This is a genomic window from Clostridium sp. DFI.1.208 (assembly GCF_024463855.1).
Lineage (GTDB): Bacteria > Bacillota_I > Bacilli_A > Erysipelotrichales > Erysipelotrichaceae > Clostridium_AQ.
Map to the genome: position 1 here is coordinate 1 of NZ_JANGCA010000014.1, position 57,671 is coordinate 57,671.

Genomic DNA, 57,671 nt, shown 5'->3' on the forward strand with positions numbered 1-57,671 from the left:
TTTTTTGAACTTTATTACTCCTTTTTGAAACCCCATGATAATTTAGAGCCTAGCGTTCACTTGCTAAAACCCCATAATAATTTAGAGCTCATTTCTACTCAACCCCACGATAATTTAGAGCCCCCTTCTTTCTGCCGCGATGTGTAGACAGGCGCATCCTTGTTTTATATACGTTGAAAACTTGTAATTATAATGAAAACACATAAGACCAGAAAGAGGATTGCTATCCAGTTACTGAAAAAGGCGCGAACGCGATAGCCTCTGTTATGAATTACATAATTTCGTATGACCAGTCTTTTCTGAAAGAGGACATACAGCGCATACAGCAGAAACAGAGCTTCTAATACAATAAAGACTGTAGAAATCTGGCCGTTGTCTGAAAGAAAGGAAACTTCCATGATCGCAAAAGCGTTATTCAGAAAATGAATCGCTATCCCAGGAAGAATACTTCCTGACTTCAAAACAACATAGCAAATAATAACACTGAGAGCAAAAACAGGAACACTCTGCGGAATATTTCCATGCAGCAATGCAAACAGCAGGCTTGTCACAAGAATTGCGAAGACATTGCCATATCTTTTCAGCGCTTGTAAAATCAATCCGCGAAAGAGAAGCTCTTCCATGATTGGCGCAAGGATACAGGAAGAGAGTACAATGATTAGATTGTAGGTGATATCCGGCTTCATGGAGAAATCCGGCGTTGTCATGACCCAGCCAAACTTGATGAGTATCTGATTGATCAGCTGTATGAGGATTCCTGCTGCTCCTGACAATCCCATACCGATGATTGTATAGCGAAGAATGGAAAGAAAGTTCCACTCCTTGCACAGGGAGTGCGGTATTGTTACATGCAGCTTCTTTTTATATATTACGAGCGTTAAGATCGTTACAAAGCAGGTTGCTATCATACTGAAGATGCTTGTGATGGTTTCAAATTCTGTTTGCGAAGCGCCTGTCATGAGGAATGCACTGCTTATAATCCCTAAGGTAAAGGCACAGGCAAATAATAAAACATAATAGAAAATCAGAGAACCGGCAATGCTTTTACAGTCCTTTTTGCATAGCTGATCTTTATCTTCCTCTTCCAGATACGGCTCCTGTTCCATATGGATACCTCCTATCGATCAAACAGCTTACGTCTTGCGGTAGATTGAATAAACAGCTCTTTCAGGCCATCCACATCATCCTGTTCCAATGCAGCCTTCAGATGATTGACCTCCGCAATGAAATCATCAATTTCCCGGATCAGATTCTCTTTATTCAAAAAGAATACCTCACTCCACAGATTCTCATTGATTTTCGCAATTCTTGTCAAATCACGGAAGGAGTCACCGGTGTATTCTACTAAGTGGGTGTTGTCATTGGTGTTCATAAGAGAAACCGCAATAGCATGCGTCAGATGTGATACAAATCCAATCATTTCATCGTGCTGCTCCACAGTCAGTTCGGAGATATTACTGAAGCCGAGAATTTCAGCAAATTGCCGCATGGTCGCAACCGCATCCTGTGTATTGCGTTTTGTAGGCAGAATAATAAAGTTGGCTATATGGAAAATAGAGTCATCTGCGAATTTTACTCCGCTGACCTCCTTTCCTGCCATTGGATGAGAGCTGATGAATTCCACATCACTGCGAATGATTTTCTGAATGGGTTCTACAACACCTGTTTTCACGGAGCTTACATCTGTAATCAGAGCACCGGGCTTAAAGTATTTCTGATAGGTGGTTATCCAGTCTACCGTCATATTAGGATATAGGCCGCTTATTATGATATCAGCTTCCTTTATATAGTTAATATCGAATGTTGATCCGCGATCGATGATATTATGCTTGATTGCATAGTCGATGCTGAGCTGGTTAATTTCAATGGCATCTACATGATAGCCGTTTTTCTTTAAGCCCATGGCATAGCTGCCGCCAATCAACCCTAATCCGACAATAAGAAAGCGTGTGTTCTCCTGTATCATAGCAGCTCCACCTTTCCACCGATGGACTGCAAATCTTCAAAGAAGGTAGGGTAGCTTTTTTGGATTGCCTGTGCACCATCAATGCTGCAGGGGGTATTGCTGCAGGCTGCTGCAACACTGAGTGCCATAACGATCCGGTGATCATTATGGGAGGAAAGCTCGCTTGTACAGGTATAGGAGGAGTTACCGGCGATAAAGATTTCATCCTCTGTGGAATGAATATCCACACCGAATTTGCGCAGCTCCTGTTCCATTGCTTCAATGCGGTCGCTTTCCTTGATTCGCAGTCTGCCAGCATTGAAGATGTTGGTATTTCCCGGGGAATACATAGCAAGGACAGTTAAAATTGGCCCGAGGTCTGGACAATCCGCAAGATCGATTCTACAGCCCTGCAGGCTGCTTTTATAAATATGGTAGCCGTTTTTTACCTCTTCGATGCGTACACCAAAGTCCCTCAGTATCGAGAGTATTTTTTTATCTCCCTGCCTGGAATCGTGATGAACACCGGTGATGGTAAGATCATGATTGCATGCGGCAAGAACCGCAAAGAAGGCAAGCTGGGAATAGTCTCCTTCGATCGTATAGTCACATGCTTTATACTGCTGATTACCCGGAATGTGAATGGTCAGATCATCTTTGAAGGAAGCTTGGATGCCATAGGTTTCCAGCATTTGCAGAGTAAGATCAACATAGCTTCTGGATTCAAAGGGCGGAAGGATGTGAATGGTGGAATCCTCCTGCAAAAGCGGCAGTGTGAACAGCAATCCACTGATAAACTGTGAACTGATATCACCCTGCAGAGTGATATCACCGGCATGCAGACATTCGCGTATCGTGATGCCGGATGCATCCTGTCTGAAGGTGAGTCCCTGCGCATGGAACAAATCCTCATAAACCTTTTGCGGACGCTGCAGCAGTCTGCCCTGTCCCGTGAAGGTGATTTCCTGATTGCAGAGAGAGAAGATGGGAATGAAGAAGCGCAGGGTGGAGCCGGATTCACAGCAAAAAACTTCTTTATCCTTTACTGTAAAATTTTTGATTCCCGTAACAGTAACCTGATCTTCTTCCATGCGGATATCGGCACCCAGCTGCTGCATGCCGGCAATCGTGGTTTTAATATCCTGCGAATAGGCAACATTTTTTATGACACTGGTTCCGTTCGCCAGAGCAGCACAGATAATTGCACGATGCGCCATGCTTTTACTTGGCGGAATGACAACATGCCCACTGCAGGTTGATGGTGCTATACAGGCTTTCATTTACATTGCCCTCCCGATCACACCTGCGATGGCCTTTCCCTTGCGGATCAGCTCTTTGAAGTTATCCGGTTTGAGGGACTGTGCGCCATCACTCCATGCGCATTCCGGATGATCGTGTACTTCTACAATCAGACCGTCGGCACCTGCTGCGATTGCGGCAAGCGAAGCAGCCTCCACAAGCTCCCAATCACCGGTCGCATGACTTGGATCTATGATAATCGGAAGATGTGTTTTTTTCTTGATAATAGGAACCACACTCAGGTCGAGGGTATTTCGTGTATAAGGTTCAAAGGTACGGATACCGCGCTCACACAGCATGACATTCGTATTACCTTCAGAAAGAATATACTCTGCGGACATGATCCATTCTTCAATCGTATTCGCAAGTCCGCGTTTCAGTAGTACCGGCTTGTCTGTTTTACCGACAGCCTTTAAAAGATCAAAGTTCTGCATATTTCTGGCGCCAATCTGAATCACATCGACATGCTCTATGAATTCATCCAGCTTATCGGCACTCATCAATTCTGTGACAACAGGAAGACCGGTTTGCTTTCTTGCCTGGGCAAGCGCCAGAATTCCTTCTGTCCCCATACCCTGAAATGCATACGGACTTGTTCTTGGCTTGTAGGCTCCCCCACGCAGCATCACTCCTCCTGCATCCTTTACCTCATGGGCGATATGACAAATCATATCTTTCCCCTCAACGGAGCAGGGTCCGCCAATAACGACAATTTTTTCCTTTCCGCCAATCTTAATGCCATTCACCTCGATAACCGTATCCTCCGGATGAAACATACGGCTTGCCTTCTTATACGGGGATGAAACACGAACAACACTTTCCACATGCTTGTTCGCCTCAATGCGCTTTGGGTCAACCTGTGAGGTATCTCCAACGACACCGAAGACATTGAGGTTTTCACCAATACTCTCATGAATCTGAAGGCCCTTATCCTTCAGCTGCTTCATGACATGCTCGATATCTGCTTTTGTTGCACTTTTCTTCATTGTGATAATCATAACTGCTTCCTCCTCTTATCTATATTACTGTGCTGTTTTTTATTTCATTGTCAGGGTCGCTGATCGTTCCATCAGCTGATCCAGAATGCCAATGGCAAGCACACTGTCCACGACGATTCTAGCCCGGTGGATAATTGCCGGATCATGGCGTCCCTGAATCTGCAGCTTCACTGCCTCGTGAGTCTTTAAATCCACTGTATTCTGTTCCTTATATATAGATGCTGTCGGCTTAATGACCGTACGGATGCGAATCGGCATTCCATTGGAAATACCACCGTTGATTCCACCGTTATTGTTCGTGGCAGTATGAAAGCCGTTGTCATAGGTGATTGGATCATTGGCTTCACTTCCATATATATCCGCAAATCCAAAGCCCAGTCCGAATTCAATTCCCTTTACCGCAGGCACACTGAATAACAGATGGCTCAACGTGCTTTCCAGCGAGTCAAAGAACGGCTCTCCCAGACCAGCCGGAACGTTTAGAATACAGCTCTCCAGAATACCGCCTACACTGTCACCTTCATTTGCCGCTTCCTCAATCATAGCTTTCATGGCAGAAGCTGCTTCTGTATCCAATACAGCAAAATCCATCGTATTGACCCGTTCGATTTGTGCTTGTAATTCCTCAGTATCATCAGAAAACGGAATATCCTGAATCGTTCTGCTTTTCTGAATATGGCTTCCTATCAGAATTCCTTTTTCTTTCAACACCTGCATGGCGATTGCACCTGCCGCTACCAGCGGTGCAGTAATTCTGCCGCTGAAATGACCGCCTCCGCGATAGTCCTGCCAGCCCATATATTTCTCATTTGCAGTATAGTCCGCATGAGAAGGACGCAGCCGATACTTTGTTTTTTCGTAATCATTGCTTCTTGTGTTTGTATTCTCAATGAGAATCGTCAACGGTGTACCGGTTGTATGGCCATTGAAATAGCCACTGACGATATGCAGTTCGTCTGCCTCTTTTCGCTGTGTGGATATTCTACCCTTTGCTTTTCGCTTTTCCATGACAGAGGCTATAAAATCCATATCCAGTTTGATTCCGGGCGCAAGACCGTCAATCACGCAGCCGATGGCTTCTCCATGGCTTTCTCCAAAAATTGTTACAGAATAATTATGTCCGAATGTATTTTTCATGCTGATGTTCCTTTCAATATCGTACGTACTTCATGAAGCGGAGTTTCTATTAGCTGAGCTGTTCCGGCTTTTGGAACATGGACAATCGTTACATGATCGCCGTCCGCTTTCTTATCTCTGCATAAAAGCTGATATACCGCTTCCGGATCAAAATCCACATGTGTGCGGATACCCAGACGCTCATACACGCTGATTACACGCTGCTTCAGCTGTTCATCATCGATGAAATACAGCATCCCCAAGGCAACACACTCTCCATGCAGGTATTCACTTAGGTGATAATAGCTTTCAATAGCATGTCCGATCGTATGACCAAAGTTCAGAATCTTACGCAAGCCCTGTTCCCGTTCATCCTGCTCGACAACACTCTTTTTCACATACAGTGCTTTTTCAATGATCGTGTCGAGATCGTTTTCAATATCCCCCTGTTCAAACAATGCAAACAGGGAGGCATCATAGATCAGTCCGGCTTTCAATGCTTCAATCAAGCCGTTGATATAGTGTCTTCGTGGAAGTGTCTGCAATGTATCCGGATCAATAAAGACCATTTTTGGCTGATAGAAGGCACCGACAATATTTTTGACCTCATCCAGATTGATAGCGACCTTTCCACCGATACTGGAGTCTATCTGCGACAGTGTTGTTGTCGGAATCTGTATGAAGTCGATTCCCCGCATATAGGAGGCTGCCACATAACCTGCCAGATCGCCGACCACTCCTCCTCCAAGCGCGATTACACAATCCTTTCTGGAAAACTTGTGTGCCAGCAGATCCTCATTGATTTCCTTGAAAACGGCAAGATCCTTGGAATCCTCGCCCTGTTCAATGATATGCACATATCCTTTTTTACATTGCTCCCGAACAATGTTTGCATAGGCCTCCGGTACGCCGCTGTCTGTAACAATCATCACCTTACGGTTTAAATCAATATAGTCATTTAAACGATATAGTATCCCGTGTTCCATCAGGATGTCATATCCGTTCTCCTTTAAATCAACGTGTAATTTCATAACAATATCCTCCCTTTTATGAAAAAAAAGCATCCTGTGTGGTTCGCAGATGCTTTTGTATGCTCGTTATAAAGTGAAAATAACCATGAGTATTTCGATGGCTTTATAACGGACTATTCAAAGTAATAAAAGTATGCTTTCTGTATCATGGTCAAATCACTCCAATTACCAATATGATAATATACTTTATGCATAATTACAAGAAAAAAACACAAATTTATGAAAATAATTTCAGTTTATGAAAATTGAATGAAAACATGAGGGATATCCGAATTTACAAAGTCAAGGTGAAGCACTTCAGGATACAATCTATTTATCAGCGGCTGATGCTTTTTTCTTGATATCATATAGATAAGCTTTGGATGTTTTGTCAGGAAAGCAGCGATGTATTTCGCATGATACTATTTGCACAAAATTTGTAAAACTTTTCATTATTTCATGTAAGTTTTGAATTTATGATAGGAAGTTAAATAGAATTATTGTATAATATTGTGGAAACAGGGGTGAGTTTATGAGTTTATTAGATGATGCCCGAAAACGGATCAATGCCATCGATGAGGAAATGGCGGGACTTTTTGAACAGCGCATGCAGGCAGTTGAAGATGTCATCCGTTACAAGCAGGCGCATCAGATGCAGGTTTTGGATACATCCAGAGAACAGTATGTTATCGAACATAATACAGCGTTTATTCAGCGGGAGGAATACAGAGACAGCTATACTGAATTTATCAGTACAATGATGGCAATCTCCAGAAAATATCAGCGATCGATCATCAATCAGGATTTCATCGGTTACTCCGGAACAGAGGGTGCTTTTTCTCATATAGCTTCAAATCGCGTGTTCCCGGACCATCGCAAGAAAAGCTATGCTTCCTTTGAAGATGTCTTTCATGCTGTTGAGGAGCGGGAAGTCGCCTATGGAGTCATTCCCTTTGAAAATTCATATACTGGTGAAGTGGGAGAGGTTCTGGATCTGTTGATGCGTTACGATGTATATATCAATGATATATACGATTTGCGAATATCGCAGAATCTGCTTGGTGTTAAGGGAGCATCTCTGGCGGATATCAAACAGGTGTATTCCAAGGATCAGGCAATTTATCAGTCAAAGAAATTTCTGGAGGGACGCGGCTATGAGCTGATACCATATCCGAACACTGCACTTGCGGCAGAATATGTTGCGAAAGAAAATGATACATCCAAGGCTGCTATTGCCGCCAAGGAAAACGCAGAGCTGTATGGTCTGGATATTCTTGCAGAGGATATCAATACAAGTGAACAGAACACGACACGGTTTATCATCATCAGTAAAAAGCTGATTCCTCATGGCAATCGCTTCTCGCTCGCCTTTACCACACATCACAAGGCAGGAGCACTCGTCCATGCGATGAATATTATCGCTCAATACGGATTTAATATGCAGAGTATCAAATCAAGATCGATTAAGGAATGCCCATGGGAATATTATTTCTATGTGGAAATAGAAGGAGATTTAAAGGATGCGAAGGAACAGCATCTGATTCATGATTTAAAAGAGACTTGTGAAGAGGTGAAAATACTCGGAGCGTACCAAAACGATGAAAGAAAGCAGGGATGAATATGAGTTTTGTAAAACAGAACGTCAATAAGGCGCCAATCGAAGATACAGTATTCGCTATTGTAAAAAAGGCAAAGGAGGCCAAGGCTGCTATCGGTGCAGAACGAGTTGTCGATGCGACCATCGGTTCTCTATATAATGAAGAAGGGACCATCGTTGCCTTTGACAGCGTGTTTACACCCTATAATGACATTGCAAAGGAAACAAAGGCTGCCTATGCGGCCAGCTTTGTCGGCAATGATTCTTTCCGTAAACAGGTCTATGAATGGATTGTAGGCGGTACGGGATCAACCCTTGCACACAGTGTGATTGCCACACCGGGAGGAACCGGGGCTGTAGCGATTACCATGCAGGAAATACTCGATGAAGGAGAAACGGTCATTCTCCCTGAAATCGCATGGGGCAGCTATAAGCTGATGGCAACCATGGATAATCTGAAGGTGAAAACCTATTCTCTGTTTGAGGAAGATCATTTCAATGTAGAATCCTTAAAGGAAGCCTGCCGTGAGGTTATGAAAACACAGAAGAAGCTGCTGCTGGTGATCAATGATCCATGTCATAATCCGACTGGCTACTCTATGCGTATGGAGGAGTGGCAGGAGGTTGTGGCACTCCTGAATGAATGTGGAAAGGAAGTACCAGTGGTGCTTCTCAATGATATCGCCTATATTGATTTTTCTTATGATTTAGAGCATTGCCGTAATTATATGAAGACGTTTAATGCTTTTTCAGAAAATGTTATGGCTGTAATTGCCTTCAGCTGCAGTAAGGCGCTGACCTCCTATGGCTTACGCTGTGGTGCCGCTATTCTGTTAGCACAGACAAAGGAAGCTGTGCGCGATGTAGAAATCGTATTTGAGAAAGCTGCCAGAGCAACATGGAGCAATGTTCCCAATGCAGCAATGGAAAACTTCACGTATGTCACTACGACCAATTATGATGCCTATATGAGAGAAAAGGCGATGTATGTGGATTTGCTGAAAAAGAGAAGTGATATCTTTACAGAAGAAGCGGATGCCTGCGGATTGGATTACTATCCTTATAAGGAGGGCTTCTTCGTAACTGTGAGAATCGAGGATAATGCATTGCGTGATGTCTTCCACGAAAGCCTGATGAAGCAGCATATTTATACTGTAAAGGTAAATAAGGGAATTCGTGTAGCAGTGTGCTCCCTAAGCAGTGAGAAGTGCAGAGGACTTGCGAAGCGCATGAAGGAAATACTTGAAGCATGTAAATAGAAGCACATTACATTACCATAAACGAAAAAAGCAGACCGATTGTTGCGGTCTGCTTTTCCACAGGAATCCGAAACTGAAGCTACGATTGCATAACTTGTTCTATCCATGCTGTTTCCCTTTTGTTCGTGATTCATAGCGTGGTATAATAAAAACACAAGGGAGCTGATTATATGAAACGTTTGCCAATCGGTATAGAGAACTTCAAAGCTATGATAGATGAAGGCTATTATTATGTTGATAAAACATTATTCATTAAGGATGTGCTTAATGAAAAAGTTGTACTGTATACAAGACCGCGCCGGTTTGGGAAAACATTAAATATGAGTATGCTATATTATTTCTTTTCTATGAAAGAGAAAGAGAATGCGTATCTTTTTGATCATCTTGAAATTTCAAATGATTGCCATACAAGGCTGCATCAACATGCATATCCAGTTATATTCATCACCTTAAAGGATATGAAAAGAGCTGATTATAAGATGCAAATTGAGAAATTCGGTTCTATAATTTCAGATATTGTGAATGCAAATCAGGAATTGCTGAACAGTCCGATGTTAAATACTGCACAGAAGAATTTGTTAATACAGTATCAAAACGAAACCTCAACCATAAGCAATTTAATGGATGCTTTATTTAAAATCAGTACTTGTATGCAACTGCATTTTCAGAAAAAAGTCATTATTCTGATTGATGAATATGATGTACCTTTACAGACTGCATATTTGAATGGCTACTATGATGAAATGGCAGACTTTCTGAGGAATGTGTTTAGTGCATCCCTGAAAACTAATGATGCTTTAGAAAAAGGTATTCTGACCGGTTGTTTAAGAATCGCAAAAGAATCGATTTTTACAGGTTTAAACAATTTTAAGGTCAATTCCATTTTTGATGAAGCTTCCAACCAGCGATTTGGTTTTACAAAAAATGAAATCAGTTCTCTTTTACAGAACTATCACGCAGGCGAATACAAAAGCCAAATGAAAGAATGGTATGATGGATATCGGTTTGGGGGCTGTGATATTTATAATCCATGGAGTGCTCTGTTGTATATGGACAAATTGATCAATACAAGTAGGAAAGTACCAGAATCCTTTTGGGCAAATACAAGCGGAAATGATATTATTTATCGTTATATAAAAGAGGCAAATCCGAATATGCGTGATGAATTTGATATTCTGACATCAGGTGGAATAATAGAAAAAACAATCAAGGATGATATAACATACAGAGAAATGGATCAAATCAACAATGTTTACAGTTTTCTGTTATATACCGGATATCTAAAAGCTGTCAGCTGTATAGATGAAGAACAAAATGTGTATCAACTGATGATACCCAATAAAGAAATTAAACGAATTTATGTATCCATATTTAGTGAATGGTTTCATGAACAAATTGCGCATAGCAGTGTATCCTTTATGGAGGCATTGATAAGAGAAGACGTAAAACAGGCTAACGATATATTGAATCAAATCCTGTTTCAATCTATCAGTTATTTCGATTATGATGAAAAATTTTATCATGGCGTTTTGATTGGACTGTTGAATCAATATCACATTGTATCAAATCAGGAAACAGGATTGGGTCGAAGTGATATTGTCGTTCTTCCACCAAGCAGGCAGTCAAGAGGTGTCGTGCTGGAATTAAAAGTTGCATCTGCAGCAGCAGCCCTAAAGCCGATGGCAGAAAAGGCTTGTGAACAAATCAAAAAGCAGAAGTATATAGAAGGATTGTATGCAGATGGCTATGAAGATATCATAGGATATGGAATCGCATTCTATAAAAAATCTTGTGTAATTATAGCCTTAAAGGATAGGAACCGTTAAAAAAAGAAACCTACGAAAGATGAAAAAAGCGTGAAAAGTCCTGCCTCTGCGTAAAACAGTTTGAAAAGCTTTCTATTTACATTTAGCTTTAAGGGAATCTTTTCTATCCTTATCATGGCATGACTATGCGATTTTCCATCTTTGCAGTATTTGAAGGGATATTAGATCAGAATAAACATCATAAAAACCAGATTCGTGCAGTTCGGATGTAGGCTATGTTATGGTATAAGAAAGAAATGAGGGATAACATGATACTTTTTGTAAGCGGACGCTGTGATATACCGGCATTCTACAGCACATGGTTTTTTAACCGGCTTCATGAGGGCTTTGTGGATGTTAGAAATCCGTTCAATCCGCATCAGATCAGTCGTATCTATCTGAATGAACAAAATATTGACGGTATCCTGTTTTGTACAAAAAACCCGATTCCCATGATGAACAGACTGGGGGAAATACCCTTTCCTTATCAGTTTCAGATTACGCTGACACCCTATCATGAGGATATTGAAGAGCATGTAGCATCCAAAAAGGAAATTATAAATGCGGTAAAAGATATGGCACTGCAACTGGGGAAGGATCGTGTAATCGTTCGCTATGACCCGATTCTGCTCACTCCCAAGTATACTGTGGAGTACCATCAACGGGCTTTTGAAAAGCTGTGCAGCCAGCTGGATGGCTATGTGGATACGATTATCATTTCATTTGTGGATATGTATAAGAATACGGCAGGGAATCAAAAACGTATGCAGCTACAGGAAATGCGCAGACAGGACATGCTGGAGATTGGAAAGGCACTGGGCAGTGTTGCTGAGCGCTATGCTGTACATGTACAAACATGTGCTGAGGATATAGATCTATCCCCGTATCATATTTACAAGGGACTCTGTATGGATCGTAAAAAGCTTGAGAGGCTGGTACAGCATTCATTGGATCATATTCAGGGAAAAGGGGTGCGTTCTGCCTGCGGCTGCATGCCGACGGTTGATATTGGTGATTATAACTGTTGTTCGCACGGCTGTCGGTACTGCTATGCCAATTATAATGAAAAACAGATTGCAGAAAGAATGAAGCTCCATGATCCAAAAAGCAGCGTCCTGCTGGGACATCTTGATGAAGAGGACCATATCACGATACGAGAGGATAAACACGTCCGACAGATTTCACTTCTGTAGGAAAAAAATTCAGGGTATGATAAGGCGAGATGTCGGATACATCCGGACAGAAGCTATTCACCATAATCATATTCGTCAGGCATCCGGATAAAAGGAAAGCTTATGAGGAGCTGTGCGGTTACAAGCTTGTCAGGTACACGGATAACGAAGAGCGGCAAAGCGTATCTTTCGCGTTGATGCTATATACATAGGAGAAGACCATATCTTTCTTTGAATTAACCGCATACATATCCCATAGTTTCCACAGGAATCCGAATTTGAGAAAATCCGATAAGAAAATTCACTTTATCTATTGTAATAAAATCAGGTTTCTAGTAAAATAGACATGTATTGACATACATGCTTGTATATACCCTGTAATAAGGTCAGGGAGTTTCTAGCCGTTCACCGTAAAAGAGCGGGCTACAAGCAAACAATTACTCTTTCTTTTTGTTCTGGGACGTACTTGTTTGCTTTTTATATTGCAGGCAGGTGCGTCTTTATAATTTTTATAGGAGGGTCTTACTTATGGTCTTAAGAAGATACGCTATAACAATTACACAATTTAACGGTTTTTAGTGTACATATTGGTGAAAACGATATGTATTTTTTTATTTCAAGGAGGAAAAACAAATGAGTGAAATCAAACCTGTCGTCAGTATTTTAATGGGAAGCCGTTCCGACTTGCCAACTATGGAGAACTGTTTCAACCAGCTAAAGGAATTCGGTATTCCTTTTGAAGCACATGCATTGAGTGCTCATCGTACACCGAATGAGGTTATCAAACTAGCTGAAGGTGCCAAGGATCGTGGAATTAAGGTTATTATTGCTGCTGCAGGCGGAGCTGCTCATTTGGGTGGAGTTATCGCATCCAGTACAACACTGCCGGTAATCGGCGTTCCGATTCAGACAAGTGCGCTGGGTGGTATGGATTCCCTGCTGTCCACTGTACAGATGCCTGGAGGAATCCCAGTCGCAACGGTTGCTATTGGAAAAGCAGGCGCAAAGAATGCCGCGATTCTGGCAGCACAGATGCTTGCGCTCAGTGATGAGACTATGGCTGAAAAAATGGTCGCATTCAAGGCTTCCATGGCAGAAAAAGTAATCAAAGATTCCGTGATTGAAGTGGAATAGGGAAAGGTGAATATACTATGAATTATCGCGTATTTGTGAAGAAAAAGGAAGCATTTCAGGTGGAATCCGCTTCTTTGTTTCATGAACTGAAGCAGAATCTGAATCTTGCAGGATTGCAGAAGATACAAATGTATAACGTGTATGATGTTTTCCATGGGGATGAACACGATATGGAGCTTCTGAAAGAAAAGGTTCTGAGTGAGAAGGTTACCGATGAGGTTTTTGATGAGGTAGATTTGAAGGGAAAAACCTTTATTGCATATGAATGCCTGCCCGGACAATATGATCAGCGTGCGGATAGCGCACAGCAATGTCTGATGCTATTGAATAACAAGCAGGATGTTGTAATCAAAAGCGGACGTATCGTGATTCTGGAGGGCAGCGTCGCTGAGGAAGAGGTTCAGGCTGTCAAGAAATACCTGATCAACCCGGTAGAGATGAGAGAAAAGGATCTTGCTGTACTGGGCTATGAAGAGGATGTGGAAATTGAACCGGTACCTGTTCTGACAGGCTTCCGTGATCTGGATGAAGCCGGACTGGAGGCATTGCGCAGTGAACAGGGGCTGGCCATGACGCTGGCGGATGTGCAGCATATCCAGAAATACTTCAGGGAAGAGGAACAGCGTGATTTGACGCTGACAGAGCTGAAGGTATTGGATACCTATTGGTCCGATCACTGCCGTCATACAACCTTTGAAACCATTCTCCAGAATGTAAAAATTGAAGCAGGCAGTCTGCAGGATACGATTCAGAAGGCATATGAGCTTTATTTGAAGCTGAGAAAGGATGTCCATGATAACAGGAAGGTTATGACGCTGATGGATATGGCTACCATAGCCGGTAAATATCTGCGGAAAGCAGGTAAGCTGGACGATATGGAAATCAGTGATGAAATCAATGCATGCTCGATTGAAGTAAGCGTGGATGTGGATGGAGAAGATCAGCAGTGGCTGTTAATGTTTAAAAATGAGACACACAATCATCCAACCGAGATTGAACCGTTCGGTGGTGCCAGCACGTGCATCGGCGGGGCAATACGTGATCCGCTGTCCGGAAGAAGCTATGTATATCAGGCAATGCGTATCACCGGTGCCGGAGATATTACAAAGGATATCAAGGAGGCACTTCCAAATAAGCTAGCGCAGAGCCGTATATCCAAGGGAGCTGCTGCGGGGTATTCCTCCTATGGAAATCAGATTGGTCTGGCGACTACCTATGTAAAGGAAATCTTCAATGACGGTTATGTCGCAAAGCGTATGGAGGTCGGTGCCGTTGTGGGTGCCGCACCAAAAGAGAATGTCGTGCGTAAAAAACCGGAAACCGGAGATATTGTTGTTTTAATTGGCGGGGCAACCGGTCGTGACGGTGTTGGTGGAGCCACCGGTTCCAGTAAGGAGCACAACGATACCTCTCTGACAAAATGTTCCAGTGAGGTTCAGAAGGGAAATGCGCCGATCGAGCGTAAGCTGCAAAGACTGTTCCGTAATCCGTTGGCTACTAGACTGATCAAAAAGGCGAATGACTTCGGTGCCGGCGGTGTGAGTGTCGCAGTTGGAGAAATTGCGGATGGACTGAAAATTGATTTGGACAAGGTTCCTGTAAAATACAGCGGGTTATCCGGTACAGAGCTTGCTATTTCTGAATCACAGGAGCGTATGGCTGTTCTGATTGAAGCGGATAAATTTGAAGAATTTAAGCAGCTTGCATATGAAGAGAATCTGGATTCCTGCATCGTCGCCGTCGTCACAGAGGAGCGCCGTCTGGTGATGAGCTTTCATGGAGAGGAAATTGTAAATATCTCTCGTGATTTTCTGGATACCAATGGTGTACGCGGACTACAGGACGTATTGATCCGTGAGGGATTAAGTGATACCGACCCATTCCATAGTGAGGTAACCTCAATGGAAGAAAATTTGAAGCAGCCCAACGTTGCATCTCAGATTGGTCTCGCAGAAATGTTTGATGCTTCCATTGGTAAATCAACCGTTCTCATGCCATTTGGCGGAAAATATCAGTTGACGGAAACCGAAGGAAGTGTGCAGAAGCTGCCAGTATTCGGCTTTACCAATACATGCTCCATTATGACACATGGCTATCATCCGGAGTTGTCCTTATACTCCCCGTATCTGGGCGCAAGCTATTCGGTTGTTGAAGCACTTGCCCGTGTAACTGCCATGGGTGGCAACTATGAAACCTGCCGTCTGACAAATCAGGAATACTTTGAGCGACTGCATGCCGATCCTGAAAAATGGGGGAAACCAATGCAAGCCCTGCTGGGATTGATTGAAGCGGAAATGGCGTTTGAAACACCTGCAATCGGCGGTAAGGACTCCATGTCCGGAACATTTAACGATATCAGTGTTCCGCCGACGCTGATTACATTTGCCGTTACAACTGAAAAAACAGAGCATATCATTTCACCGGAGTTCAAGGCATCCGGACATCATATCTATTACATAAAGCATACGCCGAACGATAACAAAACACCAAATTATGAAGAGCTGAAAGCAAATTTCGTCAAGGTGCGTGAGCTGATACGTAAAGGCGTGATCTGCTCAGCTGCAACTGTGAAATTCGGTGGACTTGCGGAAGCATTATGCAAGATGAGCTTCGGTAATAAAATCGGTGTTGAGGTGAAGACAAGCGAAAATATCTTTGATCTGAGCATCGGAAGTATAGTTGTTGAAAGCAGCGAAGCGATTCATGACGAAGCCTTTGTATTGCTTGGGAAAACGACGGATGCCGACACGATCTGCATCAACGATGATTGCATCACAATCGAAAAAGCTATCGCAGCATGGTGCGAGCGCTACAACACCATTTATCCAATGACAGTGGATCAGGAAGCGAGCGTTATTGAAACACCGGAGTATACGGCAACCGAGCGTGTTCATGTGAAAAAGACGATAGACAAGCCAAAGGTTATCATACCGGTATTCCCAGGACAGAACTGTGAATATGATACAAAGCAGCAGTTTGAGCGCGCAGGTGCGGAAGCTGAAATCTATGTCTTCAACAATCTGAATGTAGAAAGCATTGAACGCAGCCTGAAGGAGCTGAGTGAAAAAATTGCCTCTGCTCAGATTCTGATGGTTGTCGGAGGCTTCTCCAGTGGGGATGAGCCGGATGGAAGCGGTAAGTTTATCGCCAACGTCTTAAGCAACCCTTCTGTGAACAAGGCCGTACAAACACTGCTTGCGAATGACGGTCTGATTCTCGGTATCTGTAATGGATTCCAGGCACTGATCAAATCCGGTCTGTTGCCATATGGAGATATCACAAAGCTGAGTGAGGAATCACCTACGCTGTTCAGAAACAATATCAACCGTCACGTTTCACATATTGCGACAACGAAAATAACCTCCAACAAATCACCATGGCTGTCCAGCTTTAAACCGGGACAGGGACACTCCATTGCGATGTCACATGGAGAAGGAAAATTCGTCGTCAGTGATGAAGTCGCAAAGCAGCTGTTTGAAAACGGTCAGGTAGCAACACAGTATGTGGATCTGGATGGAAATCCAACCATGAATGGCACCTATAATATCAACGGCTCCATGTATGCTATTGAAGGTATTACTTCAGCAGATGGAAGAATCTTCGGTAAGATGGGACACAGTGAGCGCTATGAAGACGGACTGTTTAAAAATATTGATGGAGATAAATATCAGAATATCTTCCAGAACGGTGTAAATTACTTCAGAAATAAATAATATACAGAAATACGGCAAATCCATAAGAGAGTAGCTAGGGATATACAGTCGTATCTGCCTTATATTATTGGGGCAGTTGCCATCTTTCTACTTCCTCTGATCGTTACGATAGGCTATGTCAAGGCACCGTCTGACACAGCCTATATCATGTCCGGTCTGAGGAAGAAAATCATCATAGGAAAAGCCAGTATTAGGATTCCGTTTCTGGAGCGTCTGGATAAGCTGAGTCTGAAGCTGATATAATTTCTCCGGTATCCCTGCAAGTGATAATGATGCAAATGTCGTTGTGCAGGCAGCGGAAAACGTAAGGAATAAGGAAGAGAAAAAGCCTGAAAAAAAGCAAAGCCGACAGAGAAAAAGTCGGTTGAAAAGAAAGCGGACAGCGATAAAATGTCCTGAGAAAAATAAGAGAAGAAAGCGAGAACGTGTATGAGTGATAAGTATAGAGAAGCCGGAGTCGATCTGGAAGCCGGATATGAATCCGTTCGTCTGATTAAGAGCCATGTCGCTAGAACAAAGGTGAAGGGTGCGATTGATTCCATCGGTGCCTTTGGCGGTATGTTTGATCTATCTGTATTAAACATGAAGGAACCGGTTCTGGTAAGCGGAACCGATGGTGTTGGTACAAAGCTGCTTGTTGCATTTGAAATGGATAAGCATGACAGCGTTGGTATTGATGCTGTGGCAATGTGCGTCAATGATGTACTTGTACAGGGGGCAGCGCCAATCTTCTTCCTGGACTATCTGGCCGTTGGTAAAAATGAACCGAAGAAAATCGAACAGCTGGTAAAGGGTGTTGCGGATGGCTGTGTGCAGGCAGAATGTGCGTTGATTGGCGGAGAAACTGCCGAAATGCCGGATATGTATGATGTGAAGCATTATGATATTGCCGGCTTCTGTGTCGGAGCTGTGGATAAATGCAATCTGCTGGACGGACAGAAAATCGAGGAAGGCAATGTCCTGATTGGTCTTCCAAGTACCGGTGTACATTCCAATGGATTTTCCTTGATCCGTAAGGTGCTGTTAAAGGATGCCAAGCTGGATCTGCATAAGGAATATGAAGAAATCGGAAATCAGAAGCTTGGGGATGTGCTGTTAACACCGACGAAGATCTATGTCAAGGCAATCAAGTATTTGCTCGGTAAGGTTGATATCAAGGGAATGAGCCATATTACCGGAGGAGGCTTCTATGAGAATGTTCCCAGAATGCTGAAGGAAGGACAGGGTGTCACGATTGATACAACTGCCTATCCACGTAAGCCTATTTTTGATATGATTGCAAAATATGGAAATATCCCAATGAATGAAATGTGCAATGTATTCAATATGGGCATCGGCTTCCTGATGGCTGTCGATAAAAAGGACGTGGATACCGTTCAGAGCCTGTTGAAGGAAATCCATGAGGAATCCTATGTCATCGGTGAAGTGACAAACAGTGGAAGTGTGGATTTAAAATGGTAAATATTGCGATTTTTGCGAGCGGGAACGGCTCCAATTTCGAGAATATTGTGCAGGAAATAAACAATGGTCATGTCAACAATGCCGTTTGTAAGGTTTTGATTATTGATAAGGAGCAGGCCTATGCAAAAGAGCGTGCCGCAAAGCTGCAAATCCCCTGTGTATTTGTAGATCCAAAAGCGTATGCAGGCAAGGAGCCGTACGAACAGGAAATTCTGAATGTATTGAAGGAGCAGCAGGTGGAGCTGATTGTTCTTGCCGGCTATATGCGCTTTATCGGCAGGGTGCTGCTGGAAAGCTATCCAAGACGCATTATCAATCTGCACCCGGCATATCTTCCGCATTTTCCAGGGGCACACAGTATTCAGGATGCGTATGAGGCAAAGGTCGATTTCACAGGTGTTACCGTTCATTTTGTAGATGAAGGTGTGGATACAGGTGAAATCATCCATCAGGAGAAAATTGAAATTGATCCCTCCTGGTCACTGGAAACCCTGGAAGAGCATGTGCATGCGCTGGAGTATGACATGTTTCCAAAGGTAGTAAAGCATGTATGTAAAATGATAGAAAGCGAGGAAGCATAATGAAGCGAGCATTAGTTAGTGTTTCTGATAAAACAAATCTGGTACCGTTTGTATCCGGTCTGGTTGAACTGGGCTATGAAATAATCTCTACCGGAGGGACAAAAAAAGCTCTGGAAGACAATGGTATTAAGACGATTGGCATTTCCGAGGTAACCGACTTTCCGGAAATCATGGACGGGCGTGTAAAAACACTGCATCCTAAGGTTCATGGAGCATTGCTTTGTGTGAGAGATAATCCCGATCATGTCCGACAGATTGAAGAGCTGGGAATCCAGTATATCGATTTGGTATGTGTGAATCTGTATCCATTCAAGGAAACCGTACAGAAACCGGGTGTCAGTCATGAAGAAATCATCGAGAATATTGATATCGGTGGTCCAAGCATGCTGCGCAGTGCTTCAAAAAATTATAAGTTTATTCCGGTTCTCTGCGATCCCTCAGATTATGACGGTGTGTTGAAGGAGCTGCGTGAAAACGGAGAAACCTGCCCTGTCACAAGAGAATACCTTGCGGCTAAGGTGTTCCGTCATACCGCAAGCTATGACACGATGATCGCAAGCTATCTGACAGAGAGAACAGGCGAGAAATATCCGGAGAAGTTTACGATCACCTTTGATAAGGTACAGGAGCTTCGCTATGGAGAAAACCCGCATCAGAGTGCTGCCTTCTATAAGGGAATGAACCCGCAGTATTCTCTGGCAAATGCGAAGCAGCTGCATGGCAAGGAGCTTTCCTATAACAATATACAGGATGGGAATGCTGCAATTGAGATACTGAAGGACTTTGAAGGTCAGCCTGCAGTTGTTGGATTAAAGCATATGAATCCTTGTGGTGTCGGTATCGGAAAGACAATCGAGGAAGCATGGGATAAGGCATATGAGGCTGATCCGGTTTCTATCTTTGGCGGTATCGTTGCCTTCAATGAGCCGATTCATGCGGCAGTGGCAGAAAAGCTGTCTAAAATCTTCCTGGAAATTATTATCGCTCCTGCATTTGATGAAGATGCATTTGAAATTTTGTCCAAGAAGAAGAATATCCGTCTGATGCAGCTGGATACCTCACTGGAGGTAAATGCCAGATATAAGGTTACAAACGTGAATGACGGTCTGCTTGTGCAGGATATTGATGATCATAAAATCACAGCAGAGGATCTTCGCTGTGTGACAAACCGCAAACCAACTGAGGAAGAGCTGGAACAGCTGTTGTTCGCATGGAAGGTGGTCAAGCATGTCAAATCCAATGCTATTGTTCTGGTAAAGGATAATATGACCATTGGTGTCGGTGCAGGTCAGATGAACCGTGTAGGAGCTGCGAAGATTGCCATTGAACAGGCAGGAGAAAAGGCAAAAGGCTCTATCATGAGCTCCGATGCGTTCTTCCCGATGCCGGATACCGTGGAGGAGGCTGTAAAGGCAGGCGTTACTGCTATCATTCAGCCAGGTGGTTCCATCAAGGATCAGCTGTCCATCGATGTGTGCAATGAGCATGGCATTGCGATGGTATTCACAGGCGTACGCCACTTTAAGCATTAAATGATAAAAAGAAGCTTAGCAAAACCGATTCTTACCACGTATAGAAAAAAGAATTCAACAGCCGTATACTATATACGAGGTGAATTCTTAGCTTCTATAAGTGTGTATGATTCATGATGCGGCTTCTTTTTTTCTACCCACAGTTGTTGACTCTTTGCGTCATCTGTATTTCACAATTTCAGGAAGCCTGTGATCCATGATACGAAAGGCCTTGTGAAGTAAATAAGCGGATATGGATAATATGCAGCAAGCGGCTGGATGAAAAAGCAATAGCGTGTTTTGATCGGTGGACAAAGGCTGTTGTAACAAGCTTGTCATGATAATACAGAAAAATGAAAGCAGCATTTCTCCACACAGGCAGATAAGCATCCCGCGGATACCTGCCTGTTTTTGCTGAAGCAAGCTGTAGCAGCTATAAGTCAATGGCAGGAAGAGAATCAGCGCCATAGGATATCTGTCGATAACGATCAGGGTATCGAATGCAAGTGCTGCTATCCAGCTCGTATAGGGTATGACGCTTTTTTTACCTTGCACAGGCAGACCTCCTTTTATGAAGCAGCTATTTTCTTGCGGCAGGGCGATAAGGGTCCAGCAGGGCACGCAAATCCTTACCACTTTCGTTTAATTCATCCATCATGATATCTTCTTTGACGATACCGTCATCAAGAACAATACAGCGGTCAATCACAGCTTCAATCTCTTCTATGTTATGCGTGGAAATCAGAATGATGACATCTTCTTTTACCTGTTCAATCAGCTGTTTGACAGTATCCTCTTTCGCATATACATCCAGTGTGGTAAACGGCTCATCCAGTATGATAAGCTTTGCGTTCATTGCAAAACCGGCGCTGATCTCCACCTTTAGCTGCTGACCCTTGGAAAGCGTGCGGATGGTATCTGTTTTGCTTACCTCGAATTGCTCGAGGAAGTCAAAATAGCGGTCTTTGGAGAAAGCAGGATAATACAGCGTAAGAAATTCGCCATATTCCTTTGGAGACATATAGGGGAAATAACTGCCATCCTCTGTGATGAAGGCGATCTTATCAAACTGCTCCTCCACTGCTTTATCGTTCCATGTTATCAATCCGTCATCCAGCGGAATAAGGTTTAGAATGGCTTTCAGCAGCGTAGTCTTGCCGCTGCCGTTTCTTCCAAGGATGCCTGTAATCTCCCCTTCATGAAATTCTATATTGGTATTGCGCAGACCTCGGTTGTTGTAGTACAGCCTTTTAACATTTTCTAATTTTAGCATTTGTAACCTCCCGGCTGTTTATAATCACAGCAATTTTTTATTTGTATAATAAATAGCACACTGTACAATAAGGGAATCAACAGCCTGATTATGGATGCATTCCATGCTGTACAGCTCAAATACAGCAACAGCAGATAGGTCGGATAGAGCCATCTGCTCATGCGGGGAATTTCTGCTCTGCATGCATATATAACGGAGATGCCGCCCGTAACAACCGATATATAAAAGCTGATTAGAAACAAAGCGGACGTAACAGACGTAGGATATAAGAAGGGGAAAGCACGCTGCATGGAGAGCATCATTGTAAATGATTGATATTTTTCAGGGAGAAACAGCTGCTGATTTTCCAGCTGCTGTAAGTGATATTGAAATCCAAAATATAAAATTGTAAGACTGATCAGATAAAAGATAAGCAATAGGATGGCCAACAGAAGAGCATCTGCGACAATGCGTGGCTTTTGTGTTGAAGCCAGCAGCATCCATCGTGTCTTTCCCTGACGGTAATCAAACAGTGTCCGCAGGATATAGTAGAAAAATATAAGTACAAAGAAACAAACTGTAACACCATAAAAGAGGTTGTAGCTTAGCGGCAATAGTTCAATCCATGTAGTACTGCTGTATAGCAAACGGATATTTGATGAAATGCTCTGCATGATAAAGGCAGAGACCATGAAATAGGCGAGTGTAATTGCCAGCAGAACTCTTGAAAGGCGGCGCATATGTTGTTTAAATTCACGTTTCAGCATGTTCTTTACCTCCTGAATTTGACAGGAATACAATCAGCGGGCAGCTCTGTGAGGGAAGGCTTTAGTTTTAAGAAATCCAGCGTGCCGACATATACGGTCTTGCCGTTTTCTATAACAAGGAGCTTGTTCGTATAGTATCCTGAGTCTGTGCTCATAGAAACATAGATTCTTCCATTCTTATATAGAATATCGTGAATAGGCGCATAATCGCCACCTTCTAAAAGAAGCTGTTTGTTTTTTACATGCAGGAGCTGCATGGTGTCTGTATTTAAAATCTGAATTGTATCATCATAGCTGAAGCAAAGATACTTGTCATTCTTATAAATGGTATCAAAATAATGGAAGTCCTTTATACTGATTTCATCCTTCAAATTACCGTTAAGGTCATACTTTGTGATATACAGCTTTTGATTTTTTTCGCTGAATACAAATATATGGTTTGACGAGAGCTGCATTGCAAGATAATTTCGGTCCATGCTTACGTTTGTCAGCTTTTCCACCTTCAGATATGTGCTCATAGCGTAATAGTTGTGCTCCGTATCTGTATTGATGCTATAGCTTTCCGGATAGTTCATTACTGTTGCACGATAGATGTAATTCTGACCGCTCATCGCCGTGGTGCTCGGTGGAAGTATATAATAATACCCATTATGATAAACTGTTTGCGTGGTACCACCGAATTCTGCCATATTTTCCGGCTGAATCCATCCCGGAATGATCTTTTTTTCTTCAGTGTTGTACGTACCTTCTTCTTTCAGGATATGCTCCTTATCCGCATTATAAGTTAACTCTGTCTTGATAAATCCGAAATCGTTAATCAGCTGTTGATTATCTGTCACCATTACGGATACATACAACGATGCTTTGTTCAGCTGCCGCTCATAGGATGTCATATCCGTACTGTATTGATCCTTTGCTTTTTCCCAGTCACTGATTGGCTTGCAGTCATCCTCACATACATACGTGAAGGATGTATAAGAGGAACCCAGATATTCCTGCGGTTTTCTTATTTCATGAGATACTCTGGCACGCTCATCATAGGATATCAAAATGGATGCCTCCTTCAGATTTACGGTACTATCAAAGCCGACACCATGCAGTGCTGAGCGATTCCCCATCACATCCTGTATAGGGAAGTTTGCTTGTCCGGCATATAGGAGAGGTAGACTCATGCATAAAATAGAGGCAAGGGCTGCAGAGGCTATAAAGGCAGTTGTCTTATTCATTTCATCTTCCTCCTTTTCCACATGAAGCAGGATTTCAACTGTATTGCATGTACGGGGATAAGTAGCAGCATGGCAGCAGCTGCGTACCAGTCCTCAATTACCTGTAGATCTGGCATCGTTTGTGCCATAATCAACTTAATAAAGAGGAAAATAATTAGAAGACCGGCATACAGTAGGACTGTTTGTAATCCTTTATATGTCTCCATACCGATTAACAAAAGGGTGCTGATGCAGGTTACTGTAATCAATTTTAATATATTGAGGATTAAAACAACTACCGTAAAGGGCATATAGGCTGTTGCAGTTGCCTGCGAGAGCTGAAAGAACAGAAAGGAATTGCTGAGAAACGGCTGTTTATCTGACACCATGAAGTAAAGAGCAGTCCATGCCAAAATGTGTGTGCAGAGTAAGCCAAGATAGGTCATAAATTGAAATAGCAGTTCACTATAGAGAAAGGTTGATTTGCGAATCGGAAGTAGGCGAACCCGGGTTAATCCGCCTTCACTCATAAAGGTTTTATAGCGGCTTCTGTGAATCAGAAAGAGCAGTAGAAAGCTCGGATAGAACGTCAGAAGCATAATAGTGTTGATATCCTTGGTGATATTGATAAAGCATAGTGCTAGCTGGACGAGAAAGATGTCCACGTACAGAAATATGATCTTATTCACATAGGGGGCAGAAGTGTTTTCAATAAATAAGCGAATCTCTTTCATTGCAGTCTCCTTTCTGTATTGCGGTCGCAATACACTTGTTGGAAATAAAAATTATGTGTTCCATAGCTTTGTAAGCCAGGCAATCGTCTGTTGAAAATCCAGTCCGCTTGTCTGACACTCCTTTACAAATTTCTTCATCGTTACCTCAATCATTTCATTGCGTAGCTTTTCCAAGGTTTCCTCATTGACAATAACAACGCTTTTCACATTGCTGATCGTCTTTATGATTCCCTCATCCTCCAGCTGTTTATAAGCTTTTTGTACCGTGTTTGGATTGATGGAGAGCTGTAGTGCAAGCTCACGGCGACTGGGAAGCTCTTCATAGTGCTTCAGCTCATCGGCGAGAATCAGCTTTTTGATATAACGACTGAGCTGCGGATACATCGGCTCTTTTTTATTAAACGTTATATGTTGTAGATTCATGCAATCCACCTCTCTTCAAGTGTATTATAACCGCAATACACTATGCAGTCAAGAGAAGCCTGTTTTTTTGTTAACAGGCAGACTGTAAATGCATTCAAAAGATAGTTTCCTCAGCATTGAGAACACCGGATGAAAGCCATTCTGTTATATACTCGCGAATGAGATGCTCGTGTGTATTTTTATCATTGGAAACATAATTCGCAAGAAATGTGTCCAGTGTCACATGCTCTGTACGAAAGACTCTGCTTTTATCTTTTGCTGTATTCTGAATCCAGAAAATATAATTGTATGCTTTATACCATGGTGAAACATATACGTTTAAATGATATTGTGTATTTGAACGCATGTCGATGTATGCATGAAAAATAGGCTGTTCTGATACAATCATATGCTTATAATCTTCCATTCCTTCCTGCAGCATACTGCCCTCCCCCCTTTCTTATCATAACAGTGTGCAGAGATCAGAGTGAATAGGACAACGGGACAGCTGTATAAACACTGACCTCTGTACATTCATCATACGGAATAGCAGCAAAATTGCAAGCATTCTGGGACAAGCGGTATCCCATAGGGTGGAAACGGTCATTTTTTGTTGAGAACATCCGAAAATCCATGACTGTTTTTTTATCTTCGGCATTCAGAAAAAACAGCATTGCAATTCCGTTTGAACCGTGGTAACATTTTAATGTAATAAAAAAGGGGAGCTGGAAACGGCTGAGAGGAAGCGCTCGCTTCGACCCATAACCTGATTCGGATAATGCCGACGTAGGGATGTGTACAATATGAGTGACTGCATATTGAGATATGGCCTGCGTTTGCTGTATCTCTTTTTTATTGCTGCATACGGAAGGGGAGCTCCGACCGTACAAAGAACTTCAGCGAGGGAGCCTGCCAGACAGGCTGAGAGGAAGCTGTATGGCTTCGACCGATCTTGGGATATCAACCGGGAGAGCTGTTTTCTTTGTGCTTCCTGTTTATATCCCAAAGGAAAGCAAACAGGAGGTAAGTAGAAATGAAAAATGAACATCGTGTTTTTCGCCATGTCTTTCTGGCAATGATGGTAGCCGTAGGAGTTGTCATATCACCAATCCTGCGTGTGGAGGGTATGTGTCCGATGGCGCACTTTATCAATATTACAGTGGCAGTGTTAATGGGACCCTGGTATTCGTTTCTGTGTGCGGTACTGATTGGGGTCATCCGTATGGCGGTTATGGGGATTCCACCGTTAGCATTAACCGGAGCTGTATTTGGTGCAGCATTGTCAGGAATCTTTTATAAAATCAGCAAAGGGCAGCTGTGGGCAGCAGTTCTGGGGGAAATCATTGGTACAGGAATCATCGGGGCAATCGTGTCCTATCCAGTCATGGCGCTGCTGTGGGGAAGAAACGGTCTGACCTGGATGTTTTATGTACCGAGCTTCTTTATGGGAACCATCATCGGAGGCAGTATAGCATTTGTATTTCTGACATCCATGCAGCACAGTGGTATGCTGCTTAAGATGCAGAAAAAGCTGGGAGGAGAATGGAATGTACGAGAAGCTCTGGAGCCTGAGAAAACAACTGCAGTACAGTCATAATCTAATTCACTGCATCACCAATCCGATCAGCATGAATGACTGTGCAAATGCTGTACTGGCACTGGGTGCGAAGCCAATCATGGCGCAGCATCCGATGGAATGTGAACAGATTACCGTATGCAGTAAGGCACTGGCACTGAACCTTGGCAATTTTGATGATAACCGCTCGATTGCCATGAAGAAAAGTCTTCACTGTGCAAATGAGAATGGTATTCCGGTAATCATTGATTTGGTTGGTGTCGGATGCAGTGAGCTACGCAAAACGTTTGCAGAGGAGCTGTTGCAGAAGGGAAGATTCTCTATCATAAAAGGAAATCTTTCTGAGCTGAAGGCAATCAGCGGCCGTGACAGTCATGCCCTGGGAATTGATGTCGGTGATGGTGATCGAGAAGCTCCTGCAAAGAGTGCAAAGTGGCTGGCTGAGCTTGCACGCAGACATGCCTGCTGTGTCTTATGCAGTGGAGAAGTGGATATCCTGACAGATGGAAAGCAGATATATTTTATAGAAAACGGAGATTCCCTGATGACGCTTTGTACAGGGACAGGTTGTATGCTGAATGTGATTGCAGCTGCATTTTTATCCGTTACAGAGAATTCGCTTGATGCAGCCTTGGCGGCATGTTTGACCTTTGAGCTGGCTGCAGAGAAAAGTGTTTCAATCGCAGACGGACCGGGCAGCTTTCATGCATCACTGTTTGATTCTTTATATGGGATGGATGAGCTGGATTTTGCGAAAGCAAAGGTTAGGAGAGGGCTATGAAATTTGATTTAACATTATATCTGGTAAGCGATTCAACAGATTTATCAGAGGAGGAGTTTCTTAGACGGCTTGAACAGGCATTACATGGTGGTGTTACTCTTTTACAGCTAAGAGAAAAAAACAGAACAACGCTGGAATACTATGAGCTTGCCTGCAAAGTAAAAAAGCTGACGGATGCTTATGGGGTACCGCTTATGATTGATGATCGTGTGGATATTGCTCTTGCGGTGGATGCGGCTGGCGTCCATGTCGGTGCAGAGGATCTGCCCGTCAAAGAAGCGCGGAGACTTATGGGACCGGATAAAATTGTAGGTGCAACGGCGAAGCGTGTAGATACTGCCATGCAGGCAGAAGCAGATGGTGCTGATTATCTGGGAGTCGGCGCAATCTATCCGACTACGACAAAGGTGAAAACAGTATTGACCAGCGTAGAAACACTGCAGGATATCTGTGCACATGTTTCTATTCCGGTTGGTGCTATCGGTGGCTTGAATGCAGAGAATTGTGATATTCTAAAGGGAACGGGGATTAAGGGAATCTGTGTTGTATCTGCTATTATGAAGCAGGAAAATTCCTATGTTGCAGCGAAATCATTAAAAGCTAAAATCATGGAAATCTGTAAATAGAGGTGCAGATAAGATAAGAAAAAGACAACTTCTAAGGGTAAAAGCTCTTAAAAGATGTCTTTTTTTTATGAAGCCCCATACAGCCTTCAACTGTTATTGCTGATGCTTTAGAGAATTCATACTGTGTAGACTTCATTCTTACCTTTCCGTTAACGTGTTATCCGATATAATATGTTGGCACATTTTTGTTAGCTGCTTCCGTACTTCTATATCATAGCTGTTATCTATTCTTATTCATATGAAAATATAGTAACAGGATAGCCAAAAAAGCAACTGTAAGAATCCCATGTAGATGAAATGTGCAGAAATGTTTTTGTTTGATAAATATCGTTTCATTAGATTCAAAATGACGAGTGGTGCTATCGAAGTTAATAACAACAACAGCAAATAGAGAAAAACAGGCAGTTTCGTTAGCAGGTTAACAAAGCTTACTATGATACAGAAATTTCAGATAAAATTATATATATCTTTTTAACTATCTTTTTATATCTTCTTAAATGTCCGCAAAGCCTTATTTTATCGGCTCTACGGGCATTTTGCTTTTGTGGTAAACCTCACATATCTAGGTCTATCTTCTTATATTTTCGCTATCAAGCGTGGTTAAAATCGTGGTAAATACTTCTATGCGATTAAACGCTGAACCTCTGATTTTGCAGTATCTATGGACGCATGAGCATACCAGTTCATTGTGATACTGATATTTGAATGTCCCATGATATACTGTAAATCTTTCGGGTTCATGTTCTTGCTTGCCAATCTTGTGCAGAATGTATGGCGTAGCGTATGCGGTGTGATATGTGGCAAAGGGTTATCCTTATGGTGCTTGTTGTATTTCTTTACCATACGGACAAAAAGCATATTGTAATCAATCGCAACTTTGGGCTTGCCTTTCTGATTGACAAATAGGAAGTTGCCCCGTCCATCTATCACAAATGGTTCTGCCTTTGGGCGTTTCTTCATAACCCGTTGAAATGCTTGTATCGTTTCCTTGCTTAATGGCACTTGCCTTGTTCCGCTTTTTGTCTTAGGCGTTTCAATATAATAACCTTGTTCCTTGCTCTTTAGTAACTGGTGGTCGATAACTACAACCTCATGGATAAAATCAACGTCCATGATTGTCAGTCCGCACAGTTCCGAGATACGAAGTCCTGTCTTTAACAGTATCAGCACATCATCATAATACTTGTGATACACATTGTCCGTCTTGATGAATGAGAGTAGGGCTAGTTCCTGTTCCTCTGTCAATGCGACTTTCTCTTTGGTATCATTTTCTAGGACTTCACTCAACTTGAAATCAAAAGGGTTTTTCCTTACACAATCGTCTTGTATGGCGATATAGAATGACGCTTTTAACGAGCGTTTATGGTTGTTAATGGTGTTATAGGAAAAGCCTTTGTCTTTCATGCGTAACGCCCATTCCTTAGCGTCAGAGGGTTTTATCGTATCAATGCTCCTAGCACCTAACTTGTCCTCTTTCAATAACCGCATGAGCTGTTCCCGTTGTTTCTGTGTGCTTTTCTTCACGTTTGCCCTCTGTGCGTTCTGTTTGGCGTAGAGTTGGCAAAGCGTCATTTTCTTGCCTGTGCTGTCGATACCGTCCTCAATATCCCGTCTTATCTGCTGTTCCAGTTCACGAAGTGAGGGTTTTTCCCGTTTTCCCTTTGGTGTCGGGTCTGTGGGTGTCAATCTCCAAGCATACACATATTTTGTGTTTCCAAATGCGTCCACATATTTATATAAGTATTTTCCGTCTGTTCGTTGGCTCTCTCCAGTATGCAGGATACGTCCTTTGCTATCCCGTCTTTTTTCTTTCATGGTGTCTGCTCCTTTCCTTATTGGAAAGAGCCTTGATATGACTTGTGTTTATCATAACACATACAAGGCTCATTTGCATTAGATTGCGTCCAATTTGTCAATGACCTTTTCAAACTGTCGGCGTTTAATCTGTATGCGGTTGCCATTCATAATGAGCCAGCCAGCGTCCTTGTTTTCCTCTGCCAAGCGTCTTAACTTGTTTTCTCCGATACGGAAATACTTTGACGCTTCTTCAATGGTAAGGGTGTATTTTTCCCATACAGGAATATCGTTGTTATTCATCAGATACCCCCTTTCCCATGTTTCGTGTCATACTGGATATAGGGGATAAGGTCGGTGCGGTCTATCCTCTGTAAGTGGGCGGTTAGTTTGCTGGAAAGGGAATTGCTGTATCTTGCCTTATCAAGCATAGTTCCCACTTTTTCCAGTCCACCTAATGCGTCATGTTCTTCCAAGAAGTAAAAACTTTTCACAGCGGAAATCACGCCACCCTCTGTGAGCCATTGCTGTGTTTCCTCAAGAGAATTATGTAGTTTCGGTACTTGCAGTTTTAAGACTTCCACAGCCCCTAAAAAGCGTTCCCAAAACCGACACGTTTTCCATCTGCTCTTATTACTTTCATTTCTGTTTGGCACGACAAAGCGTAGGTTGTTTGCCAATAGACCGAAAGCCAGTTCCCCAAGTTCCAGCGGTCTGTCTTTGAATGTCATGGCAAAAGCATGAGCCTTATCATCACGCAGTTGCATTTCTGTCCGTTTCCAACTGCCGACTTCATCAAGTGTCTTATTATGCTTTGAACAGACTTCCTTATCTTTATCATAAAAACGGTAGGACAATCCCGATTTACCAGCACCGATATAAACAGTCTTTGCGGTGTCGAAATCATCAAACTTGCTTTCGTCAAAGTGGTAGCCCTCACTATTCGAGATAAATTCCTCTTTTTCGCATTTCTTCTTTATCTGCTCTATGGTAAAGAATGGTTTTTCGTTTTTATCATCAATGGCAATATCAAGTCTTGTGAAATGGAAGTTATCCAGTCCGTATCTTCGCTCACAGCGTCGGAACATATCCCCAAAGGTATAATTCCTATTGTTGAGAATACGGAAAATATCATCACAACCTCTGCCAGTCATAACAAGATAACAGCCTAGCCCCTGTGGGTTATCCTCTGTCTTTCTTGCGTCTCCCGATACATAAATATCTCCAACCTGCCAGCGTGCTTGATAAGTCTTGAATTTTATCGTTGCTGGATAAACATTGAAAATGTCAGTCGGTAAACCTAAAATGTGCATGATTACATCTTCAGCGGTTGCCGTTTCAAATACAATGCTGATGTAATCAATCTTAACGGATAAATTTTTGTGTGTAGTTATAGTGCATTTCTCCTTTCGTATGCCCCGTTTTTTGCGGGGTAAAAATCGTGTTTTTCCTTTATTTATCACAGTTTCTAGGTACTATGACATGTATACGCAGGGCGGTGTTACATATACGCCCTTTACGAGCGCCTAAAGGCGTTCCCTTTCTTCCTGTGTCTGTTCCGTTCTTAACGCTCACGAGCCTTGAGAGGCTCGTGGCTAAACGAAACAGCCCCAGTCAGAAACCCTATTTTTAGTCTGATAGTCCATGCTCATTCATGCTATCAAAGTGAAAACATCTCTTATATATGCTTACTCAAGTGTGTGATTGACCCTAGCGTGCTTAATCACTATGTCTGATAAGATAATAACGCCACTAGAATTACTTGTCAAGAAGTTTCGATTGACTTTTCGATATATATTAAGTATGATATGCTTATAAATGACAATAAAAGCAACGAAAGGAGCGGTTATACTAAGTTATGGAGTATTATGAAAAGAAAATCAGTTTCTTAGGAGAAAACATACAAATCATAAGAAAACACAGGGGAATGAAACAACAGGAACTTGCCAATAAAATCGGTATCAATATGCAGAGCCTTTCCAAGATTGAACGAGGTGTGAATTATCCTACCTTTGATACATTGGAAAAGATAATGGACGTGCTGGGAGTAACACCGAATGAATTATTGTCGGGGGAATGGAAATATATTGACCACACCGAGCCATATATCATGGACGTTATCAAACGAGAACAGGATTTTAATGTTTCCTTAGATTATTTGTCTGAAAATGAATTTTTCAATGACGAAAAAGAATGTAGATTTTACATGGAAACTACATTGATTAGATACATTAGCAATTATCTTTCTAGTGAGGTAGTAGAGTTGGAAGAACTTATGGAAATCAAGCAGTTGATACAGCGTCAGAAATTGGAACGCATGATGAAAGTACATAAGGAAATGCGAGGGTTAGACCGATACAGAGAACAGCCCAAAGAGTATAAATATCACGACCCTTATGATGATTGGATATTCCGTCAGCTTGCAGATATAGACAACAGAAACAACATTCCCAACACTTCGCCACAATTAGATTTTAATGAAACGGACTATGAAGATTATCTAAAAGAGAAATGGAATAGAGGACTTTAATTTTCCTCTTGCATGAAAGATACAGCAAACAAAAAGCCCAATCAAGAGTGCAAAGCACCACCAATGGTGGTAAGGCTCTTTACAGGGTTCTTTCTTTTCTGTGGTGGGTAATCAAGCGAAAAATGAAGAAGTGTTTTGTCATGCTTTATATTTTTATCCCGACTTTGATAATTCAGATTGTGAAAATGATTAAATACAGAAAAGCTAAATAACACGATTTATATTAGCATCACTTTAATGATAAATTAGTTAGAGTGGTGCCTTATTTTTTTCTCTGTACAATCACTTAAATAGGTGCTATAGTAATGGGTAGATAGTATTCGAACAGAAACTATACCACATATTTTTTATTTTTAAACCATGAGGATTATATCAGTTTGAACGAGACCTCATCCATGCAGATTTTCATGATTGTCACTTCCCAGAAAGGAGTGATCGATATGAGAGCAGGATTTATCGGAGCGGGGAAAGTAGGATTTTCCCTTGGAAAATACCTGAAGGAAAACGGCGTAGAGATTACGGGTTACTTCAGCAAATCACCGGAATCAGCTAAATCAGCAGCAGATTTTACTAACACAAAACTATATAAGAGTATAGAGAATATCTTAAGTGACAGTGATACCCTGTTTATTACTGTGCCTGATGGACAGATAAGCAAAGTATGGGATTATATGAAGAATCTGGATATTAAAAATAAAAATATTTGTCATTGCAGCGGTTCGATTTCATCAACTGTTTTTTTTGATGGTGAAAACCTCGGTGCAAATATCTATTCGGTACATCCCCTATATGCAATAAGTGATAAGTGCGAATCATGGAAACACTTGAATAAGGCTTATTTTACTGTGGAGGGTTCGGCAGAGAATCTAGATGAGATTAAGAGTATCTTTGAGCGAGCAGGAAATAAGGTAATCGCAATGGGAGCGGAAAATAAATCTCTTTACCACTGCGGTGCAGTAGTTGTAAGCAATCTCGTAAACGGACTTTTTCAAGTGGGGGCTGAAATGCTTGTAAAATGCGGCTTTGATAAAAAAGATGCAAAGAAAGCCTTAGTGCCTTTGTTTACTGGAAATGCCGACACATTGGCAGAAAAAGGGGTTGCGGCTGCCCTCACAGGTCCTGTTGAGCGAAATGATTTGTCGACTATCACAAAACACATTGAAGCTATTAAGGCAGCATGGATAAACGAGTCTGAGGAAAAGGTGGGATATGAGATGATATATCTTTTGCTTTCAGAAAAGCTTCTCAGTATTGCACAGGAAAAACATTTAGACAGTGACTATTTGAAGATGACGGAGGTAATTAAAAATGAAAAACACAGTATCCACTTTTAAAGAACAGAAGGTTAAGGGCGATAAGATTACAATGCTGACAGCCTATGACTATTCGACAGCTAAATTGATGGATCAGTCAGGTATTAACGGTATTCTCGTTGGAGATTCTCTTGGCATGGTTATGCTCGGATACGAAAATACTTTGCCGGTAACAATGGAAGATATGATTCACCATACAAGAGCAGTTACAAGAGGTGCCAAAGATGCCTTAGTAGTTGGAGATATGCCGTTTATGTCATATCAAGTTTCAGTTGAAGAGGCCATGTATAACGCAGGAAGACTTATGAAAGAAGGAAGATGTCAAGCAGTAAAGCTAGAAGGTGGAGCCTCTGTTTGTCCACAGATTAAAGCTATTACAGCTGCTTCAATTCCTGTTATGGCACATATTGGACTTACACCTCAGTCAGTGAACGTTTTTGGAGGCTTTAAAGTTCAGGGAAAAAGTGAAGAGGGAGCAAAGAAACTCATTGAAGAGGCAAAAGCTGTTGAAGAAGCAGGAGCATTTGCGATTGTTTTGGAATGCGTACCTGCAAAATTAGCGGAAATTATTTCTGAAAGCATTAATATTCCTACAATAGGAATAGGTGCAGGATCTGGCTGCGATGGACAGATTCTCGTTTATCAGGACATGCTTGGAATGGTCTCTGACTTTACACCTAAATTCGTAAAACAATTCGCAAAGGTAGGAGATGTAATGAAAGAAGCCTTTGCTGCATATATAGAAGAAACTAAACAGGGAAGCTTTCCAGCACCTGAACACACATTTAAAATTTCAGAAGATGTAATTAACAAGTTATATTAGGAGATAGAACGATGAAAATAGTAAAAACCGTAGATGAAGTGAGAGTTATAGTCAAAGAATGGAAGAAAGAAGGTCTTACAGTAGGTCTTGTTCCTACTATGGGATTTTTGCACGAAGGACATAAGAGTTTAATTACAAGGGCTGTTTCAGAAAACGATAGAGTTGTTGTCAGTGATTTTGTAAATCCGACTCAATTTGGAGTAGGGGAAGATTTGGAAAGCTATCCGAGGGATTTGGAAAGGGATACTATGCTATGTGAGGAGGCAGGTGCTAATTTAATATTTAATCCTGAGCCGGAAAATATGTATTTTGACGATTTTTCAACATATGTAAACATAGAAAGTCTTTCAGAGGAACTTTGTGGAAAATCACGACCAATACATTTCAGGGGTGTAGGCACAGTAGTATCTAAACTTTTTAATATTGTAAATCCCGACAGAGCTTACTTTGGTCAAAAGGATGCACAGCAGCTTGCGATTATAAAAAGAATGGTTAGAGATTTGAACTTTGATATCGAAATTGTGGGCTGCCCTATAGTTAGAGAAGAGGATGGTCTTGCAAAGAGTTCAAGAAATACATATCTAAGCAAAGATGAGAGAAAGGCGGCACTAATTTTAAGCAAAGCAGTTAAGCTCGGAGAAGATATGGCAAAAGCAGGAGAAAAAGATACAGATAAAATTGTATCAGAAATGATTAAGCTTATTGAAACTGAGCCTATGGCGAAAATAGATTATGTTCAGGCTGTAGACGCTGTTTCAGTTAAACCGGTCAAGGAGATGACAGCACCAGTACTAGTTGCCATGGCAGTTTATATCGGCAAAACCAGATTGATTGACAACTTTATTTACGAAGGTTAAACGGGGGTTAAATATGACATTTGAAATGTTAAAGGGGAAGATACACAGAGCTACAGTAGTTCAAGCAGAACTTGATTATGTAGGAAGCATCACTGTAGACGAAGACTTACTTGACAGTGCCGGAATTTTGGAGTATGAAAAGGTAAGTATCGTAGATATAAATAATGGGAACAGATTTGAGACATACACAATTGCAGGAGAAAGAGGCAGCGGAATGATATGTCTCAATGGAGCTGCTGCAAGATGTGTTCAGACAGGTGATAAGATAATCATAATGTGCTATGCACAGATGACTCCAGAAGAGGTAAAGAAAAATCCACCTAAAGTAGTATTTGTAGATGAGGATAACAAAATATCAAGAGTCGCAAGATACGAAAAACATGGTAAGCTATAAGACATGTAATTTGCAAATAAAAAAGGGCATTTCGGTAATTAAAAAATGTAAAAGGTGAAGAATATGTCATCTGCCCTCGTTGTGAGCAAGAAGTTTATAAAGAAGTAATAATTTATCCATTTTGTAACTTTGGCATAATGGCATGGCTTGAAGGAGAAAATGATGAAAATAGCAAACCAGTGAAAGATAAATCTAAGTAAAATCTCAGCTTAACAATTTAATATCTATATTTACAAAGCAGTTGGTCTTATGATTGACTGCTTTTAAAAAAGACACCGTTTAGGTGTGAGGTCTTTTTAGTGTTATTTATAGTCATATCAAGGCTCGTTTAATTATGGTAAATTCGTGGTAAAATGAGTGCTTTTCTATACTTCAAAATATTTGAAAGTATAGTGTTTATACGGATAATCAAAAATTAGATATAAAATTTATAAGAACTAAATATATCTTATGAAAACCGATCGTTGAATTTGATTTTAATCTTGAAAATGCAGAGGCATAGATCGGAATCTTAAAGAGAAGTGGAAGAAACATAAGAAATTGAAATATTGATTCTAATTCTCCTTCTACAAAAAACATATAAACACCTTTCCCTCTCATTATTCGACTTACAAAATATGAACTACTGTCTGCATCTTTCCTTTCTTTATACGAACAGAAATTCGGTGAATCTTTATATTCTTAAGCAGACATGAAACCTTAAATGCGAAAGATAGCTTTAAAAGGTGATTCTCTTATAAAGGGTGACCTGTGTTGCTGTTCTGAAAAATCAGGAGTCCTTGGAAAGTGTAAGCTTGTTATTCGATATATAATCTCTGATTTTTCCATATAGCTTGAAGGTATGATAGGTTTCTGTGTCCTTGATGAAGGTTTCTGTAACATCCTCGTTATCTTCATTTATCACTCTATAGGATGCTTCACCTTCATAAATAGGGTTGACAAATCTTTTTAAATCATCAAATTCCGGATTCATAATATACATTACATAGCCAACGCATAAAATGCATACAATCGCTAAACATACATGCCATTTTTTCAGCTTCATACAGCTTCCTCCTTTTTCTTGTGCCGGTAAAACGCTTGTAACTACATCCTGTGATTGCAAAACCTGAGAAATAACAAAAAGTGCATACCTTCAGCATATGGAAAAGATAAACTATGCCTCTGTTTTCTTCATACTATAGCTTTCTGAATGAGATAACCAGTATATGGTATTGAATGGCAGATCAACGGGAATAAATGGTCGAACAGGGTGTGATAAAGCAGCTAATCGGCATGCATACTTTCTATGCTTCCATCCTTCATGGTATAGATAATATCGCAGCGCTTTGCCAATTCCATATTATGAGTCACAAAGACAATCGCCTTATCCTGCTTTCTTAAATCCAACAGTATCTGGAAAACACGTTCAGAATTTTCGATATCAAGTGCTCCAGTGGGTTCATCCGCAAGCAGGATCGCTGGATTATTGACTAAGGCTCTTGCGATTGCAGTTCTTTGCCGTTCTCCACCGGAAAGATCATGGGCTTTTTTCTTTAAAAGCTGCTGAATTCCCAGTGTTTTGCTCACAGATGATAATATCGTTTGCTGTTCTGCTTCCGGAATCTTTTTCTTACTATATACGAATGGCAATGTAATATTATCCAGTACAGTGTCCTGTTCCATCAGAGCATATTCCTGAAATATATATCCGAAGCTTTCATTGCGTATTGCCGGAAGATTTTTTCCTTCTTTCACCTCCTGTCCGTTTATGATTATTTTTCCTTCATCCGGCTTCATAAGCAGACCAAGCATGTGAAGCAGGGTTGATTTTCCGCATCCGCTGGGACCGCAAATCGCAGTTATCTGATGCGAACAGATATCCATGCTGACATGATTAACTGCTGTAATTACCTGTTTTCCCTGATGAAACCTTTTTGTTAAATCTTCACAATGTATGAGTACCATAAATATCTTTCCTTTCAGTTATCGCGTATTTCAATAAGTAAATGCTCAAGCTCGATGGAGCGGATGCCAAGATAACAAATTCCCCCCTGAACGAGCAGTAAAATAACCGCAATCATTAGAAGCAGCATGATGGACAGACCTTGTGCACTGAGAATAAAAAGCAGAAGGAAGGGAAGTCCAAACAAGAAGGTTATGTACCAATATAGACGAAGCCATATATCCTTTCTACAGGCGCCGTAAATCAAGTGAATTGTATATTCCTTTCTATTATTTTGAATCAATAGCTTTAGTATATAAAAGAGAAAGATTATACAAAGCAGAAACATGGCAACATAATAAAGCAGAAAATACAGGTTCTCCTGATAGGTACTTTGATAGAGACGGTTTTTAACCAGATTGCTTTGCGGGACCATGGTTCTGGATTCAGGAAGAGAAGTAAGTAATTGATTTATTTCTGCGTTCTGGTTTTTTGTAATCGTCAGATGATCCAGTATTTCCATATCATAGCTGCTGTCCATCGCGTGAAAAGAATTGAAATCACAAATCAGTACCAGCTTGTCATCCAGAAGCATCCTTCCCATACCATTATCCAGATAGCTGCTTCCTTGCTTTAGCTTGTCGATAACCGGAATTTTTTTCCATGAAAGGGATAGCTTTTCTGAGCAGTTTGCTTATCGTTACCAACAAGTACACCGATGGAGCTTATATCTTCTCCAGTGAGATCAAAGAAAGCCGGAAAGGAACCAAAGGCTATAAAATATTCATTTCCGTCTTCATCAAAGTAATCGGATATATAAGAATAAGCATTCCCGTTGTATTGAAGAGCTGCGGAAAGATATTGCAGAGTATCCTTGTTGCTTTCACTATCATCCAGCTGAAAGGAAGAAAATTGTATCGGTGAAGCTTTTTGTATATGATTACAAAACTGATACTCATGATAGCTGTTTGAAATCTGAGTGCTGAAGATACCGCAGCAAATTGCAATCATAATTACAAATAATGCAGTAGTGAAGGAGCGCAGCTTATGATTTCTAATATCCTTTAATGCAAAGTGAATTTGCTTATTCATAAAGGTAGCCCTCCTTATCAAGGTTTCTGTTAAGGATTAGCGTACATGCCGCTGTTAGGAACAGCAAGGAAAACAACATTGCTAAGAAGTCAATCCAGATGCTTTCGCGGATAAAAGTCAGCTGCAGCTGTTGTATAATCCAATGATGAAATAGAAGTGCAGGGATACAGCCGATAAGGCTTAAAAAGAGGATTTCACGTAGATTTTCTAATAATATTGCTTTTCTGGATGCCCCCAGTACCTGCTTTATAAAGAATATTTTTTTCCTACATGCAAAGGAGTGATAAATGAAATAGCTGAGACCGATAAAAACAAATACATAGGAAAACAGCATATAGGCAAAAAATGGATTGTTGATGATGCCGGATAATCTATTCCAATAGGAAAAGGTTTCTTCAGTGTACTCATAATGATGTATATCCAGATTCTGCCGTATCATATTCAAAAGCTCATCTGAACCCTTGACAATGAGATCTCCCTGAAGCTTGGAGTAGGAGAACAGATTATATATGAGATAATGATCATTGGGGATTTCCTTCACCGTTCCAAGAACTGTGCCTGTTTCTTTTTTATATAATTCCGGATGCTTTGATAGATATGTAGAATTCAATGTATAGGAATAACGCTTTTCGGAAAAAAAGCAATTTGCTTTGGGGGCATCCTTAGGGAGTCCGTATGACTCTATTAGCTTGTACGAGGGATCATACATTCCCAAACCGATATCATCAATAGTATCAAGAAGCAGTAGATCCGTATCCTCATTCAGCAAATTTCTGATAGAAGCATACAGCTGTTTCCCCGAAAGTGGCTGTGTGGTATCTGCTTCACGGATTCGCAGAAGTTTGTAGCCCGCGTGTATCTGATATATGTCATCCAGCTCACCGTTCCTGCACGTGATCAGTGATAAAAACATAGAAACGGAAAGCATGAGCAGAAAAGATATACAGATATATACAAATCTAGTGGCTTTCATAAGCTCTCAGCAAAGCTGTTGTTTTCTTTAGGAACCGTTTTTTCATACCAGCATCTCCTCACATCTTTCATACTTATATATATAGTAGTATATATAATTGAAAATGCAATAGGCGATTGCTTTTAATCTAAAAGTTATTTGAAATCACAACAAGCATTTCCGTGCTATACTTTATACGTTATGTTTTCTTTCTTATCACCTATCCCACAACGTTATAAATCATTTATGTTAACGTGTGATAGTTTAGTGTAAGTAAAAAATTAAAAGCTATTGCATTAAAATTTTAATTGTGATATATTGTTAATTGATAAAGGGCTTGTTATCGAAAGAGCAACACCTGTTACATTTTTTTGTAGCAGGTGTTTTGTTTTATATGAGAGGAGAAGAACATGAAAATATTAAGCCCTGTAAATGGCTATGTAAAAGATATTGAGGAATCAAGTGACCCATCCTTTTCACAAAAAATGCTAGGTGATGGAGTATGCATTGAACCAAAAGATAAACATATCTATTCTCCCGTGAAGGGGAAGGTTGCTATGGTTTTTCCAACGAAGCACGCCTTGGGAATCAAATGTGATGATTTAGAATTTATGCTGCATTTAGGTGTAGATACAGTTGAATTACAAGGAGAAGGCTTTGAATGCTTTGTTAAAGCTGGAGATCAAATTGATTATGATACATTGCTAATTGATTATGATTATAAAAAAGTAGCTGAGAAAGGTTATGATACTGATATTATCTTCATGATTTTGAATAACGATACAAAAGAATTAAAAAAATCATTGGGATATAAATATAGGAAAGATGAAATAATATCAATTATTTAATAGGTAAATATATGAAAATAGAACAAATTATAAATAATAATGTTGTCATCACGAAGAATAAAAAAGGGAAAGAGACTGTTGTCATAGGGAAAGGTATTGGATTTAATGGCAAAAAGGGAGATCATATAGATGATAACAAAATTATAAAAACCTTTATGCTTAACGATGAAAAAGAGAAAAATAGTTTTTCTCTAATGATTGATGAAATTCCTTATGACATTATCGAATTCGGAATTGAAATATGTGACTTTATTACTTCGAGATGTTCAAAAAAAGTCAGTAAAAGGATTTTATTACCTTTAGTCGATCATCTTTCTACAACTATAGAAAGATATCGCACCGGTATATCTTTAAAAAGCGAATTATTGTGGGATATAAAATATCTTTATCAGGAAGAGTATGAGATTGCTGTAGAAGTTTGGAAGATGATGAATGAAAAATTCAACATAAAAGTTGATATCAATGAGGCGTGTTATATTACTCTGCACATTGTGAATTCGGAAATGGATTTGGATATCAAGGATGCATACAAGGCGACGGCTATTATTGATACAAGTGTAAAGATTATAGAAAAGCATTTTAAAATAAGCCTGAAAAATGAGAGCTTGGATTTTCAAAGGTTTATTACACATTTGCAGTTCTTTGCGAAGCGTATGATTCAAAATACATTATTATCAAATGATGATATGAAAATGCTGCTCTTCATGAAAGAAGAATATACGGAAGAGTATGAATGCGCTATGGTTATTAAAAATAAGATACAAGAAAAGATGAAGGTTGATATAGATGAAAGAGAATGTGTTTATCTAGCAATTCATATTTCTCGATTACTTAAGTAGTCGGGTTAATATAAAATCGGAGGTGAGAATTGTAAACGATAAATGGGGGTTACTTTATGAGGCCAAACCATTTTAATTGATTACTATTGGAGGAAATTACATGAAAAATTACAAAGAAATAGCTGAGAGTATTATTAAATTCGTCGGTGGTAAAGAGAATATTACATCGCATACGCACTGCATGACCAGACTGAGATTTGTATTAGCAGATACTGGAAAGGTTCATGAGGATGCAATCAAAGCACTACCTGAAGTTCAGGGGATTGTCAATAAGGCCGGGCAATACCAGCTGGTTATCGGGCCTGAGGTTGATAATCTTTATGATCAAATCAATTTGTTGTGTCCAATGAAGGATATTGATGAAAAAACGGTGGAGAAAGAAAGCAAGGAAGAAAAAAAGTCATTATTCAATACAGTGCTAAGCTATGTCTCCGGTTCCATCGCACCTGCCTTATCTGTTCTTATAACTGCAGGATTCACAAGTGCATTTTTAACACTGTTTGTCCAGTTTGGATGGTTAAGCAATGAATCGCCTACCTATCTGATTTTTAACCAATTGCAAAGCTTAGGCTTTACGTATTTGCCGGTAATGGTTGCTTTCGGTGCTGCAAAAAGACTGAAAACAAATGAATATTTAGCTGCATTCATTATATTGGTACTATCCAGTGAAGCAATCACAGGTGTAGAGGGCTTATCCTTGTTTGGAATTGATTTAATGACAGTAAATTATGCTTCCAATATTGTTCCGGCTCTATGTATGGTACCGATCATGGCTATTATAGATAAAAAGATAACGTGTTATATTCCTAATGAAGCCAAGGCGGCTTTCAAACCGTTTGTTTTGGGAATCTTAACATTTATCGTTACAGTTTTTGTAATAGGACCTTTAGGTGCTATTGTCGGCAATCTTTTAGGGGAATTCTGTATCTGGATATCAGGCTTCGGTGGTTTCAGTATGGGAATCTTATCAGCACTGCATCCGATTTTGGTTATGTTTGGTGTCCATACTGTTTTAACTCCTATATTCATTTCAGAAACAGCTTTATACGGCTACTCCATTTTATCCGCAAAAGCATTAGCCGGGAATTTTGCAATGGCTGGCGCGGCACTCGCTGTGGGCTTTAAAGCACGTAAATTAGAAAACAAATCATCAAGTATCACCGCTGGAGTAACTGCATTACTCTCTGTTACGGAGCCTGCTTTATATGGTACTTTATTAAGATTGAGAAAACCATTTATTGGCGCCATCATAGGTGCCGGTCTTTCTGGAATTGCATTAGGACTGTTTCATGTGAAGTGTTATGCAGGAGGACCTAGTACAGTATTTACAATGGCTTTATATATGGGCGGGGATTCCATGACAAACTTCTATCTAGCCTGTTTATGTGCAGTATTGGCAGTCGTATTTGGGTTTATCGCAACGTGGCTTATTGGTTTTGACGAAGAATAATCAGTGAAGATAGGCGACTATCTTCCTTTTAAATAAAGGAGAACAAAATGAAACAATTTCCGAAAAATTTCTTATGGGGAGGCGCAACAGCAGCCAATCAGTTTGAAGGCGGCTTTCTTCAAGGAGGAAAAGGCTGGTCTGTAAGTGATGTAGTAAAAGCAAAATTTCATGTTGATGTGAAAAATTACAAAGCACATACTGAAATTAGCAGTGAGGATATTTATGAAGCGCTGGCCCATCCGAAGGACCTGATGAACTATCCCAAGCGAGAAGCCAGTAAATTTTATTATAACTATAAAGAGGATATACGATTGCTGAAAGAGATGGGCTTTAAAGTCTATAGGATGAGCATTTCATGGTCACGTATTTTTCCGAATGGAGATGATGAATATCCCAATGAAGAAGGCCTGCAATTTTATGATAATATTTTTGATGAATGTAAAAAGTATGGAATAGAACCATTAGTTACCATGTCACATTATGAACCACCATTGCATCTGGTTTTAAAATACGATTGCTGGTATAATCGTAAAACAATTGATTTCTTTTCCAAATATGTAGAAACCATTTGCAAAAGATATAAAGAAAAGGTGAGGTATTGGATTACGTTTAATGAAGTTGATAGTATGATACGCCATCCCTACACCACAGGTGGTCTGGTGAAAGACAGATTTAAGGGGAAGAATTGGGATGAAGTGATATTTCAAGCAATGCACCATCAGTTTGTAGCAAGTGCTATTGCCACAAAGATATGTCATGAGATTATTCCTGATTCAAAAGTAGGCTGTATGCTTACAAAACTAACTTATTATCCATATACATGTAAGCCTGAAGATGTTTTGAAGACACAACTGAAAATGAGGTCGATTTATTGCTATACTGATGTGCAGGTATTTGGTGAATATCCAGCTTATCTGTTAAGCATGTTTCGCAAGCAAGGATTAAATATAAAAATGGAAGAAGGCGATCTTGAACTTATAAAAGAGAACGTGGTGGACTTTGTATCTTTTTCATATTATATGTCAAGCTGTGTGGCAGAGGATGAATCAGGCTTAAATGTAACTGCCGGAAATACTGTTCTTGCTTTGAAAAACCCATATTTGGAATCAAGTGAGTGGGGATGGCAATTAGATCCGATCGGTTTAAGAATTTCTCTGATTGATTTGTACGATCGATATAGAAAACCTTTATTTATCGTCGAAAACGGGTTAGGTGCGAAAGATGAACTGGTTATTGTGGATGGCGTAAAGACGGTAGTCGATGATTATAGAATCTCATATTACGAAGAACATTTTAAACAGATGTATAAAGCGATTTATGAAGATGGAGTAGAATTGATGGGGTATACATCCTGGGGGTGTATTGATTTAATTTCAGAATCTACAAAACAAATGAGTAAACGCTACGGATTCGTCTATGTGGATGCGGATGATTATGGGAATGGCTCATATGAAAGATATAAAAAGAAATCATTCTACTGGTATAAGCGAGTTATTAAAACAAACGGAAGTTGTTTATTTGAAGATGAAGAAAAAGCATGAAAGAGAATAAATGTTGAATACGGATAATGTAAAAATTTTTGCTCGCGCGCAGCGAGAGATTGGAGGGAATTATGAATAAGGATTTTTTATGGGGTGGAGCAACTGCTGCAAATCAATATGAAGGAGGTTATAATAAGGGAGGTCGCGGCCCTAATACCTTTGACTGTATGGGCAGTGGAAGCTTTAAAAACATAAGAAGGATATCCTGTAAAGTAGATAATAAAATCGTATGGATACCAAGAAATTCCTCTCTTCCAAATGGTGCAAAAGGCTGTATTGCAGATGGTGCTTATTACCCAAGTCATCAGGCAACAGATTTTTACAATCATTATAAAGAGGATATTGCATTATTCGCAGAGCTGGGCTTTAAATGTTACAGGATGTCGATAAGCTGGACTAGAATTTTTCCTAAAGGTGATGAAGAAAAACCAAATGAAGAAGGATTACTGTTCTATGAAAATGTATTTAAAGAATTATTAAAATATAACATTGAACCAATTGTTACTTTGAATCATTTTGATATGCCATTGTATTTAGCAAATTCGATAGAGGGCTGGAAGTCGAGAAAAACAATTGAGTATTTTGAAAAATACTGTAAAACAGTAATAAAGAAATACGCAAGCTATGTTAAGTATTGGATTACATTTAATGAAATCAATTTTATGTTTAGCTGGCATACTCTTGGAATATCAAGTATGGATGAGCAAACCCGGTATCAAGCTTTACATCATGTTTTTATAGCGAGTGCAAGAGTTGTGCAGTGGTGTCATGCGAACTATCCGCAAAAGAAAATCGGAATGATGTTTTCAATGCCGATTTCATATCCGGAGGATTGCAATCCTAAAAACGTATTAAAAACATATCAGGAGATGAATAATGAATTTTTCTTCTCCGATGTACAATGCAGGGGATATTATCCCAAATATAAATTAAATGAATTTATCAGAAAAGGAATTGTAATAAATAAAGAAAATACGGATGATACGGATTTAAAAAAAGGTGTAGTGGATTTTATTTCTATTTCTTATTATCACAGTGGTGTAGTCACAATACGTGAAAATGCTGAGACAACAGGTGGAAACCTTATACAGCTCGTTAAGAATCCATATTTAGAAGCAAGTGAGTGGGGTTGGCAAATAGATCCTTTAGGCCTTAGAATCGCATTAAATCAAATCTATGATAGATATCAAAAACCGATTTTCATTGTTGAAAATGGTTTAGGTGCTGTGGATGAAGTCGTGGATATAGATGGGGTTAAAACAGTTGAAGATGATTATAGAATTTATTATTTTAAAGAACACCTTAAGAGCCTGATGGACGCTATTGAGTATGATGGAATAGATGTTATGGGATATACTGCATGGGGATGCATTGATATCGTTTCAGGCGGGACTGGTGAGATGAAAAAAAGATATGGTTTTATTCATGTTGATATGGATGATCATGGTGTCGGTAGCTTGAAAAGAACAAAGAAGAAATCATTTGACTGGTATAAAGCAGTGATAGCATCTAACGGAGAATGTATACGGTAATTGGAAACAGTATTTTTAAGCTCTTTTATATTTATACAAAAGAAGTAAGTCTTCGTTTTCTAAATAAATTAAGGGAAATGTTCAGAGGCTCTTGCCCGCTTTAGAATACAAGTATGAAAAGCGAATAAGGAAGACGTAAATCCCAATGATTCAAAAGCTTTATTGTTCGCCTCCTACTGATTAGCAGCGGTGCATGTAATTGCTGCTATTGGTTCGTTAAGACATAGGAGGTGATATTTTACAGCACTTCATGCCTCATGTGAAAAAGGATATGATATAACGGTAGGAAAATAGGTATATAAAGTAAAATCGTCAGTTAAGCCTTCCCCTAAATTCAGGCATTTTAATTTCTTTTTCATCTATATTCATCCATAATATAAGCAGCATTGACAAAAGTGAATGATTTTCTATAGGAATTTACGCCAATCTGTTTTATAATCATAACGTCAGGGATGAATGTAATAGAAAAGGAGGAGCTTATGCTGAACAAGGAAAAGATTTATATCACCGGTCACAGGCATCCGGATACGGATTCCATCGCATCCGCCATCGCTTATGCGAAACTGAAGCAGCGTCAGGGCTTTCATGCGATTGCCTGCCGCCTTGGTCCGGTGAATGCAGAAACAGAATATTTGCTTGAACGCTTCCACATGGATTTGCCTATGCTGTTCGAGGATGCGCGCGCCACTCTGGATGAAATCGACATTGATGGCCCACTGGCAATCAGTCCGCAGACGACCATTATGGAAACACTGGAGCTGATGAGCGAACAGAACAAGCAGTCCTATGGTGTTATCAACGCACAGGGGAAACTGATGGGGATGGTTACCAAATCAGACCTTGCTACGGTTGGTTTAGGAGATACTGCTGTTGCCATTCAGCTGCTGCAGGAAACACCACCGGAATATATTGCGAAAACAGTGAGTGGGAAAATGGTGTATATGGATAAAGCATACCATTTTAACGGAAAGACAAGTGTTATCGCGATTGCCGAAACAAAGCTGAACAACTATGAATTACAGGATCGTCTTGTCATTGTAGGGAATGACTCGGAAGCACAGGAAGCAGCGATTCGCAAGGGAGCAGGAATTCTGGTCGCGGTTTGGACAGAGCATATTGAAGAGAGTGTAATTGCACTTGCGAAGGAATACCACTGTCCGATCATCCTATCCGGACATGGAACGATGAATACCTCTCGTTATCTGTTCTTTTCTCCACCGGTCAAGCTGCTTATGAAAACCGATCTCGTCAGCTTTAACAAAAATGAATTTGTTGATGAGGTAGGAAAGAAAATGCTGAAATCAAGATACCGCAGCTATCCAGTAATTGATGATGAAAACCATCTGATTGGCTATGTTTCACGCTACCACATTTTAAATCAGCATAATAAAAAAGTCATCCTGGTGGATCACAATGAATATGCACAATCTGTGAAAAGCATAGAAAAGGCTGATTTGCTGGAGGTTGTGGATCATCACCGTGTATGTGACATCTCCACAAACCGTCCAATCTCCTTCCGTAATGAAATCATCGGCAGTACGGCATCCATCATAACTTCGATATATCTGGAAAATCAGATGAGTATACCAAAGGATATTGCCGGTCTGCTGCTTGGTGCGATACTCTCTGATACACTGAAATTCAAATCGCCGACAACAACGGCTAAGGACAAAGGGCTTGCCAAAATGCTGGCAGAGGTTGCAGAGCTGGATATTGATGTATTTGCGAAAGAGATGTTCAAGGTAAGCTCCAATATCAGCAATAAGACACCGCGTGAGCTGCTGAATCAGGATATCAAAAAATTCGAGATTGACGGCAGAACGGTTATGATTTCACAGGTAATTGCTTATCAGGTAAGTGAAGCTAAGGAAATTGAAGAGACTCTGCAAAGCGAAATGGAGAAATTCGCACAGGAAAAAGGACTTGATCTTCTGGTTGTTGCATTTACCAGTATACTGGAGAATGGCTCTGTCTTCTATGCCGCAGGAGAAATCGCAGATGTAGTTGCAGAAGCGTTTCCGAACCACTTTGAAGAAGAGCATAGCTTCCAAGAGGATATATTATCCAGAAAAAATCAGATTGTACCTTTGCTTTCCCGTGCAATCATCAATTCTGTACACTGATCATCAAAAAAAGACAATCACAAGTTGGATTGTCTTTTTTTAACAGCTACGTTTCGATCAGCAGCTGATTATCTATTTTGCGCTTTCAATATAGTCCTTAACATTTTCCTCTACAACAGAAAACGGTGCTGCTCCGCTTTTCAGAATTGCTTCATGGAACTTTTTATCATTGAAATTATCCTTCAGCTCTTCCTGCGCATCCTTTTTCAGGTTGGCAAGCTGAACATATCCTACATAATAAGAGAGGAATGCTGTTGGATTTGCCTGCAGCTGGTTATAGAAATCACTGATATCTGTAACCGCAAGCCCATTTTCCTCAAGGAATTTCGCAGCGTCTTCCTTTGTCCAGCCTTCATAATGAATACCGATATCAGCAAGTGCGACCAGGCAATCCTGATAGACAACCATGTTCTGTTGCAGCTTTACAGCATCCGCAGAAACTCCGTCAAGATACTGCAATGCATACAGCTCTGTATAGGTGGCATAGCCCTCAGTATAACCAAGGAAGCTTGCCATACTGTTTCTCCATGGGTCCTTCACATTCTTGTAAGCATATGCAATCTGATACATATGTCCCGGAATTCCTTCGTGTGCAACGGTGGAGAAGGTTTCCAGTGACTGCACATCCAGTGCGTCCTCCAGCATATTCACGCGAATCTGTTTTGGTGTTGTACCATCCAGTGCAGGAATGTTGAAGTAAGCCGCAACACCGCCGGATGCAAGATCCTCACCGATGGGCTTGATTTTATAATCCAGTGCTCCTACGGATGGGAAGTCATCCTTACAATCATTTTCAAGGTCCTTCAGCATGCTTTCAAAGTCCGTATATTTGGTTTTGATTTCTCCGTTTGCATATTCATCATACAGATTCTTGTTTTTTGAAATTACAGACTGTACTGCAAGCAGAGATGATCTTGACATACTATTCAATTCTTTTTTGATATCCTCGATCGATTTGTCTGTACCTGTAGCCTGCTTGAACAGAAGCTCATAGTATTCTTTTCCATTCTTCATATGGCTAAGTCCCATAGCATTATTTTTAGAGGAATCCAGCTCCTTCATGGTTTTAATGATATCACTGTAAGCAGGAAGGAAATACTCCTGAAAGGCTTTCTTCAGCTCTGCCTTGTACTGTCTGGTTTTTTCATCCCCAAGCTTCAGGTTATCAATACTTTCGTTCAGACCGGTAAGTACGCTGCTGTTGACATCCTCCTTAACAACCTTCTCACAATACTCTTTTACAGATTTAATATCCAGCATCAGTGTACCTTTTTCTTCTTGCTTTTTTGTGTATTCAAGAAGACTGTCCATATATGGACGTACGGATTTCATCAATGTAATAACATCCTTTACATCCTGCTCATTGCGCAAAGTCCAATCGGAGAACAGGGTTGGCAGCTGTGTGTGCATACCTGTCATGGACTCCAGCGGCATACTCATATAATCGAATTTGGAATCATTCATTTCCGTTGTGTAATCCAGCATATAGCTGTAGATATCATATGTTTCCTTCTGATCATCACGCAGGTCTTCACGGTCAAACTCCTTAAAAGCCTTTGCAGATTTCTCGTTCAGCGCTTTGTTTTCCTTCATGGTTGCTTCATTCAGCTCTTTATCGATCTGAATTTTGGTCTTGCTTATATCCACACCATAATCCTTGGGATTCTCCAGAATAATGTGCGTGTTCGGATAGCTTTGTTCCATTGCTTCCACGAATTCCTGCTTCATAAATTCATCGAACTTTTTCTGTTCTTCGCCGGTATCCTTTTTTGAGCATCCGGTGAATGAAAAAGCCATAACTGCAGATAACATCAGCAATGTTATTTTCTTTACGTTCATATTTCCTCCATTTTCTCTAGTCTCTAGGTAGCGTACACTTGTGCTACAGATATTTTATGTATCCTACTTGTTATTATATCGTCTAATCATGGATTCCACAATGAATTATCCGCTGAAACCGATTTAAGTTTGGAATGAAGTTGTCGTGTTGAGCGGTTTATGCTATCCTATTATAGAAAAGAGTTGATGATTGTGCATGAACGACAAACAAAAATACTGGAGCTTCTTTCACAATATAAAAAGATAGAGGTAACCAGATTATCAGAGCTTCTCTCTGTTTCACAGGTTACAATTCGCAAGGATCTCATGCAGCTGGAGAGCAGTGGTCTGATTCTGCGAGAGCATGGATATGCGGCATTGCATGACAGCGATGATTTGGCAAACCGGCTCGTCTATCATTATGAAATCAAACAGAGAATCGCGCAGCTGGCGGTAGAGGATGTGCAGGATGGGGAGACACTCATGATTGAGTCTGGTTCCTGCTGTGCACTGGTAGCTCTGGAAATTGCAAAAACCAAAAAAGATGTGACGGTGATTACCAATTCTGCTTTTATTGCTGCGTATATACGAAAACAGGGTTCTGTACGAATCATCCTGTTGGGTGGCGAGTATCAGCAGAGCTCACAGGTTATGGTCGGCCCGATGACGAGAAGATGCATGGAGCCGTTTTATGTGGATAAGCTGTTTATCGGTACGGATGGATTCACGAAGGAATCTGGTTTTACAGGAAATGATTATATGCGCAGTGAAACTGTACGGGATATGGCACAGCAGGCAAATCATGTGATTGTTGTTACTGAATCTCTTAAATTTTCACAGAAGGGACTTGTTCAGCTGATAGACACCGCGCAGATCCGTACGGTTGTCAGTGATGATCATATACCCGAGGAATGTGAACAGTTTCTCATGGAGCATGGTGTTGAGGTAAAAAAAGTGAAAAATTAAAAAGGAGCATATGCTCCTAAAGAGGCTCTTTTTTACGATAGGGAAGTTGTATAAAAAAGATTTCAGTTTTATTGAAGAATACAACAGATTTTAAATTCTCTTAATTTTATTTACCCAAAATCGAGTAAGAACCCTAAAAGAAACAGTCAATCCCCTGTTTATGGAAGATCTGCTGGTACTCCTTCAGGTCCTCCGGATACAGGGCTTTTTTATGCTTCATTTCATAGTTGCGATCCAGCATATCATATTTCTTCTCACCAAGCTGATGGAACGGAAGCAGCTGTACGCGTGTAATTGCAAGTGATGATAGCAATGCAGCCAGTCCTTTCGCATCCTGTAGGGAGGCATTAAACCCCGGTATGACAGGTATGCGTGGCAAAATGCAAAGCTTCCTTTGAATAGCCCAGGAAAGGTTTTGAAGAATTTGATCATTGTATACTCCCGTACCGAGATAATGCTGTTCTCTGTCATAATGCTTGATATCAAACAGCAAAAGGTCAAAGAGTGGGGCAAGCTGTTGAAATACGGCGGATGGAACATGGCCGGTTGTTTCCACCGCGATATGAATGCCTTCCTGCTTCAGCTGCAAGGCAAGTGCTTTTGTAAATTCCGGCTGTAGCAGTGCTTCACCGCCGGAAAGGGTAACGCCACCTTGGGATTCCTCATAAAATTCCCGGTCCTGAAGACAGTATGCAACAATCTTTGATACCTCTTTAAATTCTCCTTGTGCATACAGGGCTTTTGCATTACAGACAGTCGTACAGCGTAGACATCCAGTGCATAGCTGTTCATTGATACTGATTCGCTTGTCGATCAGCTGCAGGGCTTGCTGTGGACATGTCCGGATGCAGGCGCCGTCCTGTATACAGCGTGCAGCATCGTGGAAAAGCTGTACCTGAGTAAGCTGGGATTCCGGATTGGAGCACCAGCGGCAGCGTAGCGGACAGCCCTTCAGAAAAACGGTTGTACGTATACCGGGGCCATCGTGTATACTGTATTTTTGTATATTGAAAACCATGCCTTTGCACATAAAAATCAGCTCCTTTGCTTTTATCATAGCACAGGTTACGATAAAAGTGAAAAAGAAATTTCAAATGAAAGTAATAAAGGATTCAAATGAAATAAATATCTTGACATAAATGCAGGATATGCTAATATGAAAAGGAAGATATTCACAGTTACTTTCAAATGAAATAAATATGAGGTATGGAGGAAAGCTTATGGAGAACAGAGAACACTTTGGAACACTGACAGAAAGAATGCAAAGCTTTAGAGATGACCTATTAAATACGGAGGCTTCGATTGATGCTACTCGTGCAGTTCTTGCGACGCAGGCATACCGGGAGCATGCGGATAAGCCGCTGCTTGTAAAGCGTGCTTTGATGCTGAAAAACATTTTAGAAAATATGCCGATATTCATTGAGCCGCAAACGCTGCTTGCAGGAAATCAGGCAAAGAAAAACCGGGCAGCACCGATCTTCCCGGAATATGCGATGGATTGGGTACTTCGGGAGCTGGATGACTTTGCGCATCGGGATGGTGATGTGTTTCAAATTGATGAAGAAACGAAGCGAGAGCTGAAAGAGCTTGCGCCTTACTGGTATCATAATACAACACTGGATAAAGGGCTGGCGATGATACCACCGGAAAGCAAAATCTTTTATGAGCTTGGAATCATTAAGGCAGAAGGGAATATCACAAGTGGAGATGCGCATATCGCTGTTGATTATGGAATGATCATGCGAAACGGGTTGAAATATTATGAGCGAAGGACCCTGGAAGAGAAGCAGGCACTGGATATGACAAGGCCGGACAGTATTGCAAAATACCATTTCTATGAAGCGATTTTGATTGTCATTGCTGCTGTACGAAGCTTTGCACAGCGCTATGCGAAGCTTGCACGTTCACAGGCAGAAGTGGCAAAAGGTGAAAGAAAACAGGAATTAACAAGGATGGCACACATGCTGCATAAGGTTCCGTATGAGGGGGCATCCAGCTTTCATGAAGCAATTCAATCCATGTGGCTGATTCACCTGGTATTACAAATTGAGTCCAATGGTCATTCCCTTTCCTATGGACGTATGGATCAGTATCTATATCCATATCTCCAACAGGATCTGGACCAGCATGTCCTGAATGAGGGACATGCCGTCGAGCTTTTGACCAATTTGTGGCTGAAAACATATACCATCAATAAGGTAAGAAGCTGGTCGCATACGCAATTCAGTGCAGGCTCTCCCCTGTATCAGAATGTTACAGTGGGAGGGCAGCGTGAGGATGGAAGGGATGCAGTGAATCCGCTATCCTATCTCATATTGAAATCCGTAGCACAGACACGACTGCCGCAGCCTAATTTAACGGTGCGCTATCATAGAAATATATCTGCTGCTTTCATGGAAGAAGCGATTGAGGTTGTTAAACTGGGAACCGGGATGCCTGCCTTCAATTCCGATGAAGTGATTATTCCATCCTTTATCGAAAAGGGTGTAAAGGCAACGGATGCCTATAATTACTCTGCCATAGGTTGCGTGGAAACTGCGGTGCCTGGAAAATGGGGTTATCGCTGTACCGGAATGAGCTTCCTGAATTTTCCCAAAACCTTACTGATTGCTATGAATGCGGGAGTGGATCCGGCAAGCAAGAAGAAGCTGGTGAACGGTCTTACTCACTTCTGTGAAATGACCTCCTATGAGCAGCTGAAGGAAGCTTGGGATATCACCATTCGCGAATTTACAAGGCACTCAATTATTATTGAAAACTGTTGTGATCTTGTACTGGAACAGGATGTACCGGATATACTATGCAGTGCATTGACTGAGGATTGTATTGGACGGGGGAAAACTATCAAGGAAGGCGGAGCTGTCTACGACTTTATTTCGGGCCTTCAGGTGGGGATCGCCAATCTGGCAGACAGTCTGGCGGCAGTGAAAAAGCTGGTGTTTGAAGAACGTACGCTTACAGCAAAGCAGCTATGGGACGCACTGCAGGACGATTTTTCATCTTCGGAGCATGCGGCTGTTCAGCAGCAGCTCTTAAATGCTCCCAAATACGGAAATGATGATGACTATGTCGATCAGCTGATTGCGGATGCATATGAAGTCTATATTGATGAAGTAAAAAAATATCCGAATACACGCTATGGAAGAGGACCGATTGGCGGTATTCGTTATGCCGGAACATCCAGTATCTCTGCCAATGTCGGACAGGGGAAGACAACGCCGGCTACACCGGATGGACGAAATGCCGGAACACCGTTGGCAGAAGGCTGTTCCCCTGTGCATGGTATGGATAAAAACGGACCTACTGCTGTTTTTAAAACAGTGTCCAAGCTTTGGACACATGAAATTACCGGTGGGGTGCTGCTGAACCAGAAAATGACTCCGCAAATGCTGGCAAGTGAGGAAAACAAGCAAAAGCTGATTATGATGATACGCACGTTTTTCAATCGGCTGGATGGCTATCATGTACAATATAATGTGGTTTCCCGTGATACGCTGATTGATGCACAAAAGCATCCACAGAAACATCGGGATTTGATTGTCCGTGTTGCCGGGTATTCCGCCTTCTTCCACGATTTATCCAGACAGACACAGAATGATATCATTGAACGAACAGAGCAGACGCTATAGGTCGCAAAGTAGGCCTGCCTGTAATTAGAAAACAAAAAGAATCGTGATGTCCTGCAGCTGACAGGCTCACGATTCTTTGTTAATGCTTACTGCTATACAGGTGTCTTGCAACATAAACGCCGCTTGCACTTGCATGAGAGAGGGAATGGGTAACACCACTGCAGTCACCAATCACATACAGTCCTTCATGCTTGGTCTCCAGATTATGATCAATTTCAACCTCCAGATTATAGAATTTCACCTCTACACCATACAGAAGGGTATCATCATTGGCCGTACCCGGCGCTACCTTATCCAGTGCATAAATCATTTCTATGATGTCATCCATCTGACGTTTGGGAATCACCAGACTCAGATCACCCGGGGTAGCGGATAAGGTTGGTGTGACGAAGCTTTCCGCAATGCGGGAGTCCGTGCTTCTCTGTCCGCGAATCAAATCACCGAATCGCTGAACGATGACGCCGCCGCCCAGCATATTGGATAAACGTGCTATGCTTTCCCCATATTCGTTGCTGTCCTTAAACGGTTCTGTAAAGTGATTACTAACCAGCAGCGCAAAATTTGTATTCTCCGTATAACGGGAAGGGTCTTCATAGCTGTGGCCGTTCACCGTAACGATTCCATTTGTATTTTCACTGACGACTACACCACGCGGGTTCATACAGAAGGTACGAACCTTGTCCTGGAACTTCGTGGTACGGTATACAATCTTGCTTTCATACAATTCATCTGTCAGATCAGAAAAAATACTGTACGGCAGCTCTACACGGACACCGATATCGACACGGTTGCTCTTCGTGGCAATTCCCAGACTTTTACAAATGCTTCCCATCCATTTGCTTCCGCTGCGGCCTGTGGATATAATGCACTTGCTGCCGGTGAAGCTCTTATCCTTGCTGATGAGACGATAGCCGTTATCCAGCTTTTCCACTGCATCAATATGAGTATGAAAATGGATTTCGATTTTATCCTTCAGCTGATTGTACAGGTTTTCCAGTACGATATAATTCACATCAGTACCCAGATGGCGCACGCTTGCCTCCAGCAGATGCAAATCGTTCTGCATGCATTTCTTTTTCAGATGTGTATTTTCATTTGTATACAGCTTGGTACCCTGTCCACCGTTTGCCACATTGATCTCATCGACATAATTCATCAGATCGATTGCTTCTTTTCTTCCGATATGTTCATATAAGGTTCCGCCGAACTGGTTGGTGATATTATATTTTCCATCAGAAAAGGCTCCTGCTCCGCCAAACCCATTCATAATGGCACAGGTCTTGCAGTTGATGCAGGATTTAATTTTCACCCCGTCAATCGGACATTTTCTTTTCTCCAGCGGGTTTCCTGTTTCAAATAATGCAATTTTCAGATCCGGGTTCAGTTTCATCGCCTCATAGGCAGAGAAGATACCGCCGGGACCGGCCCCGACAATCAGTAAATCAAAATCCATATGTTACCTCCATCGTTATATGTATAACTTCCGGGAAATCTTGAATTTCCTATGGTATTTTATCACAGAAATAGAAAAAAGCCAGTGGTATTCATGAAAACTTTGTGAAAACGGTTACTATTTATTGCCCTATGCTGTAGATAACGCATAGAAAAGGGCAATAGCAAGTATATTACTCATGGCTTTCTTTTATATCTTATAATTTGAAACTGCTTATTGTAAGCATGAATAATTCTCCGCACATGTACTGCAAAGAGCCTTTTATTGTAGGTAGATCTGTTGAAAGGCGTTGCTCATATATGATTGCTTACATCGTGTCAGCCTTATTTAACAGCCTCCAGAGTATCACACTTCAATATCAAAGAGGATACGATATGCAGTTGGGCCTCGGTTAATGACTGCGGCCACGCTGTGCAGTCTTCCTGATATTTGGTTTCCATGAGTTTATGTAAGAGCTGTCTCTCTCCTTCCATCATACCTTCACTTTCCTTTACCTTGATTCCGTAACACGTTGCATGATGGTGTTGCGCGCATACACGGAATTTGCATCCTCACGGGAAGAGTGTACTTGAAGAATAAATCATTGCAGAAATTCAATACATTATTTGCTTTCGTATGTTCCATGACGAAAACCTCCTTCTGTAAGTTCATCATCACTTACATACTTCTATACGTTAAAAAAGTATGAAATTCCTAAATAATCCACGATTTATTGATTTTTTGCTTCCTAAAATGATTTTCAGCTTGAATTTTACAGTGCTGCTATATTGATTACTTCAATCTTAATGTATCCAACTGAAAAAGATGAGGCGATAACATAGCTTTCCTGGCTTTATACAGAAACAGGTATAATCCTGCAATAGATGCCCATACTGCAGCTATGAGGTGAAGAAATGAAACGTTATGCAATTATCGGCTGTCTGTGGTTTCTTATGGCATCTGCTATGATTCACGGGAATGCCAGAGCAGAGATTGATTATGAGATACGCTATGACAGCAATACGAAGCAGACCTATGAGCTGAAACAGAACATACAGAAAATCTATTCTGAACTGGTCAGCGGCGTACATAAGGAATCCTATATCCTGATGGTGCTACATAATAAGGAATTGTTCGCTTACCGAAAGGATCTTCAGGCTGACTGGAAGCACAATCAGCTGGTGATAACGGAGGGGGATGGGAAAGGCGATACTATAACCGGTACGCTGCGAACAGAAAGTGTGTGTGTACCGGAGGTTCAGCCACGCTCTTTATTTCAGGAAATTTTTCAATAGATATCATATAAACATCAATGGAAACGCACGATTGATGTTTTTTTCTTGCAGGTGAGTTACAGATTCCTGCAACTTGGTTCAAAACTATGGCTTTTATGCAGATGTGCCAATATAATAAGGACAGGAGGATACGGTATGAAAATCATTGAGGGCAAGGATTCACAACAGCTGGATGTCCGTATACGGTTTGATTCAGAAGAGGAAAAGCAGAAAGCATTCCGCTTACTGGCAGCGATGCATCAGAAGCTGATCGGATATCAGAGAGATAAAGAATATCTGCTGTGTGTGGAGGATGTATGCTTTATCGCATCCGTGGACAAGTGCACGATTGTATACACTGCACAGGGCTGCTATGAATCACCGCTGTGGCTCTATCAGATTGAGGAACAGCTGAATGATGATTTCATCCGAATCAATAAAGCGACAATTATCAATATTACACACATAACAAGCATGCGTACGGATTTGGGATCCAGAATCAAGGTGTATCTTGATAACGGATATCAACACATGGTCACAAGAACCTATGGGAAGGCATTCAAGCAGAAGCTGAAAGGGGAATAGCGGTATGTATA

Annotated in this window: 53 protein-coding genes and 2 riboswitches (1 of these 55 running past the window's edge); of the genes, 28 read left to right on the forward strand and 25 right to left on the reverse strand. The window is 41.1% G+C overall.

The features are described 5' to 3' along the window. Window positions 1-164: 164 nt before the first annotated feature. Genes NE665_RS09040 through aroB form a run of 6 tightly spaced genes read right to left on the reverse strand, consistent with a single transcriptional unit; the run spans window position 165 to window position 6,389 of the window. Window positions 165-1,106 (reverse strand): type II CAAX endopeptidase family protein, encoded by a 942-nt coding sequence (locus NE665_RS09040; RefSeq protein WP_117441940.1) that lies wholly within the window; start codon window positions 1,104-1,106, stop codon window positions 165-167. An 11-nt stretch (window positions 1,107-1,117) separates the two neighbouring features. Beyond that, a complete protein-coding gene (locus NE665_RS09045) occupies window positions 1,118-1,966 on the reverse strand; it encodes a prephenate dehydrogenase (protein WP_117441939.1) in 849 nt (282 codons plus the stop codon). After that, window positions 1,963-3,225 (reverse strand): 3-phosphoshikimate 1-carboxyvinyltransferase, encoded by a 1,263-nt coding sequence (aroA, locus tag NE665_RS09050; protein WP_117441938.1) that lies wholly within the window; start codon window positions 3,223-3,225, stop codon window positions 1,963-1,965. The genes NE665_RS09045 and aroA overlap by 4 nt, the downstream gene beginning before the upstream one ends. After that, window positions 3,226-4,242 (reverse strand): 3-deoxy-7-phosphoheptulonate synthase, encoded by a 1,017-nt coding sequence (aroF, locus tag NE665_RS09055; RefSeq protein WP_117441937.1) that lies wholly within the window; start codon window positions 4,240-4,242, stop codon window positions 3,226-3,228. A 39-nt stretch (window positions 4,243-4,281) separates the two neighbouring features. Beyond that, window positions 4,282-5,379, reverse strand: a complete 1,098-nt coding sequence (gene aroC / locus NE665_RS09060) for a chorismate synthase (RefSeq protein ID WP_117441936.1) — start codon at window positions 5,377-5,379, stop codon at window positions 4,282-4,284. Further along, on the reverse strand, window positions 5,376-6,389 hold the full coding sequence (gene aroB / locus NE665_RS09065; protein ID WP_117441935.1) for a 3-dehydroquinate synthase: 1,014 nt from the start codon (window positions 6,387-6,389) through the stop codon (window positions 5,376-5,378). Before aroB ends, aroC begins: the two co-directional genes overlap by 4 nt. Before the next feature lie 511 nt (window positions 6,390-6,900). On the opposite strand from aroB, the gene NE665_RS09070 reads away from it, so the two are divergent. From NE665_RS09070 to purH, 9 genes are all read left to right on the forward strand, one after another. After that, complete coding sequence (locus tag NE665_RS09070) at window positions 6,901-7,986, forward strand: chorismate mutase (protein ID WP_117441934.1); 1,086 nt, start codon at window positions 6,901-6,903, stop codon at window positions 7,984-7,986. Window positions 7,987-7,988: 2 nt separating this feature from the next. Further along, on the forward strand, window positions 7,989-9,224 hold the full coding sequence (locus NE665_RS09075; protein WP_117441933.1) for an aminotransferase class I/II-fold pyridoxal phosphate-dependent enzyme: 1,236 nt from the start codon (window positions 7,989-7,991) through the stop codon (window positions 9,222-9,224). Window positions 9,225-9,394: 170 nt separating this feature from the next. Then, the gene (locus NE665_RS09080) at window positions 9,395-11,050 is read left to right on the forward strand and encodes an AAA family ATPase (protein WP_117441932.1); all 1,656 of its coding nucleotides are present in this window, start codon (window positions 9,395-9,397) and stop codon (window positions 11,048-11,050) included. A gap of 248 nt (window positions 11,051-11,298) precedes the next feature. Further along, entirely contained in the window at window positions 11,299-12,222 is a 924-nt protein-coding gene (locus tag NE665_RS09085; RefSeq protein ID WP_117441931.1) for a DUF1848 domain-containing protein, read from the forward strand. Window positions 12,223-12,545: 323 nt separating this feature from the next. After that, window positions 12,546-12,647: riboswitch (purine riboswitch) on the forward strand. Window positions 12,648-12,834: 187 nt separating this feature from the next. After that, window positions 12,835-13,335 carry a 5-(carboxyamino)imidazole ribonucleotide mutase gene (purE, locus tag NE665_RS09090; RefSeq protein WP_117441930.1) on the forward strand — a complete coding sequence of 167 codons (501 nt, stop codon included), beginning with the start codon at window positions 12,835-12,837 and terminating at the stop codon, window positions 13,333-13,335. 17 nt (window positions 13,336-13,352) lie between these two features. Beyond that, window positions 13,353-17,048 (forward strand): phosphoribosylformylglycinamidine synthase, encoded by a 3,696-nt coding sequence (locus NE665_RS09095; RefSeq protein ID WP_117441929.1) that lies wholly within the window; start codon window positions 13,353-13,355, stop codon window positions 17,046-17,048. Window positions 17,049-17,477: 429 nt separating this feature from the next. Beyond that, on the forward strand, window positions 17,478-18,509 hold the full coding sequence (purM, locus tag NE665_RS09100; protein ID WP_178759887.1) for a phosphoribosylformylglycinamidine cyclo-ligase: 1,032 nt from the start codon (window positions 17,478-17,480) through the stop codon (window positions 18,507-18,509). Further along, window positions 18,503-19,090 (forward strand): phosphoribosylglycinamide formyltransferase, encoded by a 588-nt coding sequence (purN, locus tag NE665_RS09105; protein WP_117441927.1) that lies wholly within the window; start codon window positions 18,503-18,505, stop codon window positions 19,088-19,090. The genes purM and purN overlap by 7 nt, the downstream gene beginning before the upstream one ends. Continuing rightward, complete coding sequence (gene purH / locus NE665_RS09110) at window positions 19,087-20,622, forward strand: bifunctional phosphoribosylaminoimidazolecarboxamide formyltransferase/IMP cyclohydrolase (protein ID WP_256302534.1); 1,536 nt, start codon at window positions 19,087-19,089, stop codon at window positions 20,620-20,622. Before purN ends, purH begins: the two co-directional genes overlap by 4 nt. Window positions 20,623-20,781: 159 nt before the next feature. On the opposite strand, the gene NE665_RS09115 is transcribed toward purH, so the two are convergent. The 7 genes from NE665_RS09115 to NE665_RS09145 all read right to left on the reverse strand — a co-directional run bounded on the left by NE665_RS09115 (window position 20,782) and on the right by NE665_RS09145 (window position 25,403). Further along, window positions 20,782-21,156 (reverse strand): hypothetical protein, encoded by a 375-nt coding sequence (locus tag NE665_RS09115; RefSeq protein ID WP_233104773.1) that lies wholly within the window; start codon window positions 21,154-21,156, stop codon window positions 20,782-20,784. Between the two features lie 25 nt (window positions 21,157-21,181). After that, on the reverse strand, window positions 21,182-21,874 hold the full coding sequence (locus NE665_RS09120) for an ABC transporter ATP-binding protein (protein ID WP_178759888.1): 693 nt from the start codon (window positions 21,872-21,874) through the stop codon (window positions 21,182-21,184). After that, a complete protein-coding gene (locus NE665_RS09125) occupies window positions 21,868-22,620 on the reverse strand; it encodes a hypothetical protein (RefSeq protein WP_178759889.1) in 753 nt (250 codons plus the stop codon). Before NE665_RS09125 ends, NE665_RS09120 begins: the two co-directional genes overlap by 7 nt. Window positions 22,621-22,625: 5 nt before the next feature. Beyond that, window positions 22,626-23,846: a hypothetical protein gene (locus NE665_RS09130; protein WP_178759890.1), complete on the reverse strand. Its 1,221-nt coding sequence runs from the start codon at window positions 23,844-23,846 to the stop codon at window positions 22,626-22,628. Next, a complete protein-coding gene (locus NE665_RS09135) occupies window positions 23,843-24,559 on the reverse strand; it encodes a hypothetical protein (RefSeq protein ID WP_178759891.1) in 717 nt (238 codons plus the stop codon). The genes NE665_RS09130 and NE665_RS09135 overlap by 4 nt, the downstream gene beginning before the upstream one ends. 51 nt (window positions 24,560-24,610) lie before the next feature. Next, a complete protein-coding gene (locus tag NE665_RS09140) occupies window positions 24,611-24,982 on the reverse strand; it encodes a GntR family transcriptional regulator (RefSeq protein WP_117441920.1) in 372 nt (123 codons plus the stop codon). 94 nt (window positions 24,983-25,076) lie between these two features. Continuing rightward, window positions 25,077-25,403, reverse strand: coding sequence for a hypothetical protein (locus NE665_RS09145; protein ID WP_178759892.1), 327 nt, complete (start codon window positions 25,401-25,403; stop codon window positions 25,077-25,079). Window positions 25,404-25,669: 266 nt separating this feature from the next. Beyond that, window positions 25,670-25,771, forward strand: a riboswitch (TPP riboswitch). A gap of 223 nt (window positions 25,772-25,994) precedes the next feature. On the opposite strand from NE665_RS09145, the gene thiW reads away from it, so the two are divergent. From thiW to thiE, 3 genes are read left to right on the forward strand one after another with little or no spacing between them, the layout of a single operon-like run. Beyond that, entirely contained in the window at window positions 25,995-26,558 is a 564-nt protein-coding gene (thiW, locus tag NE665_RS09150) for an energy coupling factor transporter S component ThiW (protein ID WP_178759893.1), read from the forward strand. Next, the gene (gene thiM / locus NE665_RS09155; RefSeq protein ID WP_178759894.1) at window positions 26,509-27,318 is read left to right on the forward strand and encodes a hydroxyethylthiazole kinase; all 810 of its coding nucleotides are present in this window, start codon (window positions 26,509-26,511) and stop codon (window positions 27,316-27,318) included. The genes thiW and thiM overlap by 50 nt, the downstream gene beginning before the upstream one ends. Beyond that, entirely contained in the window at window positions 27,315-27,944 is a 630-nt protein-coding gene (gene thiE / locus NE665_RS09160; RefSeq protein WP_178759895.1) for a thiamine phosphate synthase, read from the forward strand. The genes thiM and thiE overlap by 4 nt, the downstream gene beginning before the upstream one ends. Before the next feature lie 621 nt (window positions 27,945-28,565). Here thiE and NE665_RS09165 read toward each other — a convergent pair. From NE665_RS09165 to NE665_RS09175, 3 genes are all read right to left on the reverse strand, one after another. After that, window positions 28,566-29,759 (reverse strand): site-specific integrase, encoded by a 1,194-nt coding sequence (locus NE665_RS09165; RefSeq protein WP_015536407.1) that lies wholly within the window; start codon window positions 29,757-29,759, stop codon window positions 28,566-28,568. Between the two features lie 78 nt (window positions 29,760-29,837). Beyond that, a complete protein-coding gene (locus tag NE665_RS09170; protein ID WP_002610247.1) occupies window positions 29,838-30,041 on the reverse strand; it encodes an excisionase in 204 nt (67 codons plus the stop codon). Next, window positions 30,041-31,102 (reverse strand): replication initiation factor domain-containing protein, encoded by a 1,062-nt coding sequence (locus NE665_RS09175; RefSeq protein ID WP_278275377.1) that lies wholly within the window; start codon window positions 31,100-31,102, stop codon window positions 30,041-30,043. The genes NE665_RS09170 and NE665_RS09175 overlap by 1 nt, the downstream gene beginning before the upstream one ends. Window positions 31,103-31,596: 494 nt before the next feature. On the opposite strand from NE665_RS09175, the gene NE665_RS09180 reads away from it, so the two are divergent. The 5 genes from NE665_RS09180 to panD all read left to right on the forward strand — a co-directional run bounded on the left by NE665_RS09180 (window position 31,597) and on the right by panD (window position 35,655). Then, the gene (locus NE665_RS09180) at window positions 31,597-32,268 is read left to right on the forward strand and encodes a helix-turn-helix transcriptional regulator (protein WP_004847061.1); all 672 of its coding nucleotides are present in this window, start codon (window positions 31,597-31,599) and stop codon (window positions 32,266-32,268) included. A gap of 440 nt (window positions 32,269-32,708) precedes the next feature. After that, window positions 32,709-33,602 carry a Rossmann-like and DUF2520 domain-containing protein gene (locus tag NE665_RS09185; protein ID WP_009306604.1) on the forward strand — a complete coding sequence of 298 codons (894 nt, stop codon included), beginning with the start codon at window positions 32,709-32,711 and terminating at the stop codon, window positions 33,600-33,602. Continuing rightward, window positions 33,577-34,404, forward strand: coding sequence for a 3-methyl-2-oxobutanoate hydroxymethyltransferase (gene panB, locus NE665_RS09190; RefSeq protein ID WP_004847068.1), 828 nt, complete (start codon window positions 33,577-33,579; stop codon window positions 34,402-34,404). Before NE665_RS09185 ends, panB begins: the two co-directional genes overlap by 26 nt. Window positions 34,405-34,415: 11 nt before the next feature. Then, window positions 34,416-35,261 carry a pantoate--beta-alanine ligase gene (gene panC, locus NE665_RS09195; protein WP_004847070.1) on the forward strand — a complete coding sequence of 282 codons (846 nt, stop codon included), beginning with the start codon at window positions 34,416-34,418 and terminating at the stop codon, window positions 35,259-35,261. A 13-nt stretch (window positions 35,262-35,274) separates the two neighbouring features. Beyond that, window positions 35,275-35,655, forward strand: a complete 381-nt coding sequence (panD, locus tag NE665_RS09200; protein WP_004847071.1) for an aspartate 1-decarboxylase — start codon at window positions 35,275-35,277, stop codon at window positions 35,653-35,655. Between the two features lie 769 nt (window positions 35,656-36,424). Here panD and NE665_RS09205 read toward each other — a convergent pair. The 5 genes from NE665_RS09205 to NE665_RS09225 all read right to left on the reverse strand — a co-directional run bounded on the left by NE665_RS09205 (window position 36,425) and on the right by NE665_RS09225 (window position 39,644). After that, window positions 36,425-36,700: a hypothetical protein gene (locus NE665_RS09205; RefSeq protein ID WP_178759896.1), complete on the reverse strand. Its 276-nt coding sequence runs from the start codon at window positions 36,698-36,700 to the stop codon at window positions 36,425-36,427. A 221-nt stretch (window positions 36,701-36,921) separates the two neighbouring features. Further along, window positions 36,922-37,602, reverse strand: a complete 681-nt coding sequence (locus NE665_RS09210; RefSeq protein WP_178759897.1) for an ABC transporter ATP-binding protein — start codon at window positions 37,600-37,602, stop codon at window positions 36,922-36,924. Window positions 37,603-37,616: 14 nt separating this feature from the next. After that, entirely contained in the window at window positions 37,617-38,183 is a 567-nt protein-coding gene (locus tag NE665_RS09215) for a hypothetical protein (RefSeq protein ID WP_178759898.1), read from the reverse strand. Between the two features lie 29 nt (window positions 38,184-38,212). After that, window positions 38,213-38,671, reverse strand: a complete 459-nt coding sequence (locus NE665_RS09220; RefSeq protein ID WP_233104695.1) for a hypothetical protein — start codon at window positions 38,669-38,671, stop codon at window positions 38,213-38,215. Further along, entirely contained in the window at window positions 38,664-39,644 is a 981-nt protein-coding gene (locus NE665_RS09225; RefSeq protein WP_178759899.1) for an ABC transporter permease, read from the reverse strand. The genes NE665_RS09220 and NE665_RS09225 overlap by 8 nt, the downstream gene beginning before the upstream one ends. Window positions 39,645-40,033: 389 nt before the next feature. On the opposite strand from NE665_RS09225, the gene NE665_RS09230 reads away from it, so the two are divergent. From NE665_RS09230 to NE665_RS09255, 6 genes are all read left to right on the forward strand, one after another. Next, the gene (locus tag NE665_RS09230) at window positions 40,034-40,471 is read left to right on the forward strand and encodes a PTS glucose transporter subunit IIA (protein WP_178759900.1); all 438 of its coding nucleotides are present in this window, start codon (window positions 40,034-40,036) and stop codon (window positions 40,469-40,471) included. 11 nt (window positions 40,472-40,482) lie between these two features. Beyond that, window positions 40,483-41,310 (forward strand): PRD domain-containing protein, encoded by an 828-nt coding sequence (locus tag NE665_RS09235; RefSeq protein ID WP_178759901.1) that lies wholly within the window; start codon window positions 40,483-40,485, stop codon window positions 41,308-41,310. Window positions 41,311-41,410: 100 nt separating this feature from the next. After that, window positions 41,411-42,760, forward strand: a complete 1,350-nt coding sequence (locus tag NE665_RS09240; RefSeq protein WP_178759902.1) for a PTS transporter subunit EIIC — start codon at window positions 41,411-41,413, stop codon at window positions 42,758-42,760. 47 nt (window positions 42,761-42,807) lie between these two features. Then, on the forward strand, window positions 42,808-44,301 hold the full coding sequence (locus NE665_RS09245) for a family 1 glycosylhydrolase (RefSeq protein WP_178759903.1): 1,494 nt from the start codon (window positions 42,808-42,810) through the stop codon (window positions 44,299-44,301). Window positions 44,302-44,372: 71 nt separating this feature from the next. Further along, window positions 44,373-45,833, forward strand: coding sequence for a glycoside hydrolase family 1 protein (locus tag NE665_RS09250; RefSeq protein ID WP_178759904.1), 1,461 nt, complete (start codon window positions 44,373-44,375; stop codon window positions 45,831-45,833). A gap of 479 nt (window positions 45,834-46,312) precedes the next feature. Then, window positions 46,313-47,956 carry a putative manganese-dependent inorganic diphosphatase gene (locus NE665_RS09255; protein ID WP_117441905.1) on the forward strand — a complete coding sequence of 548 codons (1,644 nt, stop codon included), beginning with the start codon at window positions 46,313-46,315 and terminating at the stop codon, window positions 47,954-47,956. 72 nt (window positions 47,957-48,028) lie between these two features. On the opposite strand, the gene NE665_RS09260 is transcribed toward NE665_RS09255, so the two are convergent. Next, a complete protein-coding gene (locus NE665_RS09260; protein WP_178759905.1) occupies window positions 48,029-49,795 on the reverse strand; it encodes a DUF885 domain-containing protein in 1,767 nt (588 codons plus the stop codon). Between the two features lie 192 nt (window positions 49,796-49,987). Here NE665_RS09260 and NE665_RS09265 point away from each other — a divergent pair, with 192 nt between their 5' ends. Next, window positions 49,988-50,740 (forward strand): DeoR/GlpR family DNA-binding transcription regulator, encoded by a 753-nt coding sequence (locus NE665_RS09265; RefSeq protein WP_256302533.1) that lies wholly within the window; start codon window positions 49,988-49,990, stop codon window positions 50,738-50,740. Window positions 50,741-50,873: 133 nt separating this feature from the next. Here NE665_RS09265 and NE665_RS09270 read toward each other — a convergent pair whose 3' ends face one another. Continuing rightward, on the reverse strand, window positions 50,874-51,770 hold the full coding sequence (locus NE665_RS09270) for a glycyl-radical enzyme activating protein (RefSeq protein WP_178759906.1): 897 nt from the start codon (window positions 51,768-51,770) through the stop codon (window positions 50,874-50,876). Between the two features lie 190 nt (window positions 51,771-51,960). Here NE665_RS09270 and NE665_RS09275 point away from each other — a divergent pair, with 190 nt between their 5' ends. Next, window positions 51,961-54,369, forward strand: coding sequence for a glycyl radical protein (locus NE665_RS09275; RefSeq protein ID WP_178759907.1), 2,409 nt, complete (start codon window positions 51,961-51,963; stop codon window positions 54,367-54,369). 79 nt (window positions 54,370-54,448) lie between these two features. Here the strand turns inward: NE665_RS09275 and NE665_RS09280 are convergent, their stop codons facing one another. Together NE665_RS09280 and NE665_RS09285 are read right to left on the reverse strand one after the other, a co-directional pair. After that, the gene (locus tag NE665_RS09280) at window positions 54,449-55,822 is read right to left on the reverse strand and encodes an NAD(P)/FAD-dependent oxidoreductase (RefSeq protein ID WP_117441900.1); all 1,374 of its coding nucleotides are present in this window, start codon (window positions 55,820-55,822) and stop codon (window positions 54,449-54,451) included. A 323-nt stretch (window positions 55,823-56,145) separates the two neighbouring features. Then, entirely contained in the window at window positions 56,146-56,298 is a 153-nt protein-coding gene (locus NE665_RS09285; protein ID WP_178759908.1) for a hypothetical protein, read from the reverse strand. Window positions 56,299-56,715: 417 nt separating this feature from the next. Between NE665_RS09285 and NE665_RS09290 the strand changes: the two genes are divergently transcribed. The 3 genes from NE665_RS09290 to NE665_RS09300 form a co-directional block, all read left to right on the forward strand. Continuing rightward, window positions 56,716-57,096 (forward strand): multidrug transporter, encoded by a 381-nt coding sequence (locus NE665_RS09290; RefSeq protein ID WP_117441899.1) that lies wholly within the window; start codon window positions 56,716-56,718, stop codon window positions 57,094-57,096. A 135-nt stretch (window positions 57,097-57,231) separates the two neighbouring features. After that, window positions 57,232-57,660 (forward strand): LytTR family DNA-binding domain-containing protein, encoded by a 429-nt coding sequence (locus NE665_RS09295; RefSeq protein WP_117441898.1) that lies wholly within the window; start codon window positions 57,232-57,234, stop codon window positions 57,658-57,660. Between the two features lie 4 nt (window positions 57,661-57,664). Beyond that, window positions 57,665-57,671: the 5' end (the start) of a DUF3021 family protein gene (locus NE665_RS09300; protein ID WP_117441897.1), read on the forward strand. It continues 464 nt past the right edge of the window; only the first 7 of its 471 coding nucleotides appear in the window; the start codon lies at window positions 57,665-57,667; its stop codon lies off the right edge, out of view.

What these genes read in the sequence shown, in the direction of transcription:
- NE665_RS09245 (WP_178759903.1), top strand. Translation starts at nt 42,808, where the DNA reads ATGAAACAATTTCCGAAAAATTTCTTATGGGGAGGCGCAACAGCAGCC.
- NE665_RS09295 (WP_117441898.1), top strand. Translation starts at nt 57,232, where the DNA reads ATGAAAATCATTGAGGGCAAGGATTCACAACAGCTGGATGTCCGTATA.
- NE665_RS09205 (WP_178759896.1), bottom strand. Translation starts at nt 36,700, where the DNA reads ATGAAGCTGAAAAAATGGCATGTATGTTTAGCGATTGTATGCATTTTA.
- NE665_RS09255 (WP_117441905.1), top strand. Translation starts at nt 46,313, where the DNA reads ATGCTGAACAAGGAAAAGATTTATATCACCGGTCACAGGCATCCGGAT.
- thiM (WP_178759894.1), top strand. Translation starts at nt 26,509, where the DNA reads ATGTACGAGAAGCTCTGGAGCCTGAGAAAACAACTGCAGTACAGTCAT.
- NE665_RS09220 (WP_233104695.1), bottom strand. Translation starts at nt 38,671, where the DNA reads ATGAATAAGCAAATTCACTTTGCATTAAAGGATATTAGAAATCATAAG.
- NE665_RS09075 (WP_117441933.1), top strand. Translation starts at nt 7,989, where the DNA reads ATGAGTTTTGTAAAACAGAACGTCAATAAGGCGCCAATCGAAGATACA.
- NE665_RS09230 (WP_178759900.1), top strand. Translation starts at nt 40,034, where the DNA reads ATGAAAATATTAAGCCCTGTAAATGGCTATGTAAAAGATATTGAGGAA.
- NE665_RS09095 (WP_117441929.1), top strand. Translation starts at nt 13,353, where the DNA reads ATGAATTATCGCGTATTTGTGAAGAAAAAGGAAGCATTTCAGGTGGAA.
- NE665_RS09145 (WP_178759892.1), bottom strand. Translation starts at nt 25,403, where the DNA reads ATGCTGCAGGAAGGAATGGAAGATTATAAGCATATGATTGTATCAGAA.
- NE665_RS09070 (WP_117441934.1), top strand. Translation starts at nt 6,901, where the DNA reads ATGAGTTTATTAGATGATGCCCGAAAACGGATCAATGCCATCGATGAG.
- NE665_RS09285 (WP_178759908.1), bottom strand. Translation starts at nt 56,298, where the DNA reads ATGATGGAAGGAGAGAGACAGCTCTTACATAAACTCATGGAAACCAAA.
- aroB (WP_117441935.1), bottom strand. Translation starts at nt 6,389, where the DNA reads ATGAAATTACACGTTGATTTAAAGGAGAACGGATATGACATCCTGATG.
- NE665_RS09250 (WP_178759904.1), top strand. Translation starts at nt 44,373, where the DNA reads ATGAATAAGGATTTTTTATGGGGTGGAGCAACTGCTGCAAATCAATAT.
- purM (WP_178759887.1), top strand. Translation starts at nt 17,478, where the DNA reads ATGAGTGATAAGTATAGAGAAGCCGGAGTCGATCTGGAAGCCGGATAT.
- NE665_RS09045 (WP_117441939.1), bottom strand. Translation starts at nt 1,966, where the DNA reads ATGATACAGGAGAACACACGCTTTCTTATTGTCGGATTAGGGTTGATT.
- aroA (WP_117441938.1), bottom strand. Translation starts at nt 3,225, where the DNA reads ATGAAAGCCTGTATAGCACCATCAACCTGCAGTGGGCATGTTGTCATT.
- NE665_RS09185 (WP_009306604.1), top strand. Translation starts at nt 32,709, where the DNA reads ATGAGAGCAGGATTTATCGGAGCGGGGAAAGTAGGATTTTCCCTTGGA.
- NE665_RS09260 (WP_178759905.1), bottom strand. Translation starts at nt 49,795, where the DNA reads ATGAACGTAAAGAAAATAACATTGCTGATGTTATCTGCAGTTATGGCT.
- NE665_RS09275 (WP_178759907.1), top strand. Translation starts at nt 51,961, where the DNA reads ATGGAGAACAGAGAACACTTTGGAACACTGACAGAAAGAATGCAAAGC.
- NE665_RS09270 (WP_178759906.1), bottom strand. Translation starts at nt 51,770, where the DNA reads ATGTGCAAAGGCATGGTTTTCAATATACAAAAATACAGTATACACGAT.
- aroF (WP_117441937.1), bottom strand. Translation starts at nt 4,242, where the DNA reads ATGATTATCACAATGAAGAAAAGTGCAACAAAAGCAGATATCGAGCAT.
- NE665_RS09280 (WP_117441900.1), bottom strand. Translation starts at nt 55,822, where the DNA reads ATGGATTTTGATTTACTGATTGTCGGGGCCGGTCCCGGCGGTATCTTC.
- NE665_RS09240 (WP_178759902.1), top strand. Translation starts at nt 41,411, where the DNA reads ATGAAAAATTACAAAGAAATAGCTGAGAGTATTATTAAATTCGTCGGT.
- thiW (WP_178759893.1), top strand. Translation starts at nt 25,995, where the DNA reads ATGAAAAATGAACATCGTGTTTTTCGCCATGTCTTTCTGGCAATGATG.
- NE665_RS09120 (WP_178759888.1), bottom strand. Translation starts at nt 21,874, where the DNA reads ATGCTAAAATTAGAAAATGTTAAAAGGCTGTACTACAACAACCGAGGT.
- purN (WP_117441927.1), top strand. Translation starts at nt 18,503, where the DNA reads ATGGTAAATATTGCGATTTTTGCGAGCGGGAACGGCTCCAATTTCGAG.
- NE665_RS09290 (WP_117441899.1), top strand. Translation starts at nt 56,716, where the DNA reads ATGAAACGTTATGCAATTATCGGCTGTCTGTGGTTTCTTATGGCATCT.
- NE665_RS09170 (WP_002610247.1), bottom strand. Translation starts at nt 30,041, where the DNA reads ATGAATAACAACGATATTCCTGTATGGGAAAAATACACCCTTACCATT.
- NE665_RS09225 (WP_178759899.1), bottom strand. Translation starts at nt 39,644, where the DNA reads ATGAAAGCCACTAGATTTGTATATATCTGTATATCTTTTCTGCTCATG.
- NE665_RS09210 (WP_178759897.1), bottom strand. Translation starts at nt 37,602, where the DNA reads ATGGTACTCATACATTGTGAAGATTTAACAAAAAGGTTTCATCAGGGA.
- panB (WP_004847068.1), top strand. Translation starts at nt 33,577, where the DNA reads ATGAAAAACACAGTATCCACTTTTAAAGAACAGAAGGTTAAGGGCGAT.
- panD (WP_004847071.1), top strand. Translation starts at nt 35,275, where the DNA reads ATGACATTTGAAATGTTAAAGGGGAAGATACACAGAGCTACAGTAGTT.
- NE665_RS09180 (WP_004847061.1), top strand. Translation starts at nt 31,597, where the DNA reads ATGGAGTATTATGAAAAGAAAATCAGTTTCTTAGGAGAAAACATACAA.
- NE665_RS09085 (WP_117441931.1), top strand. Translation starts at nt 11,299, where the DNA reads ATGATACTTTTTGTAAGCGGACGCTGTGATATACCGGCATTCTACAGC.
- NE665_RS09040 (WP_117441940.1), bottom strand. Translation starts at nt 1,106, where the DNA reads ATGGAACAGGAGCCGTATCTGGAAGAGGAAGATAAAGATCAGCTATGC.
- purE (WP_117441930.1), top strand. Translation starts at nt 12,835, where the DNA reads ATGAGTGAAATCAAACCTGTCGTCAGTATTTTAATGGGAAGCCGTTCC.
- panC (WP_004847070.1), top strand. Translation starts at nt 34,416, where the DNA reads ATGAAAATAGTAAAAACCGTAGATGAAGTGAGAGTTATAGTCAAAGAA.
- NE665_RS09215 (WP_178759898.1), bottom strand. Translation starts at nt 38,183, where the DNA reads ATGGGAAGGATGCTTCTGGATGACAAGCTGGTACTGATTTGTGATTTC.
- NE665_RS09130 (WP_178759890.1), bottom strand. Translation starts at nt 23,846, where the DNA reads ATGAATAAGACAACTGCCTTTATAGCCTCTGCAGCCCTTGCCTCTATT.
- NE665_RS09140 (WP_117441920.1), bottom strand. Translation starts at nt 24,982, where the DNA reads ATGAATCTACAACATATAACGTTTAATAAAAAAGAGCCGATGTATCCG.
- NE665_RS09235 (WP_178759901.1), top strand. Translation starts at nt 40,483, where the DNA reads ATGAAAATAGAACAAATTATAAATAATAATGTTGTCATCACGAAGAAT.
- NE665_RS09125 (WP_178759889.1), bottom strand. Translation starts at nt 22,620, where the DNA reads ATGCTGAAACGTGAATTTAAACAACATATGCGCCGCCTTTCAAGAGTT.
- aroC (WP_117441936.1), bottom strand. Translation starts at nt 5,379, where the DNA reads ATGAAAAATACATTCGGACATAATTATTCTGTAACAATTTTTGGAGAA.
- NE665_RS09135 (WP_178759891.1), bottom strand. Translation starts at nt 24,559, where the DNA reads ATGAAAGAGATTCGCTTATTTATTGAAAACACTTCTGCCCCCTATGTG.
- thiE (WP_178759895.1), top strand. Translation starts at nt 27,315, where the DNA reads ATGAAATTTGATTTAACATTATATCTGGTAAGCGATTCAACAGATTTA.
- NE665_RS09165 (WP_015536407.1), bottom strand. Translation starts at nt 29,759, where the DNA reads ATGAAAGAAAAAAGACGGGATAGCAAAGGACGTATCCTGCATACTGGA.
- NE665_RS09080 (WP_117441932.1), top strand. Translation starts at nt 9,395, where the DNA reads ATGAAACGTTTGCCAATCGGTATAGAGAACTTCAAAGCTATGATAGAT.